The organism is Compostibacter hankyongensis, assembly GCF_039541075.1.
In the GTDB taxonomy this organism is placed as follows: domain Bacteria; phylum Bacteroidota; class Bacteroidia; order Chitinophagales; family Chitinophagaceae; genus Compostibacter; species Compostibacter hankyongensis.
In genome coordinates, this window is the sequence record NZ_BAABFN010000001.1 from 57,672 (window position 1) to 115,342 (window position 57,671).

General features: G+C 57.4%; 45 protein-coding genes (2 of these 45 cut by a window edge). 20 read left to right on the forward strand and 25 right to left on the reverse strand.

The genetic code is table 11. The features are described from left to right. The 8 genes from ABD851_RS00235 to ABD851_RS00270 form a co-directional block, all read left to right on the forward strand. Positions 1–1,239: the 3' portion of a RagB/SusD family nutrient uptake outer membrane protein gene (locus ABD851_RS00235; RefSeq protein ID WP_344973472.1), read on the forward strand. It extends 384 nt beyond the left edge of the window; 1,239 of the gene's 1,623 nt are visible here — the last part of the coding sequence; its start codon lies beyond the left edge, outside the window; its stop codon occupies positions 1,237–1,239. Between the two features lie 51 nt (positions 1,240–1,290). Beyond that, entirely contained in the window at positions 1,291–2,190 is a 900-nt protein-coding gene (prpB, locus tag ABD851_RS00240; protein WP_344973475.1) for a methylisocitrate lyase, read from the forward strand. 16 nt (positions 2,191–2,206) lie between these two features. Next, positions 2,207–2,977 carry a class I SAM-dependent methyltransferase gene (locus ABD851_RS00245; RefSeq protein ID WP_344973478.1) on the forward strand — a complete coding sequence of 257 codons (771 nt, stop codon included), beginning with the start codon at positions 2,207–2,209 and terminating at the stop codon, positions 2,975–2,977. Between the two features lie 21 nt (positions 2,978–2,998). Beyond that, complete coding sequence (prpC, locus tag ABD851_RS00250) at positions 2,999–4,150, forward strand: bifunctional 2-methylcitrate synthase/citrate synthase (protein WP_344973481.1); 1,152 nt, start codon at positions 2,999–3,001, stop codon at positions 4,148–4,150. Between the two features lie 75 nt (positions 4,151–4,225). Next, the gene (locus tag ABD851_RS00255; protein ID WP_344973484.1) at positions 4,226–4,459 is read left to right on the forward strand and encodes a hypothetical protein; all 234 of its coding nucleotides are present in this window, start codon (positions 4,226–4,228) and stop codon (positions 4,457–4,459) included. Then, complete coding sequence (locus ABD851_RS00260; RefSeq protein WP_344973487.1) at positions 4,441–4,821, forward strand: type II toxin-antitoxin system VapC family toxin; 381 nt, start codon at positions 4,441–4,443, stop codon at positions 4,819–4,821. Before ABD851_RS00255 ends, ABD851_RS00260 begins: the two co-directional genes overlap by 19 nt. A 29-nt stretch (positions 4,822–4,850) precedes the next feature. Continuing rightward, entirely contained in the window at positions 4,851–6,329 is a 1,479-nt protein-coding gene (locus ABD851_RS00265) for a bifunctional 2-methylcitrate dehydratase/aconitate hydratase (RefSeq protein ID WP_344973490.1), read from the forward strand. Between the two features lie 67 nt (positions 6,330–6,396). Then, positions 6,397–7,332 carry a DUF6263 family protein gene (locus tag ABD851_RS00270; RefSeq protein ID WP_344973493.1) on the forward strand — a complete coding sequence of 312 codons (936 nt, stop codon included), beginning with the start codon at positions 6,397–6,399 and terminating at the stop codon, positions 7,330–7,332. Position 7,333: 1 nt separating this feature from the next. On the opposite strand, the gene ABD851_RS00275 is transcribed toward ABD851_RS00270, so the two are convergent. The 9 genes from ABD851_RS00275 to mqnC form a co-directional block, all read right to left on the reverse strand. Continuing rightward, entirely contained in the window at positions 7,334–8,230 is an 897-nt protein-coding gene (locus tag ABD851_RS00275; RefSeq protein ID WP_344973496.1) for a hydroxypyruvate isomerase family protein, read from the reverse strand. A 97-nt stretch (positions 8,231–8,327) separates the two neighbouring features. Further along, complete coding sequence (locus ABD851_RS00280; protein WP_344973499.1) at positions 8,328–8,711, reverse strand: Hsp20/alpha crystallin family protein; 384 nt, start codon at positions 8,709–8,711, stop codon at positions 8,328–8,330. A gap of 17 nt (positions 8,712–8,728) precedes the next feature. Then, positions 8,729–8,953 carry a hypothetical protein gene (locus ABD851_RS00285; protein WP_344973502.1) on the reverse strand — a complete coding sequence of 75 codons (225 nt, stop codon included), beginning with the start codon at positions 8,951–8,953 and terminating at the stop codon, positions 8,729–8,731. A gap of 20 nt (positions 8,954–8,973) precedes the next feature. Then, complete coding sequence (locus tag ABD851_RS00290; protein ID WP_344973505.1) at positions 8,974–9,246, reverse strand: hypothetical protein; 273 nt, start codon at positions 9,244–9,246, stop codon at positions 8,974–8,976. 200 nt (positions 9,247–9,446) lie between these two features. Then, positions 9,447–9,779, reverse strand: coding sequence for a hypothetical protein (locus tag ABD851_RS00295; protein WP_344973508.1), 333 nt, complete (start codon positions 9,777–9,779; stop codon positions 9,447–9,449). 10 nt (positions 9,780–9,789) lie between these two features. Next, positions 9,790–10,332 carry an RNA polymerase sigma factor gene (locus tag ABD851_RS00300; protein WP_344973511.1) on the reverse strand — a complete coding sequence of 181 codons (543 nt, stop codon included), beginning with the start codon at positions 10,330–10,332 and terminating at the stop codon, positions 9,790–9,792. A 212-nt stretch (positions 10,333–10,544) separates the two neighbouring features. Then, a complete protein-coding gene (locus ABD851_RS00305) occupies positions 10,545–12,509 on the reverse strand; it encodes a M1 family metallopeptidase (protein WP_344973514.1) in 1,965 nt (654 codons plus the stop codon). Between the two features lie 121 nt (positions 12,510–12,630). Further along, positions 12,631–15,273, reverse strand: a complete 2,643-nt coding sequence (locus ABD851_RS00310; protein WP_344973517.1) for a M1 family aminopeptidase — start codon at positions 15,271–15,273, stop codon at positions 12,631–12,633. 89 nt (positions 15,274–15,362) lie between these two features. After that, positions 15,363–16,487, reverse strand: a complete 1,125-nt coding sequence (gene mqnC / locus ABD851_RS00315) for a cyclic dehypoxanthinyl futalosine synthase (protein ID WP_344973520.1) — start codon at positions 16,485–16,487, stop codon at positions 15,363–15,365. A 45-nt stretch (positions 16,488–16,532) separates the two neighbouring features. Between mqnC and ABD851_RS00320 the strand changes: the two genes are divergently transcribed. From ABD851_RS00320 to ABD851_RS00350, 7 genes are all read left to right on the forward strand, one after another. Further along, positions 16,533–17,777, forward strand: a complete 1,245-nt coding sequence (locus ABD851_RS00320) for an aspartyl protease family protein (protein ID WP_344973523.1) — start codon at positions 16,533–16,535, stop codon at positions 17,775–17,777. Between the two features lie 64 nt (positions 17,778–17,841). Continuing rightward, positions 17,842–19,086 carry a M16 family metallopeptidase gene (locus ABD851_RS00325; RefSeq protein WP_344973526.1) on the forward strand — a complete coding sequence of 415 codons (1,245 nt, stop codon included), beginning with the start codon at positions 17,842–17,844 and terminating at the stop codon, positions 19,084–19,086. Positions 19,087–19,344: 258 nt separating this feature from the next. Continuing rightward, positions 19,345–20,628 (forward strand): M16 family metallopeptidase, encoded by a 1,284-nt coding sequence (locus ABD851_RS00330; protein WP_344973529.1) that lies wholly within the window; start codon positions 19,345–19,347, stop codon positions 20,626–20,628. Between the two features lie 89 nt (positions 20,629–20,717). Beyond that, positions 20,718–21,161, forward strand: a complete 444-nt coding sequence (locus ABD851_RS00335) for a carboxymuconolactone decarboxylase family protein (RefSeq protein WP_344973532.1) — start codon at positions 20,718–20,720, stop codon at positions 21,159–21,161. Positions 21,162–21,217: 56 nt separating this feature from the next. Then, on the forward strand, positions 21,218–21,571 hold the full coding sequence (locus ABD851_RS00340) for a phage holin family protein (protein ID WP_344973535.1): 354 nt from the start codon (positions 21,218–21,220) through the stop codon (positions 21,569–21,571). Positions 21,572–21,586: 15 nt separating this feature from the next. Beyond that, positions 21,587–23,692, forward strand: coding sequence for an alpha-ketoacid dehydrogenase subunit alpha/beta (locus tag ABD851_RS00345; protein WP_344973538.1), 2,106 nt, complete (start codon positions 21,587–21,589; stop codon positions 23,690–23,692). A gap of 15 nt (positions 23,693–23,707) precedes the next feature. Continuing rightward, complete coding sequence (locus tag ABD851_RS00350; protein WP_344973541.1) at positions 23,708–26,086, forward strand: phosphocholine-specific phospholipase C; 2,379 nt, start codon at positions 23,708–23,710, stop codon at positions 26,084–26,086. Between the two features lie 102 nt (positions 26,087–26,188). Here ABD851_RS00350 and ABD851_RS00355 read toward each other — a convergent pair whose 3' ends face one another. The 10 genes from ABD851_RS00355 to ABD851_RS00400 form a co-directional block, all read right to left on the reverse strand. Next, positions 26,189–27,421, reverse strand: a complete 1,233-nt coding sequence (locus tag ABD851_RS00355; protein ID WP_344973544.1) for an alginate lyase family protein — start codon at positions 27,419–27,421, stop codon at positions 26,189–26,191. Between the two features lie 10 nt (positions 27,422–27,431). Continuing rightward, positions 27,432–29,348, reverse strand: a complete 1,917-nt coding sequence (locus tag ABD851_RS00360) for an alpha-L-fucosidase (protein WP_344973548.1) — start codon at positions 29,346–29,348, stop codon at positions 27,432–27,434. Between the two features lie 80 nt (positions 29,349–29,428). After that, complete coding sequence (locus ABD851_RS00365) at positions 29,429–31,897, reverse strand: glycoside hydrolase family 2 protein (RefSeq protein WP_344973551.1); 2,469 nt, start codon at positions 31,895–31,897, stop codon at positions 29,429–29,431. A gap of 86 nt (positions 31,898–31,983) precedes the next feature. Beyond that, positions 31,984–34,530, reverse strand: coding sequence for a glycosyl hydrolase family 95 catalytic domain-containing protein (locus ABD851_RS00370; protein ID WP_344973554.1), 2,547 nt, complete (start codon positions 34,528–34,530; stop codon positions 31,984–31,986). 233 nt (positions 34,531–34,763) lie between these two features. Next, positions 34,764–36,296 (reverse strand): sulfatase, encoded by a 1,533-nt coding sequence (locus tag ABD851_RS00375; protein WP_344973558.1) that lies wholly within the window; start codon positions 36,294–36,296, stop codon positions 34,764–34,766. A gap of 52 nt (positions 36,297–36,348) precedes the next feature. Further along, entirely contained in the window at positions 36,349–38,001 is a 1,653-nt protein-coding gene (locus tag ABD851_RS00380; RefSeq protein ID WP_344973560.1) for a sulfatase, read from the reverse strand. 216 nt (positions 38,002–38,217) lie between these two features. Continuing rightward, the gene (locus ABD851_RS00385) at positions 38,218–39,669 is read right to left on the reverse strand and encodes a RagB/SusD family nutrient uptake outer membrane protein (RefSeq protein ID WP_344973562.1); all 1,452 of its coding nucleotides are present in this window, start codon (positions 39,667–39,669) and stop codon (positions 38,218–38,220) included. A 23-nt stretch (positions 39,670–39,692) separates the two neighbouring features. Further along, positions 39,693–43,058 carry a TonB-dependent receptor gene (locus ABD851_RS00390; protein WP_344973565.1) on the reverse strand — a complete coding sequence of 1,122 codons (3,366 nt, stop codon included), beginning with the start codon at positions 43,056–43,058 and terminating at the stop codon, positions 39,693–39,695. Positions 43,059–43,162: 104 nt separating this feature from the next. Next, entirely contained in the window at positions 43,163–44,359 is a 1,197-nt protein-coding gene (locus ABD851_RS00395) for a FecR family protein (protein ID WP_344973567.1), read from the reverse strand. A gap of 101 nt (positions 44,360–44,460) precedes the next feature. After that, on the reverse strand, positions 44,461–45,006 hold the full coding sequence (locus tag ABD851_RS00400) for a sigma-70 family RNA polymerase sigma factor (protein WP_344973570.1): 546 nt from the start codon (positions 45,004–45,006) through the stop codon (positions 44,461–44,463). Positions 45,007–45,074: 68 nt separating this feature from the next. Here ABD851_RS00400 and ABD851_RS00405 point away from each other — a divergent pair, with 68 nt between their 5' ends. Together ABD851_RS00405 and ABD851_RS00410 are read left to right on the forward strand one after the other, a co-directional pair. Further along, positions 45,075–46,079, forward strand: coding sequence for a DUF3500 domain-containing protein (locus ABD851_RS00405; protein ID WP_344973573.1), 1,005 nt, complete (start codon positions 45,075–45,077; stop codon positions 46,077–46,079). Between the two features lie 72 nt (positions 46,080–46,151). Further along, complete coding sequence (locus ABD851_RS00410) at positions 46,152–47,351, forward strand: MFS transporter (protein WP_344973576.1); 1,200 nt, start codon at positions 46,152–46,154, stop codon at positions 47,349–47,351. A gap of 97 nt (positions 47,352–47,448) precedes the next feature. Here ABD851_RS00410 and ABD851_RS00415 read toward each other — a convergent pair whose 3' ends face one another. The 5 genes from ABD851_RS00415 to ABD851_RS00435 all read right to left on the reverse strand — a co-directional run bounded on the left by ABD851_RS00415 (position 47,449) and on the right by ABD851_RS00435 (position 54,231). After that, positions 47,449–47,691: a hypothetical protein gene (locus tag ABD851_RS00415; protein ID WP_344973578.1), complete on the reverse strand. Its 243-nt coding sequence runs from the start codon at positions 47,689–47,691 to the stop codon at positions 47,449–47,451. Between the two features lie 670 nt (positions 47,692–48,361). Then, positions 48,362–49,312: a M20/M25/M40 family metallo-hydrolase gene (locus ABD851_RS00420; protein WP_344973581.1), complete on the reverse strand. Its 951-nt coding sequence runs from the start codon at positions 49,310–49,312 to the stop codon at positions 48,362–48,364. 110 nt (positions 49,313–49,422) lie between these two features. Next, positions 49,423–51,546 (reverse strand): ferrous iron transport protein B, encoded by a 2,124-nt coding sequence (gene feoB, locus ABD851_RS00425; protein WP_344973584.1) that lies wholly within the window; start codon positions 51,544–51,546, stop codon positions 49,423–49,425. A 215-nt stretch (positions 51,547–51,761) separates the two neighbouring features. Further along, positions 51,762–53,837 carry a PspC domain-containing protein gene (locus ABD851_RS00430; RefSeq protein WP_344973587.1) on the reverse strand — a complete coding sequence of 692 codons (2,076 nt, stop codon included), beginning with the start codon at positions 53,835–53,837 and terminating at the stop codon, positions 51,762–51,764. Between the two features lie 46 nt (positions 53,838–53,883). After that, positions 53,884–54,231, reverse strand: a complete 348-nt coding sequence (locus ABD851_RS00435) for a PadR family transcriptional regulator (protein ID WP_344973590.1) — start codon at positions 54,229–54,231, stop codon at positions 53,884–53,886. Between the two features lie 331 nt (positions 54,232–54,562). On the opposite strand from ABD851_RS00435, the gene ABD851_RS00440 reads away from it, so the two are divergent. The 3 genes from ABD851_RS00440 to ABD851_RS00450 all read left to right on the forward strand — a co-directional run bounded on the left by ABD851_RS00440 (position 54,563) and on the right by ABD851_RS00450 (position 57,460). Continuing rightward, complete coding sequence (locus ABD851_RS00440) at positions 54,563–54,847, forward strand: hypothetical protein (protein ID WP_344973593.1); 285 nt, start codon at positions 54,563–54,565, stop codon at positions 54,845–54,847. A 273-nt stretch (positions 54,848–55,120) separates the two neighbouring features. After that, the gene (locus ABD851_RS00445; protein WP_344973596.1) at positions 55,121–56,767 is read left to right on the forward strand and encodes a SulP family inorganic anion transporter; all 1,647 of its coding nucleotides are present in this window, start codon (positions 55,121–55,123) and stop codon (positions 56,765–56,767) included. A gap of 60 nt (positions 56,768–56,827) precedes the next feature. Then, complete coding sequence (locus ABD851_RS00450) at positions 56,828–57,460, forward strand: carbonic anhydrase family protein (RefSeq protein ID WP_344973599.1); 633 nt, start codon at positions 56,828–56,830, stop codon at positions 57,458–57,460. 58 nt (positions 57,461–57,518) lie between these two features. On the opposite strand, the gene ABD851_RS00455 is transcribed toward ABD851_RS00450, so the two are convergent. Further along, on the reverse strand, positions 57,519–57,671 hold the 3' portion of the coding sequence (locus tag ABD851_RS00455) for a mannose-1-phosphate guanylyltransferase (RefSeq protein ID WP_344973602.1). It continues 930 nt past the right edge of the window; only the last 153 of its 1,083 coding nucleotides appear in the window; the start codon falls outside the window, past its right edge; it ends in the stop codon at positions 57,519–57,521.

The following is a 57,671-nucleotide window of genomic DNA, read 5'->3' on the forward strand; positions in this document are numbered from 1 at the left end:
ACGGCGGACAGCCTGCTGCTCCGCCTGAAAGGCGAAGCCCGCTTTATCCGGGCCTTCTTTTACACCCGCCTGGTGATGCTCTTCGGAGACGTGCCGCTGATCACCCAGACGCTGGAGCTGTCGGAAGGCTATGATGTACCCCGCACCCCCAAAAATGAGGTATGGGATTTCGTGGACAAGGAGCTGACGGATATCGCCGGTAACTTGCCGGAACGCTATACCGGCGACGATATCGGCCGCATTACCCGGGGCGCCGCCCTGGCCATGAAGGCGCGCGCCATGCTCTATGCCGGGCGTTGGCAGGCCGCCGCCGATGCCGCCAAAGCGGTTATGGACCTCAATGTTTATTCCCTTTACCCCAGCTTTGCCAAGCTGTTCGGGTATGCGGCGGAGCACAGCAGCGAAGTGATCCTGGACCGGGAATATGCCAAGGATGTGCTGCCTTCCTCCTTCTTCAACACCTACGCCCCCAAGGGTATGAACGGGACCATCACCATTGCCCCGACCGGGATGCTGGCAGATGCTTTTGAAACCAGCAAGGGACTGTCCATCGATAAAGACCCGGACTATAATCCCCGCAATCCTTATCACAACCGGGATCCCCGTCTCGGCTATACGTTGTTTCTCCCCGCCTTTTCCGACGATGTGCCCGGCGACAAGTTATACAATGGGAAACCTTATGACCCGCGCCCCGGCTCCCATACCGCCGACGAGGTGGAAGTGGATTATCTGCGCTCCAAAACGGGCTTCAATACCAAAAAATACGTCAACCCCGAAGACATGTCGGACCGCTCCAACTGCGGCACCGATTTTATCCTGATCCGCTACGCCGACGTCCTGCTGATGTATGCCGAAGCCAAAACGGAGCTCAACCAGATCGATGGTGCTGTCTATGACGCCGTTAATGCCATTCGGACGCGCTCGGATGTGAATATGCCGCCGGTGCCCGCCGGCAGGTCGCAGGAGCAAATGCGGCAGATCGTCCGGCACGAACGCATGGTAGAGCTGGCGATGGAAGGACTGCGCTTTTTCGACCTCCGCAGGTGGAAAACCGCGGAAAAGGTGATGCAGGGCGCCGTGCGGGGCATGACCTATATCCGCAGCGGGGGAGCAACAGTAGACACGGTAGTCTATGGGGGCATCGTACGGCACTTCAACCCCGACCGGGATTATCTTTTCCCCATTCCCCAGCAGGAGGTGCTGCTGAACTCAAAACTTACCCAGAACCCGGGATTCTGATGTGATCTCTCGTTTCCCATAAAGTGGCTACATTCGCGGAAACATCCGGAAATGCCAACCGAACCTTCTTCCGCGGGTGCACGCTTCCGCGAAGCCATGCGTGCCGAAAAGCCGCTGCAGATCGCCGGCGCGGTGAATGCCAACCACGCCCTGCTGGCCGTACAGGCCGGCTTCAGGGCCATCTACCTGTCGGGAGGCGGCGTGGCGGCCGGCTCGCTGGGCATTCCCGACCTCGGCATTACCACACTGGAGGATGTGCTCACCGATATCAACCGCATCACCGGCGTTACCGATGCCCCGCTGCTGGTAGATGTGGATACCGGCTTCGGACCTTCCGCCTTTAATATCGCACGCACGGTAAAGTCGCTGATCAAAGCGGGGGCAGCCGCCCTGCACATCGAAGACCAGGCAGGGGCCAAGCGCTGCGGACATCGTCCCGGAAAAGCCGTGGTCTCCCCCGCCGAGATGGCCGACCGGATCAAAGCCGCCGCAGACGCCCGCACCGACGACAACTTTCTCATCGGCGCCCGCACCGACGCGCTGGCCGGGGAAGGCCTGGAAAAAACGCTGGAGCGGGTGACGGCCTACCGGGACGCCGGGGCAGACTTTATCTTCGCCGAGGCGGTCCGTGAGCTCCCGCAGTACGGGGAATTCGCAAAAGCCACCGGCCTGCCCGTACTGGCCAACATCACCGAGTTCGGGCTTACTCCGCTGTGGACCGTTGAGGAGCTGCGGGACGCCGGCGTAAGCCTGGTGCTGTATCCCTTGTCCGCCTTTCGTGCCGCCAACAAGGCCGCGTTGAATGTATATACGCATATCCGCCGCGAAGGCACCCAGCAATCGGTGATCGATACCATGCAGACCCGCGAGGAGCTGTATGTCAGCATCGGCTATCACGCTTTTGAGCAAAAGCTGGACGCCTTGTATGCCGGCCGGTCCGAGCCGTCCTGAACCCGTAATCCAAGCTATGTCCTACGAATCCCACAGCACCACCAGATTTTCCAACCGGGTGGATAATTATGTCCGCTACCGCCCCGGTTATCCTGACGCGCTTCCCGCACAGCTGGAGCAGGATGGTATCCTGCGCTCCGGAATGCAGATCGCCGATATCGGCTCAGGGACCGGCATCTCCACGGCGCTTTTTCTGAAAAAGGGATATCCCGTTTTTGCGGTGGAGCCCAACGGCGATATGCGCCGGAAGGCAGAGGAACAGCTGGGCAGCCTTCCCGGCTTTTCCAGCATAAACGGCACGGCCGAACAGACTACCCTGCCGGATAACAGCGCCGATCTGATCATCGCCGGACAGGCTTTTCACTGGTTCGACCGGGAAAAGACCCGGGCGGAGTTCCGCCGCATTTCCCGTCCCGGCGCTTATGCAGCGCTTTTCTGGAACCTGCGGCTGACCGACACTCCTTTTGCCCGGGAATATGAAAAGCTGCTGCAGCGGTTTGGGACCGATTATAAACAGGTAGGGCATAAGGAAATGGCATCGGAAGACAAGATCGCCGCGTTCTTTGCACCGGAACCCTATCTGGTCCGCACCTTTGACAATGAACAGCATTTCGATTTCGAAGGGCTCAAAGGCCGGCTGTTGTCCAGCTCCTATGCGCCGGAAGCCGGGCATCCGGAGCACCTGCCGATGCTCGATGAGCTGAAACGCCTGTACGACCGGTATGCAGCATCGGGTATCGTTCGTTTCGGCTACACCACGGTACTGTATGCCGGCAAGATAAACTGATCATCTAAAAACATTACGATCATGCAGGAAGCACCTCAACCGGGTTTTAAACCCAAGAAATCAGTGGCCCTCTCCGGTGTAGCCGCCGGCAATACGGCGCTCTGCACCGTGGGTCACAGCGGCAACGATCTGCATTACCGGGGTTATGATATTCTTGAGCTCGCCGAAAAAGCCGCTTTTGAAGAAACCGCTTATCTGCTGATATACGGAGCGCTGCCCAACATCGCGCAGCTGAAGGCCTACAAAAAAAAGCTGCAGGGACTGCGCAGTCTGCCCGAAGCCGCGAGAAAGGTCCTGGAGCTGATCCCGGCCAAAGCTCATCCCATGGACGTGCTGCGCACCTATACTTCGGTGCTGGGCACGCTGGCTCCCGAGCCGCCGGATCATCATGACGAAGGGGCAAGGGATATCGCCGACCGGCTGCTGGCCTCCTCCGGCTCCGCCCTGCTGTACTGGCATCATTTCTCGACAAGCGGACGCCGCATTACGGTAGAAACGGACGATGACAGCACGGGCGCTCATTTCCTGCACCTGCTGCACGATAAAAAGCCGTCCGCATCCTGGGAAAGGGCCATGCAGATATCCCTGAACCTGTATGCCGAACACGAGTTCAACGCCTCCACCTTCACCTGCCGCGTGATCGCCGGCACAGGCTCCGATCTCTACTCCGCCATTACGGGAGGCATCGGCGCGCTGCGGGGATCTAAGCACGGCGGGGCCAACGAGGTGGCGTATGAGATCCAGGAACGCTATGCCGCCCCGGAAGAAGCCGCGGAAGATATCCGATACCGGCTGGGAAAGAAAGAGGTCATTATCGGTTTCGGGCATCCCGTTTATACGGTGTCTGATCCGCGGAACCAGGTCATCCGGTCCGTGGCCCGCGAGCTTGCTGAAGAAGCCGGGGATATGCGGCTCTTCGGCGTGGCGGAGCGCATAGCGCAGGTTATGAAAGCGGAGAAAAAGATGTTTCCCAACCTCGACTGGTTCTCTGCCGTAGCGTATCATCTGATGGGCATTCCCACGGCCTTTTTCACGCCGCTCTTTGTCATCGCCCGGCTGACCGGCTGGAGCGCGCATGTCATCGAGCAACGGCAGGACGGCAAGATCATCCGCCCCGGCGCCAACTATACCGGGCCGGCGCCCCGGCCTTTTGTACCGCTGGAAGAACGATAGACTGTCCGAAAAATCGTAAATTTGATCATAACTAATGGCAGTTGCCAAAGTGTTATTGACATTAAATAAAATGATATGGAAACGATCCTGATACAGCTGACCCATAACAAGGCTTACAGGCTATTACGAGACCTGGAAGAATTGAAGGTAATCAAAGTGCTCAAAAAGCATATAAAGGAGGAGGCTAAGCCACCCCAAGAAAGTAGTACAGCCAAATTCAGGGGATCGCTTAACCTCACTGCTGAACAGTATAGGGACTTTCAACAACATGCAAAAGACATCCGCAACGAATGGCACAACGATATTTAATTGATACCAACACTGTCATCGATTATCTCGATAATAAACTGCCTGCTCATGCGGCTGATCTGATTGATACCGGAGAAATAGCCTTATCAGTAATTACCCGCATGGAATTATTAGCGTGGCCCAAAGCTACTTCCCAACAAATCGCAGTATTGGAAGATTTCATTAATGTTACTACGGTTTGGGGATTAGAAGAACCGGTTATCATAAAGGGTATTGAAGTACGAAAGACTTATCACCTGAAATTGCCAGACGCTATAATTGCCGCAACCGCACTTACTTTAAATCAGGTGCTTTTGACCCGGAATGTATCCGACTTCAAACATATTGCAGGATTATCATTAGAAAATCCCTGGGAAATGTAGTAGCTAAAGAACCGGTATACCAGAATACTATGCAAAATAGATTACCCAATTCTTCTGTCCCTATCCACAACGACCGCCCCCAACCCGACAAGGAGCTCACCGACATCGCCGACTATGTGCTGAACTACAGGATCAGCAGCGAGCTGGCCCGGGAAACGGCGCGCTACGACCTGCTCGACACCCTCGGCTGCGGGCTGGAGGCGTTGGAATACCCTGCCTGCACCCGGCTGCTCGGCCCGGTGGTGCCCGGTACCATCGTGCCGCAGGGAGCAAGGGTGCCCGGCACTCCCTTTCAGCTGGACCCCGTACAGGCCGCCTTCAACATCGGCACACTGATCCGCTGGCTGGATTTTAACGATACCTGGCTGGCCGCCGAGTGGGGCCACCCTTCGGACAACCTCGGCGCCATCCTGGCTACCGCCGACTGGCTCTCCCGTACCGCCGCAGCAGAAGGAAAAGCCCCGCTGACCATGCATAGCGTGATCGAAGGCATGATCATGGCGCATGAGATACAGGGGGTGATCGCTCTCGAAAATGCTTTTAACCGCGTGGGGCTGGATCATGTGGTGCTGGTAAAAGTGGCTTCTACCGCCGTAGCGGGAAAGCTGCTCGGCCTCAGCCGCGAAGCCCTGATCAACGCCATATCCCTGGCCTTTGTCGACGGACAGGCGCTGCGCACTTACCGCCATGCCCCGAATACGGGCAGCCGCAAATCCTGGGCGGCCGGCGACGCCACCGCCCGCGCCGTAAAGCTGGCCCTGATGGCCCGCGCCGGGGAGATGGGCTATCCCGCGGTGCTGACGGCGGAAACCTGGGGGTTTTATGATGTGCTGTTCGGGGGAAAACGTTTTGTCTTCCAGCGGGACTACGGCTCCTATGTCATGGAGAATATCCTGTTCAAGATATCCTTTCCCGCGGAATTTCATGCGCAAACCGCCGCAGAAGCCGCCATGACCCTGCACCGGAAGCTGAAGGCGGCGGGGCGCAGCAGCGACGATATCCAGAAAATCAGCATCCGCTCCCACGAAGCGGCCCTCCGCATCATCGACAAAAAAGGTCCCCTGCACAACCCGGCGGACCGCGACCATTGTATCCAGTACATGGTGGCCGTACCGCTGATCTTCGGCCGGCTTACCGCGGCCGACTATGAGAACGGCATCGCCGCCGATCCCCGTATCGACGCCCTGCGGGAAAAGATAGACATCGTTGAAGATCCGCAGTTTACCCTGGATTATTATGATCCGGAAAAGCGCTCCATCGCCAACGGGTTGACGCTGAAGCTGAACGACGGCACCGTCTGGGAGGAGGAAGTGGTGGAATATCCTATCGGGCACAAACGGCGGCGGGCGGAAGGTATTCCCCTGCTGATGGAAAAGTTCAGGACCAACCTGGCGCGCCGCTTCCCGGAAGCGCAGCAGCAGGCTATCCTCGACGCCTCCCTGGACGCCGTGAAGCTGGAGAACATGCCGGTGCATGCGTACGTGGATCTGTACGTCAGCCCCCGGTAAGATTTGCCCGAAAGAATTGTTTATCCGTCTGCTATCCGTATTTTTATCCCAACCTTATACCGCGCTTATGAACATTCGCTTGCTTACCGCCGCCCTGCTATGTTTCGGTTGCCTCGGCGTACGGCCGGCGACCGCCCAGCAGAAGGTATCCCTGAAGCTCGATTTCAGCACGGCCAAAAAATACCAGTACGACTTTTCCACCCACCAGGATATCCGCCAAACCATAAAAGGACAGGAAGTACGCAGCCAGCAGGATATCCGGATGGGCTATACGATGCAGGCCGGAAAAAAGGACGCCGCCGGCAATACGGTTGTCGAATCGACCTATAACCGCTTCAGCTATCTCATGAACAATCCCATGATGGGCGGAAAGGTCGGCTATGATTCCGGGCATCCGGAAGATTCCAGCACTGCGAACGGCCTGGTAGCCGGTATGATGTCCAGGCTGTTCAAAGAGGTGTTTTCAGGATTTCTGCATCATTCGTTTTCTTTCACCATTTCCCCGCAAGGGAAGGTGATCTCCGTGACGGGCATCACCGAAATGATGGACAGCGCGCTGGACCATGCGGACTTTCTGCCGCAACAGGTAAGGGAGGCCATGAAGACCAATATGAAGAAAAGCTTCAGCAACGAGGCCATGCGGGAAACGCTGGACAAGTCTTTTGACCTGTACGCCGGCCACCCGGTAGCGGTGGGAGACAGCTGGGAAAAATCGGCTTCCCTTACTACGCCCGTGGCCATGGATATGCAAAGCCATTATACCGTAAAGGATATAAAAGACAAAACCGTTTCGCTCGCGGTCAGCTCAACGCTTGCCTCCGGGCAGAGCGGGGAAACGAAATTAAGCGGCACACAGTCCGGGACCATGGAGGTGGATCGTAAAAGCGGCATCCCGCTGCGGGCAGATCTCAATCAAAAAATGGAGGGTTCGCTGTCCACCCAGGGCATGACCATCCCCATGGAGATCACCGGTACCATCACCATTACGGGAAAAGCGCTGTAAGCTATACGTCGCAGACCTTTACGCACTGCGCAAGGGATTCCAGCTTTGCGGCATTGTCTTTCGGGGAAGGTACAAACTCCTGCGCCACGTAACCCTGGTAACCGGTATCGAGAATAGCCTTCATGATGGCCGGATAATACAGTTCCTGCGTCTCATTCAGCTCATGACGCCCGGGTACCCCGCCGGTATGGTAATGGGCAATATAAGGATGGTAGTCTTTTATGGTATGGATCACGTCGCCTTCCATGATCTGCATATGGTAGATGTCATAAAGCAGCTTGAAACGGTCCGAGCCGATCCGTTTGCACAGCTCTACGCCCCAGAGGGTATGGTCGCACATATAGTCGTGATGGTTGACCTTGCTGTTCAGCAGCTCCATCACGACATTAACCTTATACCGCTCTGCCAGGGGCATCAGCTTTTTTAATCCTTCGGTGCAGTTTTTCAGCCCGGTTTCGTCGTCCATGCCCTTGCGGTTGCCGGAAAAGCAGATGATGTTCTTATATCCGTATTGGGCCGCCAGGGGCAGGGCCTCGGCATAATTTTTCAGCATGGTATCCCAGTACTGCGGGTCATTCCAGCCCTTGGGAATGCCCAGGTCGCCGCCGTAGCACATGCCCACATCCAGGCCGTATTTCTTGGCGGTATCCCATTCCTTGGGGCCGAGAAGGTCTACGGCCGGCAACCCCATCTTTTTCAGGGCTGCGCAAAAGTCGTCCAGCGGTATGGATTGATAACACCAGTAACAGGCGGACTGCCGGATATTGTTTTTCAAAGCGGACATAGGCGTTGCGGTCTTTGTATGAAGGGTCAGCAGAGCGGAAGGCGCCATGCCCAGCACGGCTCCTCCGCCAAGGATATTTTTAACGGCCCTGCGCCGGCTGATGTCTGGTGCCATACGATCGGTTTACACACAGCTACAGGCTGTGCGCTACCAAATTACTCAAATTATTTTATTCGGCGCGCTGAAAAAGCCGGTGGATCCGCTGCTGACCTCAGGCAACAGGTACGTCCTGCGAAGGACGGCCGGCCGCGCTGGTCTTGGGCAGTACGATGCGCAGTACGCCGTCTTCATAGGAAGCCTCAATTCCCGAGGTATCCACTTTTCCTTTCAGGTCGATACTCCGTTCGAAGCCTCCGGTGTACTCCTTATAGATAAATTGCGCCGTGTCTTTTTCTTCCGCTTTATAACGGATGTAGAGCACATCGCTTTGGGTGCTTACCGAAATATTTTCCTTCCGCAGCACCGGGGCGTATACGGTCAGGTGATACGCCGTTTCGGTTTCTTCGATGTTCAGCGGGGGCGTGACCGAAAAGCGCCTGCCCCGGAATCTGCCATAAGGGGCCCGGGGGCCGCAGGCATAGGTTCTGTATCCCATGATGGTTGTTTTTAAGTTTATTGTAATACGGCCGTGTCTTTCGAAGTCGGACTTTTACGGATGTCCTTCCCGTCCTGATCCGGGTGATGATAATGATCCGGCCGCACTTCATCATAACAATGATGGCGGTGCCGGTACCCGCCTTCCGGCCGGCTCCAGGGCCGGTGTCCGGCAAAAACGGACAGGGCGAGAAAGGTAACCAGCGCTACCAGGGCGCCGGTCCAGAAATGATTACGTCGCATGTGATTTGTTTTTTAGTGGGTTATTGAACGGGTATCTGCTGTTCTTCACCGGTCCTGTCCCGGAAGGAATGCCGGCCGTCTACCGGAATGCGGTCGTCCGGGCCGTTGCCGTCCCGGTAAGGGTAATGCCAGGGATAGCCGTATCCCCTTCTCCAGCCGCCCCAGAAGAAGGCCCGGGACAGCCAGAAAAAAAGGAAAATGAAGAAAAAGAAGAACGGGAACCTGAACGGCGCAAAAAACAAAGCCGCTCCTACCAGGACTCCTATCAGGATTGCTTTCAACGGAAATCGCATGATCATAAGTTTTAAAAGTGAATAAAGGTTGTTTCATCCTCGCATGTTAACATGCCCGGTTTCTTATGCAGACGAACCGGATCCGTTTTTACTTTAAGCTTGGACGGATTTTTTTCAGATTTTTTTGAAGCCATAAAAAAGACCTGGAAACCAGGTCTTTTGACAATCGTTTTTTTGGCGCCGTTTATGCCGGGGCATGCTCAGCAGGGGCCCGGGCCGGCGCCCCGGGATGATCTCCGCTGCCGCCATTCCTGTTTAAAACGTTCCCGTTCCTCGGGACTGAGGTTCATGAACTTGTTCTTCCAGGGCGGGCCGCCCCGGCGGAAGCCGCCCCGCGATCCCGGACGGAAGGAGCCAAACAGGATCCGGCAGAGGACCAGCAGTCCCAGCGCCCGGCCATAGCCGATCCTGGGTACGTTGAAGAGCTGCGGCAGGACGGCGTTCCACAACAGCATAACCACCGCCCCCAGTAAGAGCAGCGCAGCGATGACGAACAGGGGGACGACAAAAAAACGTTTTCTTTTGGGTGCCATACCTTATCATTTAATAATTCATAAATTCATCATAAAGGGTCTGAAGACGTTGACGCAGGTGACGCACGGCATAGCCTTTACGGGAGATCAGGGTCTTGATGTTCTCACCTGTTTGCTCCGCTATGGCCGCGAAAGTCATCCCTTCCAGCTCATTCAGCACAAAAACATCGCGTTGCTCCTTCGGCAGCTCATCCAGCGCCCGGTGCAGCTCCTGCCAGAACAGGTCGCGCAGGTAAGCACTCTCGGGACCGTTGTCATCCGCCAGCAGGATCTCCTTAAAGCCCAGTTCTCCGCCGGCATTCTCATACAGGTAATCTTCCAGCGCATCCGGCTGCTTTTTGCGGTATCTGTCGATGATCTTGTTGCGCGCCACGCGGTATAGCCAGGCCCCTATCTCGTCGATGACATCCGGTGCGCCGGAAAGCTGGTACCATACTTCCTGCAGGATGTCCTCCGCATCCTCATTACTCGATACTCTTCCCCGGATAAACGAAAAGAGCCGTTTACCATATTCCCGGACCGTATCCTGGATCTTATGAGGGCGGGAGTTCATGAAGGCGGGTTCTCGTTTCTGGTTTGACGTTTGACATTCAATAGTCTAAGGTTTAAAGTCCAAAGTTGATCTGCCTGGAGCGGAACCTTAGATGTTAAATTTTTATATGATTACTTCATCATCAAATTTTCAAATTTTCAAATCATCAAATCCGATTCAATGCCCTTCACCTTTCACCGTTCGCCTTTAACCGTTATTCCCCCTTTAGGGGGTCAGGGGGTAGCAGGCCAGCGGTTGTTGTTCCGGTTGATGTCCGGCAGCTGTTTTTCCGGGTCCAGCACCACCGAGGTCACACGGCTGACGGTGGGGCTCCGGAAGGTCCATTCCCTCCCCTGCTGCCAGATCTCTACCGGCAGGTGCAACGTATGCTCCTTTCCGTTACTCTCCGTTATCTTCACGATCGCCGGCATCGGCAGCTGCTCCAGGTTCTCCAGGGTGATCAGCGCTCCGCGGGAAGGGTCGCCATCCGTATAGTTTACCGACTTCACCGCCTGATCCAGCTTCCAGTTGTGGATAAACCAGCCCCGCCAGAACCAGGCCAGGTCTTCCCCGGCGCCGTTTTCCATCGCATGGAAAAAATCCTCCGGCGAAGGATGCTTATACGCCCAGTCGTGGATGTATTGCCGGAAAGCGGGATCAAAGCGTTCGGGACCCAGGATCACTTCCCGCAGCAATACCAGGCCGAATGCCGTCTTGAAATATTCCACCGGGTGATCGTCTTCTCCGAGAAAAGCATCTGCGGTGGTCAGTACCGGCGGTATGCCCGGCTTTTCGATCACCTTCAGTATCTCCTCTGCAGGATTCCCGCCGGCCGGGGCATATTCCCCGTCGCGCTTGGGGGCAAACTCCCCGTTGTTGAACGCTTCGTGGGCATAGATATCGATAAAGGTGTTGAACCCTTCATCCATCCAGGCATTCCGTCGCTCGTTGCTACCTACGATCATGGGAAACCAGTTGTGTCCGATCTCGTGCGCCGTCAGCATCCAGAGCGATTGGGCATCGGCCTTCCAATGATCGAAGACAATCCCGGGAAATTCCATCCCGCCGACCGCCCCGGCGCAGTTGACGGCTACCGGATAAGGATATACGAACCATTTTTGGGAAAAGATCTCTACCGCATTTTTCATGAACTCGGTGCCCCTTCCCCAGGCCTGGCTGCCGGCGCTTTCCGCCGGATATACCGACATGGCCATGGCCTGTTTACCGCCGGGCAGGTTGATGCGGGCGGCATCCCAGATAAACGCCGCAGAAGCAGCCCAGGCCACATCCCGCGTATTTTTCATATGGAAATGCCAGGTTTTGGTGCCCGCGGGAGGCCTGCGCATCTCGGCCGTCACCTCTTCCGGCGTGCGGATAAAAACGGTCCTGTCCGAAGCGGAAGCCTGCTTCCAGCGCTGCTGCTGCGCCGGTGAAAGCACGGCTTCCGGATTGACCAGCGCCCCCGAGCCCGCCACGATCATGCCGGCCGGAAGGGTTACCCGGTAATCGATATCGCCATAATCCAGGTAAAATTCGCCGCTGCCCAGAAAGGGAAGCGTGTTCCAGCCCCGGATATCATCATAGACGCACATCCGGGGGTACCAGTAGGACACTTCATAGACACGGCCGTTGCGGGTATCCAGATAGCCGGAGCGCCCGCCGCCGCCCGATTTCCCGAGGTAATAGCGATAAGTGATCCGCAGCTGCAGCTGCCGGCCTTTATCCAGCGGCCGCTCCAGCAGCAGCTTCATCCGCGTATCTTCCACCCGGTAGTCCGCCGGCATCCAGCTGTTGCCCTGTCGCACGCTTACCTGCTCCATCACGAAGCCGTTGCCGCTATCCGGCACGCCCGGCGCCTGCATGGTGTTGCTGCGGGAATCTTTGCGGGTAATGTTCTGGTCCAGCTGCAGCCAGAGATAACGGAGGGTGGCGGGGCTGTTGTTGCTGTATGTGATGGTAACCTGTCCGCTGATGCGCTTGCCGGCAGTATCCAGTGTAGCCGTTACCGTATAATCCGCCCGGTTCTGCCAGTAAGCCGGACCGGGAGCGCCGTCCGCATTGCGTAAAAGCGTTCCCTTTGCGGTATAGAACAGGGGTGAAAAGGCCTTTTGCGGGTCGTAATGCGACTGCCCGTATAACGGCAGGCCTGACAGTAAGAACAGGGCGGCGAGCCAGCCCGGAGCCAAACGTGTATTCATGATAGCTAAAATACAAAAACCCCTGGCTTGCAGGGGTTTTTGATTCCATAAACGGTTAGTTGTCTTTGAAATGCCGGTGTTTCGACAGGCAACATCAGAGGGGCCGCCTGCCGACGACATGCTATTTAAAATCCTCGTCCTTCAGCCCGCTGTTCACCGAAAAGGTCTTTGCCTGCATCTCCACTTCCATACCGCCGTTATTGGTGGTCAGCTTATGGGGCAGCTGTATGCCTTTCGTGGCCTGATAGTCCCCGTACAGTGTATAGGTTTGCTGCGGGCCGCCGGGTCCCTGCTGCTGCTGGGTCTCCTTCAGCTTCAGCCCGCTCCTGGTGTCGTAATAGGCGGTCTTCTTTTCGCCGTCCGGCGTAGTGATCTCCAGCACATAGGCGTCCTTATCGTCCAGCGGCTCTATACCGGAGAGCGTAAGCTGATAGCCGCTTTTGCCGTATTCCAGCTCCGGGAAGGGCTGCATCTTTTTCTTCATGTCCGCCTTTGTGGCGTCGTCGAGCGGCACTGCGTTACCCATCTGTTCCGCCTTTACCATATCACCGTTCACCACGATCTTCGACACGGTCATCTTCATGTCCGGCACCTCGATCTGCATCTTGAACTTATCCGGAAGCCCAAATTCCCGCAGGATGGTGATATCCTGTCCCTGTACCGTTCCCGTATAGGAGAGGCTCATGTCTTTCACGCCCTGCAGCAGCGTCTTTCCGCCCACGGCCTGCAGGTAATGATCGATCACGCTTTGGGCCGTCACCCCGGCGGGCACCGGTTTTTTCTCCACCTCTCTCCAGGTGTTGTTCTGCGGGTTCATATCCGGAAGCTGGTGCGCGGGGTCCAGCACGACCGACTGCAGCTTCGAGGTGGAGGCATATTTGAAGGTCCAGGTGCCGCCCCGCTGCCAGATCTGGGCCGGCAGGGTGAGCGTATCGGCCTTCCCGTTGCTTTCCCTTACAGCCACCACCGCGGGAAGCGCCATGCGGTCGAGGTTTTCGATGGTAATGAGGGCCCCCTTGGCCGGATCGTCATCCACGTATTTCACATCTTTCACTCCCTGGTCCAGCCGGTAGTTCTCCAGGAACCATTCGCGCCAGAACCAGGCCAGGTCTTCCCCGCCCACGTTTTCCATGGTATGGAAAAAGTCCCAGGGCGTGGGATGCTTAAACGCCCAGCGCCGGATATAGGTGCGGAAGGCCAGGTCAAAGCGTTCGGGACCCAGGATCAGGTCGCGGAGCAGATGCAGCCCCAGCGCCGGCTTGGAATAAGCCGTAATGCCCAGGTTATAGCTCTGCACCACATCGGGAATGGTATTGATAGATTCGCTGCGCGGGCTGAACAGGTAGCTGGCATCCGACTCCACATTGGGGGTGCTGTAAAATTCGCCGTTGTTGAACTGCTCGGTGGAAATATCGTTGATAAAGGTGTTAAAGCCCTCGTCCATCCAGGGGTATTTGCGTTCGTTGCTGCCCACGATCATGGGGAACCAGTTGTGTCCGAACTCATGATCGGTAACCCCCCAGAGGCTCTTCCCCGAGCTTTTGTAGCTGCAGAACACGATGCCCGGATATTCCATACCGGCCACGAGACCGGCTACATTGGTGGCGGAAGGATAGGTAAAGGGATACCATTGCTTGGAATTCCATTCAATGGATTTCTTTACAAACTCGGTAGAACGCTTCCAGCCTTCGTCGGTAGCGGCTTCTACCGGGTACACCGACTGGGCCAGGGAGGTCTTTCCATCCGGCAGGTTCATCCTGGCCGCATCCCAGATAAAGGCTTTGGAGGCGGCCCAGGCCACATCCCGGGTCTGCTTGCACAGAAAATGCCAGCTGAGGTTCCCCTTCTGCGGGCGGGACTGCGGGTTGGCGACATCCGCTTCGGTACGGATCATCACCGTCTTGTCGCTGTTGCGCGCCTGTTCCAGCCTTTTCATCTCGGTATCGGTGAGCACCTCTTTGGGATTCTGCAATTCGCCGGAACCGACGATCACCAGGTTGGCCGGGGCGTTAATGGTATAATCGATGTCCCCGTATTCGAGATAAAACTCGCCTGCGCCCTGGTAAGGAATGGTGTTCCAGCCTTCCACGTTGTCATAGACCTCCATGCGGGGATACCACTGGGCGATCTCGTAGATCCAGCCGTTCTTTGTGCTGATCCTTCCCATACGGTCGGTGCCGTACTCAGGGATGTCGAAAGCATATTCTACCCGGATATGGACGGTGCCGCCCTGCGCCTTCAGCGGCTCCTCCAGCCGGATCTGCATGCGGGTATCGTTTACCGTGTAATCGGCAGACTTCAGCTTCTTCCCTTCGCCGACCGATACCGATTTCAGCTCAAAGCCTTTGGTAAAGCTCTTCGCGGCAAAACGCCCGCCGGTCACGTCAGAGGTGGCTTCGGCGCGCGAATCCTGACGGTATATGTTCTGATCCAGCTGCAACCAGAGAAAAGGCAGCTGCTCGGGACTGTTGTTCCGATAGGTGATCTCCACCGTACCGGTGACCCGCTTGGCGGCCGTATCAAGGGTACAGCTGATCGTATAGTCGGCACCGTTCTGCCAGTACTGCGGTCCCGGCGCGCCGCCGGCGCTGCGGAACTCATTTCCCTGGGCGGGATAGAACAGGGGGTTCCACAGGGCATGGGCATCATAGCGGGAGGACGCATCCGCCTGCTGGGCCCGGGCAGGGCCGGCGGGAATGCAGAGCGCCGCACAGATCAACAGGGCCGGCAGGAAAGCCGGCCATACTTTTACGCTCGGTTTCATTCGTCAATATTTTATCTTTTCAATGGCCTTTTACCTTTTTCCTTTCACCCTTCACCTCCCCCCTTTAGGGGGCCAGGGGGTTCCCTCTTCTAATAACGGATCACCTGCTCCTCGATACCTTCCGGCAGCTCCCGGAACTGGTACTGCTGTGTACGCAGCTGGGGTTCAAACCCCGCCTCGCGGATGGCCTCCTGCATGGTTTTATAGGTAAACCGGTGGGGCGCGCCCGCAGCGCTGACCACGTTTTCTTCGATCATGATCGATCCGAAATCGTTAGCGCCGCCATGGAGACAAAGCTGGGCCACCTTCTTTCCCACCGTCAGCCAGGATGCCTGGATGTTCTTTATGTTCGGCAGCATGATGCGGCTCATGGCGATCATGCGGATATATTCCTCGTCGGTGGTAAGGTTGTGCACGCCGCGAATACGGGTCAGCAGCGTATCCACATCCTGAAACGTCCAGGGTATGAACGCCAGGAAGCCCGGGGAGTCCGCCGGCTTTTCGCTTTGCACCTGCCGGATGTCGATAAAATGCTCAAACCGCTCTTCCAGGGTTTCCACATGCCCGAACATCATGGTGGCGGAGGTGGGGATATGCAGCCGGTGGGCGGCCCGCATGATATCCAGCCACTCCTGAGCGCCGCATTTTCCCTTGGATACCAGCCGCCGTACCCGGTCGTTCAGGATCTCGGCACCGGCGCCGGGCAGGCTGTCCATCCCCGCAGCGCGGAGGGCTTTCAGCACCTCCTCGTGGGTGCTCTGCTCCAGCTTGGTGATGTGCGCCACCTCGGGAGGCCCCAGGGCATGCAGCTTCAGCTGCGGGTACAGCGCCTTGAGCTGACGGAAAAGGTCCACATAGAACTGCAGGCCGAGCTCCGGGTGGTGCCCTCCCTGCAGCAGCAGCTGGTCGCCCCCGTAGCGGAAGGTCTCCTCGATCTTTTTCCTGTATTCTTCTATGCCGGTAATGTACGCTTCGGGGTGACCCGGGATGCGGTAGAAATTGCAGAATTTACAATTGGCGATGCAGACGTTGGTGGTATTGACATTCCGGTCGATCTGCCAGGTGACCTTCCCATGCGGCACCTGCTGCCGGCGCAGCTCGTTGGCCACCTGCATCAGCGCCGGCAACGGCGCATGCTCAAACAGGAAGAGCCCTTCTTCCAGGGTCAGAAACTCAAAGGCCAGGGCCTTTTTGTAAAGCACGTGTAAGTCCATTCCAAACGTTTCGGTTTCCCTCGTGGTCCGGCAAAGATAAGGGAATTGGCAAAAAGCCGTATTTTTAAGGACATGCGGCTGCCTATGCTCCTGTCCCGCTTTTTCGCCATCCTGCTGCTGCTGCCTGCCCTTCACGGCCGGGCGCAGTATGTCGCGGAAGTCACTCCTCCGGCGAAGCTGATCACCAGCTTTCCCTTCCGGCAGTTTACCGGCGGGGTCATCGTCATTTCCGGATGGGTCAACCATGCCCCGGACACGCTGAATTTTATCCTCGATACGGGCAGCGGCGGCATTTCGCTGGATTCCGCCACCTGCGATTCGCTGGGGTTGCCGCTGACGGCTTCCGACCGGATCGTCCGCGGGCTGGGCGGTTACAAACCCCTCATATTCGCGCACGACAACACACTGATGCTACCGGGGCTGAAGATAGACAGCCTGGACTTTCACATCACCAACTATGAAAAGATCAGCTCCGTTTACGGCGAAAAGATCGACGGCATCATCGGCTACAGCTTCTTCAGCAAATTCATCGTCCGGCTGGACTACGACAGCATGAAGGTGTTCGTGTACGGCCCCGGGGAATATGCCTACGAGCGCGGAGGAAGATTGCTAAAGCCGGCGGCGGGCCATATTCCCGTGCTTTCCGTTCCCATACGCAACAAAAAAAGGGTCGGGGGACGTTATTATTTCGATACGGGCGCCGGTCTCTGCCTGCTCGTGACCCGGCAGTTTGCCCGGGACAGCGCCCTTTTCCGCGGACGCCGGCGCCGGAAGATCCTGTATACCGAAGCGCAGGGGCTCACCGGAAAAATGGAGATGGGGCTGACCACCCTGCGGGAGCTGCGGATAAGCGGGTATGTCTTTCGCAATGTGCCGGTTTATCTTTTCGACGACGTCTCTAACGTTACCGCCTATCCGTACCTCGGGGGCCTGGTGGGCAACGACCTGCTGCGCCGCTTCAATGTTACGCTCAATTATCCCGCCCGGGAGATCTACCTGAAGCCCAACGGGCATTTTCATGACCGCTTCGATTATTCCTATACCGGCCTGATCATGTATTTTATCGACGGGAGGGTAGTGATCACGGATATTATCAAAGGGTCGCCCGCGGCCCGGGCAGACTTCCGCCCGGACGATGTGATCATTGCCGTAAACAACGACTTCAGCAACAACATACAGCGGTACCGCGAACTGCTCAAGGAAGCCGGCACAAGAGCCCGGCTTATTATCCGCCGGAAGGGGGAGCTGCTGGAAAAGACGCTGCCGGTGAAAAGCATCCTCTCCCGCTAACGCGCCGCTCGGTACAAAATCGTAACTTTGGTGCCTTTGCGGAGAACAGACAACAGATACCATAATGATTCATTTTCACAGGTTCAAACTGGATAACGGGCTGCGGGTGATCGTACATGAGGATCATACGACGCCGATGGCGGTGATGAACATTCTTTACGACGTAGGTGCGCGTGACGAAGATCCGGCACAGACCGGGTTTGCCCATCTTTTCGAGCACCTGATGTTCGGCGGATCGGTGAACATCCCCGTATACGACGAGCCGCTGCAGCGCGGCGGCGGGGAAAACAACGCCTATACCACCAACGACCTGACCAATTACTACCTGCAGCTGCCGGCAGATAACCTCGAAACGGCCTTCTGGCTGGAAAGCGACCGGATGCAGTCCCTGGCCTTCAGCGAGAAAAGCCTGGAAGTACAGCGCAAGGTGGTCTGCGAGGAATTCAAGGAACATTATATCAACAAGCCTTACGGCGATGTGTGGAAGCTGCTGCGCGAGATGTCCTACCAGGTACATCCCTACCGCTGGATGACCATAGGCCGGGAGCTCTCCCATATCGAAAACGCCCGGCTGGAAGATGTAAAAAGCTTCTTTTTCAAACATTACCGGCCGGTAAACGCCATCCTGGTGGTCGGGGGCAATGTCACGCGCGACCAGGTAAAGGCGCTGGCGGAGAAATGGTTCGGGGATATCCCCTCCGGGGAAAAATACAGCCGCCACCTGCCCGAGGAGCCGCAGCAGGAAGCGGCCCGCAGCCGGGAGGTCCATGCCGATGTGCCGCTGGACGCCCTCTATAAATGTTTTCCCATCTACCCCCGCTCAGATCCGCGTTATCACACCGTGGACCTGATCACCGACCTGCTGTCCGGGGGCAGCTCCTCAAGGCTGTACCAGGCGTTGGTGAAGGAGAAAAAGCTTTTCAGCAATATCTCCTGCTACCATTTCGGCAGTCTCGATGCGGGTCTGCTGGCGGTGGAGGGTAAGCTGATAAAAGGAACCCGGATGGAAGATGCGGAAGCGGCCGTGCAGGAAGAGCTGAAAAAGCTGAGCCGGCAGCCGGTAGCCGATAAAGAGCTGGAAAAGGTGAAGAACCGGGTGGAAAGTCTGATCGCTTTCGAGGACGTGACGCTGCTGAGCCGCTGCAACAGCCTGGCTTTCTATGAGCTGCTGGGCGATGCGGAAATGATGAACCGGGAAATGGAGCACTACCGTAGCGTAACCCCTGATGACATCCTCCGGGAGGCGGGTCAGCTTTTTGACGAAAAGCGCGCCAATACGCTGTATTACTACAGCACCCACACCTCCTGAGTTTAAAGTCCAAAGTTTAAGGTCTAAAGTTCCCTTCCAGGCCACTTAACTTTAGACTATTAAATTAAATCAGAAACCAGAAAGGCGCAGCATGGGCAACGGGATTGAATTATTTTTAAATAGCGTTGCCGAACTTCGTTTCATCAAGACCTTAAAAATCATATTCGCGAGATAAACGTCAAACCAGAAACCAGAAACGCGCAGCGTTCATCGAGACCTTTAAAAATCATAGTGCGCGAGATAAACCAGAAACAAACAATGCCCGACAGAAGTATCGCCCCGAAGATAAAAGACGCCACGGATTACAGGATCATCCTCCCGGCTTATGAACATTTCAAGCTGGACAACCATATCCCGGTATACCTGGTCCCTTCGGAAGAACAGGAGACCCTGCTGCTGGAATTTGTCTTCCCGGCCGGCAGCTGGTACGAAAACAAAGCGCTGGTCGCCGACGCTACCAACACCCTGCTGAAAAACGGCACACGCCGTCGCACGGCGCTGCAGCTCAACGAAGAGATCGAATATTTCGGCGCTTTCCTCAACCTGCATTGCCGTTACGAGCACGCCCACCTTACCCTGCACTGCCTGAGCAAGCATATCGGCGATCTGCTGCCCCTGCTGCAGGATATCCTGACCGAACCGGCTTTCCCGGAAAACGAGCTGGACATCTACCGGCAGAACCGGAAACAACGCCTGGCCGTTAACCTCCAGAAATGCGATTTTGTGGCCAACCGGCATATCGATACTTATCTGTTCGGCGCTTATCACCCCTATGGCCGCACGAGCAGCATGGAGGATTACAACGCTTTGCAGCAGGAAGACCTACAGGGCTTCTTTCAAAAATGCTATGCGGGTCAGCCCTTCCGGCTTTTTATTGCCGGCAACATCCCGGCCGGGCTGCAGGAGCAGCTCAACCGATACCTGGGCGGCGACCCCCGGCAGCCTGCCGAGCCGCTGCATAAGCAGGACCTTCCCATACAGCCCGCCCCTGAAAAGCAATACCGGATAGACCATGATCCCAACGGGGTGCAGGGCGCCATACGCGTGGGCCGGCTGTTTCCCAACCGCTATCACCCCGACTTCCCGAAGATGAAGCTCCTCAACACCATCCTGGGCGGGTATTTCGGCTCCCGGCTGATGCGCAATATCCGGGAAGACAAGGGGTATACCTACGGCATCTTCAGCTCCCTGTACGATCACAGCCAGAGCAGCGCGCTGACCGTCTCCACCGAAGCCGGCCGCGAAGTCTGCGAGGCCGCCGTGGAAGAAATCTTCAAAGAGCTGGAGCAGCTCCGGCAGCAACCCATACCCGAAGAAGAGCTGAACCTGGTCCGCAATTACCTGATGGGCACGGTGCTGGGAGACCTGGACGGTCCCTTCCAGGTGCTGGACCGCTGGAAAAAACTGATCCTGGCAGACCTGGACGAGCAGTATTTCTATAATTATATAAAAACGGTAAAAACAGCTACCCCCGGGGAGCTGCAGGAGCTGGCCGGCCAGTATTTCGATCCTGTCGAATTTTACTCGCTGATCGTGGCCTGACGTCATATGGAAATCCCGGGCGACTATCCGTTTCGCCCCCGGGGATTACCTTTGCTTTATCCGCTTACCGATCCGATCAAAGGTGCAATATGAAAAAGCGATTTTCCTTCAAAACAATCGAGCCGGAGGGTTTCAAGGCCATGCGGGGCATGGAGCAGTACCTGTCCGCTACCGGTATAGATCCGCTGCACAAAGAGCTGATCAAGGTGAGGGCCTCCCAGCTCAACGGCTGCGCCTTTTGTCTCGACATGCATGCCCGGAAGGCCCGCGAGCTGGGGGAGACGGAGCAGCGACTGTATCTGCTTAACGCCTGGAGGGAAGCCCCTCAGTTCAGCGAGGAAGAAAAGCTCATCCTGGCCATGACCGAAGAGATCACCCTCATCGGGCAGCAGGGGCTCAGCGAAGCAACGTATGAGCAGGCGGTGGAACATTTCGGAGAGAAAGGTACCGCCCAGCTGATGATGGTCATCGTCGTCATTAACTCCTGGAACCGCATCATGGTAGCCACGCAGGAGCCGCCGGGCGGACGCTGAGCGCCGGCACGCGATACCACATCTTTTATGCGCCCCCTGCAATCAAAAAAAGCTTTATGAACTTCCTGATCCGCCTGCTTATCGCCTCCATTGCCGCCTTTGCTACCGCCTATCTCCTGCCCGGCGTACACATCGATCACTTTACCACCGCCATATGGCTGGCGCTGGTGCTGGCCTTGCTCAATGGTATCCTCCGCCCTGTCCTCATCCTGCTGACGCTGCCGATCACGGTCTTTACCCTGGGCCTGTTCCTGCTGGTGATCAACGCTTTTATTATCCTGCTGGCCGAGCACGTCATCCGGGGCTTCCGCGTAGACGGGTTCTGGTGGGCTTTGCTGTTCAGCATCGTCATGTCGCTGGTCAGCTCGTTTATGGAGCGGCTCGGCCGAAGGACGCAGGCGGAAAACTAAACCGGAGCCTTCCGCATGGAATTCGATAAAAAATCGCTGGACAACGAAGCGCTGATCCGCTTTTACCAGGCATTGGTCTTTCCCCGCCTGGTAGAGGAGAAAATGCTGCACCGCCTCCGGCAGGGAAAGGTCAGCAAATGGTTCAGCGGTATCGGGCAGGAAGCCGTCTCCGTCGGCGCCACGCTGGCCCTGCAGCCCGATGAGTGGATACTGCCCCTGCACCGCAACCTGGGCGTTTTCACCACGCGGCAGCTGCCGCTGGAAAAGCTTTTGCTGCAATGGCAGGGACACCCCGGCGGATACAGCAAGGGAAGGGAACGCTCCTTTCACTTCGGCGATCCCGACCATCATATCTGCGGGATGATCTCCCATCTCGGACCTCAGCTGTCCGTGGCCGCAGGGATCGCCCTGGCGCACCGCCTCCGGAAAGAAGACAAGGTATCGCTGGTCTTTACGGGCGACGGGGGCAGCAGCGAAGGAGAATTTCATGAAGCGCTCAACCTGGCCGCAGTATGGTCGCTCCCCGTGATCTTCCTGGTGGAAAACAACGGCTACAGCCTGAGCACGCCCGTATCCGAACAATACCGCTGCGAAAAGCTCTCCGACCGCGCAGCCGGCTACGGCATACCCGGTCTTACGATCGACGGCAACAACCTGCTGGAAGTATATCATACCGTGGCATCGGCGCGGGAAGGCTGTCTCCGGCAGCAAAGGCCCGTACTCCTCGAGTGCATGACCTTCCGCATGCGGGGGCACGAAGAAGCCAGCGGAACGCGCTACGTGCCCCCGGAGCTGACGGCGCAGTGGAGCGCCAGGGACCCGGTGCACTGTTATGAAAACTGGCTGGAATCCGCCGGCATATGCCCACGGGAACGGTTAAACGAAATAAAAGCCGGGCAGGAGAGCCGTCTGGAAGCGGCGTTTGCCGCCGCGGCAGACCGGGAAGCGATTTTTGCACCCGATGCGGAAGAACGGGATGTCTATGCGCCGGCGCCCGGGAACAGCGCCGCGGGGAACAGGAACAACGACCCGGCGCCGCCCGCTGATTGGGTTCATCCCGTTTCCGGAGCGACCGGGCGCAGCCGGTCCGGCGGTCCGGAACAATCCGGGAACGAAACCTCTTCCGGAGCCGCGGGTGAGCGCCCGGTGGTCCGCGGCCCGGAGACCCGCTTTATCGACGCTGTTTCCGCCGCGCTGCAGGAGGCGATGCTGCGTCATCCCAACCTCATCCTCATGGGGCAGGACATTGCGGACTACGGCGGTGTATTCAAGGTCACCGGAGAACTGGCCGCGCAGTTCGGGAAAGAGCGGGTACGGAACACCCCGCTTTGCGAAAGCGCAGTGATCGGCGCGGCGCTGGGCCTCTCCCTCGAAGGATATAAAAGCATGGTAGAGATGCAGTTCGCCGATTTCGTGACCTGCGGCTTTAACCAGATCGTAAACAACCTCGCCAAGATCCATTACCGCTGGGGACAGCCGGCGGACGTGGTCATCCGCCTGCCCACGGGCGCGGGCGTCGGGGCGGGACCCTTTCATTCCCAGAGCAACGAAGCCTGGTTTGTACACACCCCGGGGCTGAAGGTGGTATACCCCGCTTTCCCCGCCGACGCCAAGGGCCTGCTGACGGCCGCCCTGGAAGACCCCAATCCCGTGCTCTTCTTCGAGCACAAGGCGCTCTACCGGAGCGTGAGCGGACCTGTTCCCGAAGGATATTACACCCTTCCTATCGGGAAGGCCTGTACGCTGCGACCGGGGGGCGAAGCCTGCATCATCACCTACGGCATGGGCGTGCACTGGGCGCTGGAATATGCGGATGCCCATCCCGGCCGGCCGGTGACCATTCTCGACCTGCGCAGCCTGCTCCCGCTGGATACGGCAGCCATCTGCCAGGCGGTAAAAGACACGGGCAAAGTGCTCATCCTTCATGAAGATACGCTGACCGGCGGCGTCGGCGGAGAAGTAGCCGCCCTGATCGGGGAACATTGCTTTGAATACCTGGATGCTCCGGTGATGCGCTGCGCAGGACCCGACACGCCGGTTCCTTTTGCGCCGGCGCTGGAAAAGCGGTTCCTGGCGCGAAGCCGCCTGGAGGGGATGATGAAAAAACTGCTGGACTATTAACCAAAATCTTATACGATGGGCCATTACAACCGAAGGGATTTTCTGAAGAACGCCGCTATCCTGTCCGGCGCTGCCGGCCTCAGCAGCATGCTCCCCGCCTCCGTACGCCGGGCCATGGCCATCCAGGCCGACCCGGGCACTACCTTTTACGATGCCGAGCACATCGTGCTGCTGATGCAGGAAAACCGCTCTTTTGATCACCTGTTCGGGACGCTGAAAGGGGTAAGGGGCTTCAACGATCCCCGGTCCAGGCTGCTCCCGGACGGGGATAAGGTATGGATACAGAAAGACAAGGACGGCAACGCCCATGCCCCTTTTCATATCGACCTGCACAAGACGAAGATAACCTGGCAGGGAGGGCTGGCGCACAGCTGGCCCGATCAGAGCGCGGCCCGCAACCAGGGGAAGTACGACAACTGGATACCGGCAAAGACGACCATGACCATGGGCTTCTACGACCGTTCGGATGTACCTTTCTATTACGCGCTGGCCGACGCTTTTACCATCTGCGATCACAACTTCTGCTCCTCGCTGACCGGCACCACACCCAACCGCCTGTTTTTCTGGACCGGCAATATCCGCCCCCGGCCCGACGGCCGGTCCCGGGCCGCCGTGCTCAATTCCATGGCCGAATCGCGCGACGACGTGTATGTGGACTGGTACACGTTTCCCGAACTGCTGGAAGACCACGGCATCAGCTGGAAGATCTATCAGAACGAGCTGTGGAGTGCCGATCTGCAGGGCGAGGGGATCGACTACTGGCTGGGCAACTACGGCGATAACGCCATAGAATATGTGAAACGGCACCGGGTAAAGCTGTCCGCCTATTTCCGGAAGAACGGAGACCATACGGTGAAACCGGCGCTCAGCCCCCAGGAAGTGCAGGCCCGCTACGACAAGCTTTCGGAGAAGGAAAAAAATCTTGTGGACAAAGCATTCACCACCAATATCGACGATGCCGGCGACTACCTGAAGCTGGCGCCCTATACCTTCAGAGACGACCGGGGGATGTCGCAGACGGTGCAGATTCCCCGGAACGACATCTTCCGAAAATTCCGCGACGATGTGAACAACGGTACCCTGCCCGCCGTGTCCTGGCTGGTAGCCCCGCAAAGCTTCTCCGATCATACCAGCACACCGCTGTACGGCACCTGGTATGTATCGGAAGCGCTGGACATTCTTACCCGGAATCCCGAAGTATGGAAAAAAACGATCTTCATCCTCAACTATGACGAGAACGACGGTTATTTCGACCATCTTCCTCCTTTTGTACCGCCGAAACCCGGCGAGGCATCCTCCGGCAAGGTATCGGCAGGCATCGATACCGCATCGGATTATGAAAGCGCCTCAGATGCGCCCATCGGGCTCGGCTACCGGGTGCCGATGATCATTGCCTCGCCCTGGAGCCGGGGCGGCTATGTAAACTCGCAGGTCTTTGACCATACCTCCACGCTGATGTTCCTGGAAAAGTTCCTGAAAAAAAAGACCGGACGGGAGATCGTCTGCCCGAACATCAGCAGCTGGCGGCGTGCCGTCTGCGGCGACCTCACTTCTGCCTTCCGGCCCTTCCGCGGCGAAAAGATACCGCTGCCCGGTTTTGAGGACAGAGAAACGGTGATCACCGATATCCAGAATGCCCGCAACAAACCGGCCCAGGAAACGCCCACCCCGCTTTCGCGGGAGGAGATAGAAAAGATCAATAAACACGCCGCCTTCTCTGAGGGCTCGTCTTCGTGGATGCCACAACAGGAAAAGGGAACCCGTCCGGCATGCGCCTTACCCTACCGGCTATACGCAGACGCCGGCCTTGACGAAAGCAGGAGCCGCATCCGGGTCCGCTTCGAGGCCGCCGGCCCGGAGGCGGGTTCCGGAGGGGCGGGAGCGGCTTTCAATGTATATACGCCTGCCTCCTATGACGGCGTCCGGGGAAAGACCTGGGCCTATGCTACGGAAGCAGGCCGCCACGTGGAAGATGCGCTGGAGCTGGACCGGTTCCCGGAAGGGCGTTACGATCTTCGCGTGCACGGTCCCAACGGATTTTTCCGCGGCTTCAGGGGCGACCGGCAGGACCCGGCGCTGGATATACGCTGTACCTATGAGCAGAAGACCGGCGGGCAAAGCCCGAACGGCAATATCCTGTTGCTGCTGGAAAACCGGGGGGCCGAATCCCTTCGGATCACGGTTACCGACAATGCTTACGGAACGCCGTTACGAACCATCCGCCTTCCGCCGCACAGCAACCATACAGCGACGGTCGACCTGAAAGGCAGCGCCGGATGGTATGATCTTTCCCTGCACGCAGATGGACATGCCGTATTTGGCAGACACTATGCCGGCCATGTCGAGACCGGCCGGGAATCCATTACCGATCCCTATATGGGTGGCGTGATGTAGCGCCACAACGAAATGAATACCGGATAAGGAAAGGCTACCCCGGGTCCGATGTTGCTACGACTTCACCGCTCCGCCGGTAGCTGCGTGGACCGCCGGACGGGATCAGCGGCTGCCCAGCCACAGCACGGGATGGCGGATGGGAAGATTGCGGATCACCTCTTCGTCCTGCGGATCATGATCCAGTCTTTCCCAGAGCCGGAGATAATCCTCGCTGTGAAAAGCAACGGCGCCAAACACGAGAAAAGGCTGTGCCACCGGCCAGCTTTCCCAGTGCATCACATCCTTCCGGTAAGGCCATTTTCCTTTATCGGCCACATAGGGATACATAAAACGGATACCCTGCCGGATACCCCGGCCGTCGGCCGTGCTGTAACTCCAGAGATCATGCTGAGGATCGCTGAGGATCTGGCAGAGCCCCGCCATGGCATCCAGGTTGAACAGCGAGTAGCCGTAAGGTTTGGTGCGGGCCAGCTCGAGGGGGAAGCTGCCGTCTGTCGCCATCTGCTTCGGGAGAAAGACTTCCCGGTAACGCCGGCGACAGAACTCAAGCAGCTGCTCATTGTTTGTGAACCGTGCAAAAGCGGCGGCCTGCAGGGCCCAGCAGGTACCGTGGTTGTTTTTAGCGTTCATCTCCGCTTTTCCATAGTCGCTGTTGACCAGCCAGCGTTCGTATTCGGAAAACCAGGCTTTCAGCGCCTGCAGCTCAGCGGCCGGAATTACGCCGGCCTCTTCCATGATACGGAGCGCCTGGGCCACCTCCAGCAGCTGAATGGTATCAATGATACCGATACCCCTTCCGGTGACCCTCCCTTTGATGGCCTGGGCATATTGCAGGTTGGGACGCATCAGCGTGGCCGTGTCCACAAACCAGGCCAACGCATGCTGCAACGCTTTTTCGAGGTATTTTTTATCGTGGGTGACAAGGTAGGCCGCCGCCAGATCTCCCATGATCTGGCTGAGCCGGATCATGGCATGCCGGTGCTCCACAAAGTTCTCGGGATTGGTTTCCCCGTCCCTTTGTATGTAAGGGCCGTCGGGATGCTTGGGGTCCGGCCACCAGTAATCTCCTTCAGAGTAAAACTCGTGCCTGTCGCCGGCACTGCGGGGGCAGACAAAGGCGGTGATGGTCACCGGCCGTTCCTGCAGGGCTTTGTCCGCTTTGTCCAGGATGGCCTTTTTCCGGAAAGTTAGGACCTCCGCCGGTTGAGCCGGCTCCTGGGCATATCCCTGCATGCCCAGGCAGACGCACAGCAACAGCGCAAAAAGAGGCTTCCCTTTTATAAGCCTTTTCACACCGGCCACCCGGGCGATAAATATTACCATATTCGGTTTCATAGCTTTTTATTTAACGTATGGGCGTTAAGGTTACTCCGAACAGCTTCATGACTTCATTTCCCCGGATCTCCGCAGGCCGTATGCTCAGCTCCTGCAGGCCTGACGGGATTTTTACCGTCCCGATCTCCTCGGTATAGATACGATCTTTATGTGCAGGCACCTGTACTTTTTTCTCCAGGGTCTGCCCCGCTACCGTTATCCGGTAAGTGATGCCCCGGTTGTCCGCATCGGTACTGTACTTAATGCTTACCCTGAAGACAGCGGGCTGTTCCAGGCGAAAGGACCAGCTCATCCATTGCCCCGGATTGTTCCAGTGGTATACATAATACCTGGAGGCCTTGCCGTCGCCGTAACGCAGCCCCTTGCCGTGCAGGCGGCTGTCGAAGGCCAGCAGCCGGTTGGCGTACCGGGTTGCGGAAAGCCGGCGTACGGTGTCCGCCGCGATGCCGTCTTTAAACTCCATCACTACTACGGTGCTGACCGTATCCGGGGCAGGGCGGGGCAGGGATACGGCCAGGTCGCGCGGGTTCAGCCTTTTTACCGGCAGGGCGGTTTGCGCAGCATCGCGGAGGAGATAGGTTTTCGCGGGCTGGCTTTCCAGACCACCCACAACGAGCTGCCCGTTTGCCGGCCAGTGAAAGACCTGGAGAAACAGCTTATTGCCCCTGCGGGTGGACACCCCCCAGGGCTGCAGGGGCAGCGGGGTGGCTGTCGTGCCGTAAATGCTTGTTCCGTTTTGCTGCATCCACAGTCCGATGCGGTAGAGAATGGCGGTATCGCGGGGATCCATCTCTCCGTTCCCCATCGGGCCCACGTTCATGAGCAGATTGCCGCCGCGGGAGGCGGCTTTGGCCAGCAGGCGGATGAAATGCGAAAAGGGTTTGTGACTGCTGTCGTACCGGCTGTAGCCATACGATTCGTTGGTAGTGGGAATGGCTTCCCAGTCGCCCGTTACCGGGAAAAATTCCTGCGGGCGGTCCGAGGTGCTCTGGTAATCGCCAAAATGATATTCTCCATAATTGGCCAGCCGCCCGTCGATGACCACCGTACTGTCGATCTTCCGGATCTCCTCGAGGATACGCAGGTTTTCGGAAAAAGGCAGCTTGCTGGGCGTATCAAACCAGAGGATGTCGGGATGGTATTTCCGGATCAGCTCCCTGATCTGGGGAATGGATTTTCCGTCCACGTATTTTCGGATGCGGGTCAGCATATCGGGGTGATAGTCGAACCAATGGGTACCGCCAAAAAGATGAAGATCGCCTCCGGGATTTTGATAATCCCAGTCGTTGCCCGGCGCATCGGGATCTTCCCAGTCGAAGGCCTGGGAATAGTAAAAGCCGAAGCGGATACCGTATTTCTTACAGGCGGCGGCCAGCTCCAGCATGGGGTCGCGGTGAAAGGGTGTGGCCTTCACGATATTATAATCCTTCACATCGGAATCGTACATCGCGAACCCGTCGTGATGCTTGGAAGTGATGATGAGGTAGCGCATGCCTGTGGCCCGGATACGCCGTACCCATTCGTCGGCATCAAACTCCTGCGGGTTGAACTTTTCCACCAGGTCGCGCTTATATTCCGCCAGGGGGATCTTTTTGATACGCATGAGATGCTCGGCATAGCCTTTCACCGGCTTGCCTTTCCATTCGCCCCCGGCCAGGGAATATACGCCCCAGTGGATAAAGCAGCCGAAGCGGGCCTCCCGCCACCAGGCGATGCGGCGGTCGTGGTTCCGCATGGAAGCTTTCCACCAGCCGTCCAGCGCGGCCGCGGCGGCCAGGCTGTCGCGTTTCTCCCCTGCGGCCAGCAGGGCGGCGCTGTCTGCGGGCGCCTGGCTTTCTCCTTCCCCGCGGGGCTGACCCGAGCAGGCGGCCAGGAAAACAGCCAGCGCCAGAAGGGGAAGCCGTTTCAGGAATATGGTGTTGCTCATAGTATTTTTTTAAAGACGCTGCAACAGCGGTTTTATATTACGTATATATGTTACCGTTACTACCATAAACAACGGTTCTTTCAGCGGCTGCCGGAACTCAGATCCAGAAATGCCGAAGGGATGCCCCGGCTACTTATGCTGATCACACTCCGGCCGCCCTGCTTCTTCATGCGGATGAGGGCCCGGCCGTTATACAGCTCCAGCTTGCGCGAGCCGTCGGAGGTACCCAGATCGTCCAGCAGCACGCCGTCGCCGGTCAGCCCGAAGCGCACCACATTGCGGGCATCCAGGCAGGGTATGCCATGGCTGTCCGTGAGCGTAGCCTCAACAGTGGCGGTATCCCCGGAGGAGTTAACCTGACGGAGGGATAACCGGGCCGGGGAGCCCCACTGCGCTGTCTGGTAATGAAAAGCAATGCTGTCGGTGACCGTAACGCGACCCTTGCGGGCTACCACGCGCAGCGTATAGTCGCCCTCCTGCATGGGCAGCTCCCAGCGCAGGCCTGCCGCCGGGAAATCATGGCTGTCGCGTTTTTTCCGGCCATAGCTTCTCCCGTTGACAAAAAGCTCGGCTTCCGCGCAATTGGAATAGACTTTAACCGTCTCCTTCTTCCCTGCAGCCCCCCAGCGGGTGGGCCAGGTATGGCCGTAGATATGTACCATGGGCTGATCAGACCAGTATGACTGAAACACATAATACGCTTCCTTGGGCCGGAGGTCCCGTTCTACCACTCCTTTCTGATTCACATAGGGAAGGGGGTTATCCGGCCGCAGCGGGGTGGCAAAGTCCTTGAATATCCAATAGGCGCTGCCCGTCAGGTCCGGCATTCGCTCCTGCTCTTGCAGGTACCAGTCGATAAGGTCGCACTGATAGGTTTCCGACCAGTCCCCGTCGCGCGAAGCACGGGCTTTTCCACCGCTAAGGGCGGCGTCGCCGGCCTTTTCAGCCACGCCCTGCCCGGTAGGGATACCTCCGAGCCGGGCATAGGGATCCTCCGCATGGCGGCGTGCGTGGCTGTCGGCTCCCCACTCGGCATGCAGAAAGCGGGGTACTTGTCTGATCCATTTCTCCGTCGCGTCGCGATATTCGGTATAGCGGCCGCTGTACCACCCGGCCCAGATGGAAGGGGAATATACGTCTACGATGTCCTTACAGAAATCGCAACGCCGGATGGCGGTGAGACGGCTGCTGTCCAGCCGGTGCGCGAGGTCATTGAGCTCCTTCATAAAAGCCCGGATCTTTTGCCGGTCGAATTCCGCAAAATCGCCCGGCCAGTCGTTCTCGTTGCCCAGGCTCCAGATGATTACGGCGGGGTGGTTGTAATGCTGGTTGATCATGTTGGTCAGCATGCGCCGCGCCTGCGTTTTATACGTCTCCCCGCCAAGCCCGCCCCGGCACCAGGCCAGCTCCTCCCAGACCAGTATGCCCAGGCTGTCGCAGAGGTGTAGCACCAGCGGCGACTGCTGGTAATGCGCCAGCCGGATAAAGTTAACCCCCATTGCCTTGATCAGCAGCATTTCCCTGCGGATCATCGCTTCGGTTTCTGCCGCACCCACGCCGGCGCCATCCTGATGGCGATGCGTTCCGCGCAGCAGCAGTCTTTTCCCGTTCAGCATAAATGGTCCGTGCTCCATAAAGGTAAATTGCCGGAAGCCGAATGTTTCCTGTCGTGTCTGCTGCGTCCCGTCCGGCGAAAGCAATACCGCTTCGACGGTATACAGGGCAGGATCGGAAGGAGACCATAGCTGCGGTTTGTTCACCGTAAAGGAAAGCAGCTTTTGCATTTCCCCTTGGGGCTGCACGCGGCGCTCTTCTTCCCGGACCATCTTCCCCTGCGGATCCTTTATCTTCAGGCGCAGGACCGCCTCCCCCAGGTGATCCGGGTTACGAAACGCCGTGCTGATCTGTACGGTACCCGTGCTGCCGCCGGCATCCACGCGGGGCAGGATATGCACCTCATCCAGGGAAAGGGCGGGGACGTATACCAGGTTCAGATAACGGTATAACCCGCCATGTACGGTAAAATCAGACATATCGGAAGGGATCATCTGCAGGTCTCTCGAATTATCGCAGCGGATCTCCAGCGGCACCCTACCCTTGAACCGCTTGCTGTCCGGACTTTTGGTAAAAGCCTTTACCGCATCCGTAATGTCGACCGTCCATTCGTCATACCCTCCTGTATGCGTCGCCACTTCCTGCGTATATACATAAACGTTGGTCTTTTGACCGGCGCCTTCAAAATGCAGCAGGATGCGACCGTTTTTATATGGATTTTTCAGCTGCAACTGCGTACGGTACCATCCGGGACCCTCGTAATAGTTCTGGTCCGGGTCCACAGCATCGCGTGCGTTAAAGCAGTGGGGCAGCGCAACGGAGTCCCAGAGGGGAACGGATTCGGGACTGCCTGCCGTAACTGGACGTACCGCTTCCCAGACGCCGCCCAGGTCTCCTTTCAGAAATTCCCATCCTCCTGTAAGTCGGGTACTTTGCTGAGCCCGCAGGGACAGGGTAACCAGCAGCATGCCTGCTGCCAGTAGATATTTTGCCATATGGTGCAACAAATGCTTCATTGTGCTTTTTATGCTGGAGTGAAATCCCTTACTGTATTTTCCGGCCGCTCCGTTTTCCGGTATAATTATCGTATATCCGGCGCCGTGCCCTCCGGCATGAGCAGGAGATGCTCCCCCTTCCCGGTGGATAGGGTGAGCATCCGCCCACGAAGGGCTCCTGCTTTTTTACCATCCCGGTAGAGGGTTACCGCACGTCCCGGCCAGGGGTTAAGCACCCGGCAGGTAGCACCCGCCTCCGAGACCAGCTTCACATATGCCGTACGGCCCTTCCGCTGCGCTGCGCTGACGAGGAAGCCGCCCCGGGCCCGCAGGGTGAAGGAGGCCTCCCATTCCGCGGGCCAGGCAGGGAAGAGGCGGATCACCGGATCGCCTGCCGGCTCCGGCGGCGCGCTCTGGCAGAGGGCATACTCCAGGGCTTCCGCAGCGCGTCCGAGGCGCTGCACATTCGTCGTCTGACGGCCTTCGCGCTGGTCCATGCGGTTGGCCATTATTTCAGCCTCCTTTGTATGGATCTGGTTCGGGATAAGGTAGCGCACGGCATCGGCGCGGCCCAGGATGGCGCCGGCCACCGGCAGGCGGGACAGCACATATATGGACGTACGCGGACCGATGCCCTGCCTGAAATAAGCATCATAGGTGGCGTTGGCGGTCTTCAGCCGCGCCGCCGGCGCGCCGGGATTACAGAGATCGAAGAACCACTGCGGCAGGGTATTGGGATCGGGCAATGCCCGGCCGTTGCCCTTGACCACCGGCGGAAGACTCTTGACCCAGGTGGGAGCGCCGGTAGCCTCGGGATAGGCAGCGCTCAGCGACAGGGGCGAGAGATGCTGCAGCAGCTCTTTCCAGCCGGCCCGCAGGTCTGCGTCAACACCGAGTATTTTCGATGCGCTTATCGCCGCCGGCAGGATACCCAGCATGGCGGATATCTCCTCCGCCGTATTGTGTCCGCCCCATACCGGCTCGTTGTCGTTCACATAACGGATATGATATTTGCCGTCCTTCTCCTTTTTCAGATTGGGAAAGCTGCGATAGAATTCCGCCATGCCTTTTATCATGGGATAGGCGCTGCGGCGCAGCCAGGCCGTATCGAGCGTATACTCATACTGCTGCCAGTATTGATAGGCGATCTTGGCGCTCCGGGAAAAGATATGCGTCACCGGACCATAAGGACCTCCGCCCCGGTCCGGGGCCACCCATCGGCCGTCCACCCATTTGCCCGCGGCCGTCCAGTTCCAGCGGCTGAAATAAGGCATCTGTGTGGCGGCATAATTTCTGAATGCCCGGGAACGCTGCTCCCAGGGCTTTTGCATGAGGTAAAGCGACCGCATTTCCCGGGCAATGCTGTCGGGCAGCGCGGGTACGCCGTTGAAAGCGCCGGTCTCAGGAATGTAGATACCGCGGCTGCCCCACTGCTGCCGCGCGGCCAGGGCATAGGAAGCATAGGCATCCGAGTACATCCCGAACATAGGATCCAGCAGCTCGGGGTGCAGGGAGGGGAGCAGGGCGTTGTACAGGCAGCTCTGGTTGGCGCCCCAATACAGGCCGCCCCACTGCCGGGTATCGCCGCCGGTGGTCCAGATCATGCCGTTGAACTTGGCCGGATACCGGCCCCGGGACGCGGAGGCCATGACATACAGATAGTAGTTGTAGTGCTTTTCGATATCGTCGGCCACGCCGTCGGTGCTGTGCAGCCGGATAGTGCCGCGTTGCCAGAAGCGGTGCCACCAGCCGCGCGTATCGGACTGCAACCCTCCGAAGCCCCGCTGCTGCGCCGCATCGAGCTTATGCATGGCTGCGGCTACGAGATCTTCCCCGGGATCAAAGCCGGCTGCGCTGGCCATAAAGAAAGAGAAAGGTTTTCCGGCCTGCGGTTCGGTATAAAGCCTGACAGTAGATTCGTTGACCTGCTCTGCTTTCACACGGCAGCCCTCCGCCCCGATCACTACGGCCGAGCCGCAATAATATTTTCCTTCCCGGAAAGCCTGGGTGAGGACGATGCGGTCGCCCTGCACCTTCACGGCCGACTCCGCCCGGTGATCGCCCCGGTGTACCGCAGCCGGCCGCAGCATGCGCAGGTCCGCATGCACGGAAGCGCCGGAGCGGCGCCGGTCCTGCACCTGCACGGCCATGACGTCCTGCCGGTCCCAGGCCAGCACGCTGGCGCGGACATCTCCTTTCTGTACCGTCACGGCGCCGTCGTAACAGGAAAGATGCTGGCGGAAGCCGGCGCCGCCGAACACCATGTCCCCGAAATCGATATTCACAAAACCGGCGCCACCGCAGTAGTCGGTATTGCGCTCATAGAAATTATGGCTGCTGAAGTCGTTGCCGAAGATGTCCACCCGGTTCAGCTGGAAGCAGAGCGCTGAGGGAACCGTCCATACCAGGCTGCCCATGCGGCCGTTGCCCACCGGCATACCGGCCTCGCTGCGCGGCGCCGGATGATCGTAGTCCAGGTCGGCATGGGATATCTGCGTCCGGAGGCTGTCTCCGGGAAGCGTATCCGTCAACGGGGAACCGATGTTCGCGCGGACCTGGGAACGGGAGACCGGACCGGCAAGGATGGCAACAGCGGCAAGGAACACACAGCGTATGAGGAGAGATAAGCGCATCTTCCGTTTCTTTTTGTTTGCAGGACGGCGTCAGCCGTCCTGAGTCATGCAATCGTTTGCAGTAATTTATGGCAAGATGTTGAAAAGAACCGGGCCGGGCCTTCATTATTTTAACGAAAACCAATAGTTTTTTACCCTTTGCTGCGCCGAAAGAGAACAGGATAGACGATCGCGTTACCAGAAGGTTCGGAAAAAATTCGAAGCAACCGGGACAGTTTGGGTCGATGGAACGCTTAGGGAGTACCGTCCGGCCAGGGCACCGGATTACCGGTAGCCTTGTAAGCAGGGCGCTGGGCATGCCAGGCTTTTAGCTGCCGCGTGAGCAACGCGGACAGCGCGCGGGTCTTTTCCGGGTAACGGGCGGAAAGATCATGACGTTCGCTGATATCGGCCTCCAGGTCATACAGCTCCAGGCTTCCGGTCTTCTGGAACCAGATCAGCTTCCACCGTCCCTGGCGCAGGGCGCTGCACCACGAGACGTCGCGCGCATCGTGCCTCACCCACTTGTTGGGAAAGTTCCAGACCAGTATACGGGTGCTATCGGCGTAGGCAGCGTCTTTCAACACAGGCACAAAGCTACGCCCGTCCACCGTCTGAATGGTATGATAATTTTCTACGCCGGCCATCTCGAGTATGCTGGGGAAAAAATCCTCGATCATCACATACTGCCGGGCGACGCTGCCCGGACGTGTCACCCCGGGCCAGCATACCATCATTGGCTCCCGGGTGCCTCCTTCGTAAAGAGAGCCCTTGCCGTCGCGCAGGGGATAATTCTGGCTGTCCTGAGGACCGCTGCGGGGGGCGCGGCTGAAACCTCCGTTATCAGACATGAACAGGATGATAGTGTTATCAGCGAGGCCGTGCTCATCCAGATAATCCATCAGGTCGCCGAGGCTTTTGTCCATCCCCTCCACCAGGGCGGCATACGCCGCTTCGGGACCTGCCAGGCCGCGTTGCCGGTATTTTTCATAAAAGCGGGCGTCGGGATTGTAAGGAATATGTACAGCGTATTGGGCCATATAGAGAAAGAAAGGTTGCTTCCTCAGCCGCACCGTATCGAGGACATGCAGGGCCTCCCGTGTCAGCGCCTCGGTGAGGAAGGTAGGAGTGCCCCAGTATTTTTCCAGCCCGGGAACGGCGCGCAGCACAAACTTGCCGGGCACATGACCGTAGTTCTGCTCCCCGAGATAGGAGGCGGGATTGCCGGCGGCGCTACCCCCGATATTGACGCTGAAGCCTAACCGCAGCGGATCGGCTCCGGGCGTCTGGTAAGCCCCGAAATGGGCCTTACCGCAGTGGATGGTAAAATAGCCTGCCGCTTTCAGCAGCCGGGGAAGCGGGGTTACATATATACTGTGGGGCTGACCGGGCACGGGACTGAGCCCGTTCACATTCCAGTCCGGTAGGTCCAGCAGGCTGTCCGGCGCATCTACGGTTTTATCCCGGTACATCGTCCAGTTGGTGACCCGGTGATGCGCGGCATTCATGCCGCTCATGAGACTCACCCGGCTGGGCGTGCAGATGGAGGCGGCATGGGCATCGGTAAACTTGAGGGAGCGGGCGGCCAGCCGCTCCATGTTGGGCGTATAAAACTCTTTGTTGGCATTCGTCAGGCTGTCCCAGAAGGGCACCGAAGTATCCTGCCAACCCATATCGTCTACCAGGAATAAGATGATATTGGGGCGCTCAGGGGCAGGCTGCTGCGCCGGGGCGGCCGGGGCGGGAAAAAGCAGGGCGAGGAAAAGAAAGCTTTTTTTCATGGTCATGCGCTGGGGTAAAAGTAAATGGCGTCCTCATCCGCTCCGCGAAGCGGCATACTCAGGGCGTCGTATTTCCGCCGGCTGTGCGGGACATGTCTTTCAGACCCTTCTCAACCTGCTGCATATGTTCAGGATCAAATACCGATTTATCGAAAAGACGGTGATATCCGGAAAGGTATTTCCGGCGCTCCTCCTTATCCATGGCCATCCAGGCAGCGGGATTATAGTAAGGGTTCAGCACCGGCATCCTGGCGTCCGTTTGTTTTCTCCACCGGTTCAGCAGCTCCAGCAGGTGTGCAGTCTGTGCCGGCATTGCGGCGGACAGATCGCGGCGCTCTTCCACATCGGAGCGGAGATCGTACAGCTCTACATGGTTGTCTTCCAGGAACTGTACCAGCTTCCAGTCGCCCTCCCGCACGGCGGAGCTGGGCGTACCCCCCTGGTTGCTGTAGTGGGGATAATGCCAGTAAAGTGCACGGGGAGCCAGAGGGCCGTTACCGGTCAGCAGCGGCATCAGGCTGATCCCGTCCTTATGCGCTTCCGGCATCAGGGGCAGGGTCGCCGCCTGCAGGAAGGTGGGGAAGAAATCGGTATGGATCACCGGGGTACGGCATACCGTACCGGCCTTTATCCTGGCGGGCCAGCGGATGATCAGCGGCACCCGGAGACCGCCTTCGTAGTTCCATCCCTTGCCGTATCGGAACGGAGCATTTGAGGTAGGCGCTCCCTCAGCGGTGGAAAGACCGCCGTTGTCCGAGGTAAACAGCACGAGGGTTTCCCGGTCGATATCCAGCTGTTTCAGCACGGCCAGCACTTTCCCCACATTCTCGTCCACGCTGTAGAGCAATCCTGCATACACGGGATTGGATTGTAAAATGCGCTCGCTCCAGCTGTCCTGCCACTGCATCCAGGGCGCATCCTTTACGATCTGCGGCAGGCTGTCGAGACCCAGGCGACGAGCTTTTTCCTTAAACTTTTGAATATAGGCCGGCTTGGCCTCTATGGGTTGATGTACGGCATAAAAGGAAAGCTCGACGAAGAAGGGTTTGTGTTCCGCGCTCTTTTGCCGGATAAAGGCGATGGCCTCGGAGGTGAGGCGGTCGGGAAGGAATTCTCCTTTGGGCCCGTCGCTCAGGCGGGGATTGTGGTAGGGGCTGAAGTAGCCACCCATGCCGTGGGCCCGCGGATTACCCGCTGCCCATCCGCCTTTGTTCACGTCGAAGCCCTGGTGTTCGGGCCAGTATTCCGGAGAGAGACCGAGGTGCCATTTTCCGGCGAAAAAAGTGGCATAACCATGTTGCTTCAGCGCCTCGGCAATGGTCACCTGTGCGGTGTCGAGGTTGAAGGAAAAAGGCCGGGGCAGCAGCCGGTCGAAGGGCATGGGACCGTTGCCGTTCTGCCGTCCGGCGATCCAATCGGTGATGCCGGTATGCACCGGATACTGCCCTGTCATGATGCTGGAGCGGGAAGGAGAACAAACGTTGCATGCCGCATAGGCATCGGTAAAGCGCGCGCCTTCGGCAGCCATCCGGTCCAGGTTGGGCGTTTCGTTAAAGGTGCTGCCGTAGCAACTTAAGTCTTTGCCGCCAAGGTCGTCAGTAAGGATAAGAATGATGTTGGGAGGCGCGGATGTCTTTTGCTGTGCAGGCAGCAGCAGGGGAAGGGTGAGGAGCCCCAGCAGTCCCGTTGCGCGATAGAAGAATGTTCTCATAATAGTTGTCTATTGAACTAATATACTATTGTTTCCGGTTTGAGGTTCGATAGTTTAAAGTCTAAAGTTAATCTGCCTGAAATGAAACCTTAGACTTTAGACTTTGAGCCTTAGACTTATTCAACTGTCTTTCACCTTTTTCTTGCTTCTGTAATCATCAAATTTCCAAATCACCAAATCGTTAAAATGCCCTTTACCTTTCACCCTTCACCGCTATCAGTATCCCGGGTTCTGTTCCAGGGCGGGATTTGCATCGATCTCGTTTAGCGGAATGGGAAACCGGGTCTTGTAATCTTCGGCGGCAGAAACTCCTCTGGCTTTCGCCGCGGAGATCAGCTTTCCCTGCCGGATAAGATCCATTCTTCGTTTTCCTTCTGCTACAAACTCCCATCCCCGCTCTTTAAGCAGCGCATCGCGAAAGCCTTCCCCGGAAGAGAAATCAGACAGCTTATAAACGGCCACGCCGGCCCTGGTGCGAACCTCGTTCAGCAGATCGAGGGATTCGGCATTAGGCCCGTTGAGCTCGTTCAGCGCCTCCGCCCGGTTGAGCAGCACCTCGGCATAACGGATCACCGGCACGTCGTTGCCATGGTTTTCGGAGATGGCATCCGGGTCCGGCACATATTTAAAACAACGCACGGCACGGCCCTCATCGCCCGGGGCCAGCAGGTCATGCGCTTTGCCGTTCACATCCGTATAGCCGAAAAGGAACCATCCCCGGCGTTTATCGTTTTGCGCATAGGTCTTCACCCAGTCGTTGTACACGCAGAACTGCGCCCCGTAGTTCAGCCAGTTGCTTTGTATCGGATAGTTGGGCGGAAAGGCATGGGCCATATAGTTATTACCATGCAACGTAGGCAGGGCAGGACTGGTGAAGATGACCTCGTTATTTTCTTCGTTTGCCACGGCGAACATATTGGCGAGATCGCCGTCAAAGAGCTTGTACTGGTCCAGATCCATCACCTGCTTGCTGACATCGGCGGCCTGCTGCCATTGGGCCGTGTTCAGGTAATATTCACCCAGCAAGGCCAGTGCACCGCCCCGGGTCGCTTTGCCGTACAGGCTTTGTTTGAGCGGAAGGTCGGTCGCTGCCGCCTGAAGCTCGCCGGTCAGGAAGGTATTGAATTCCGCTTCAGTAGCGCGGGAAGGGGAGAGGCTCATCGTATCGGTGGTCGTCACGAGCGGCACCGGCCCGAAGAGCAGCCAGAGAAAATAGTAGTCGGCCGCGCGGATGAAACGGGCCTCGGCCCTGTAGCCGGCTACTTTTTCCGGCGAGATGGCTGTAGCCCGGTCTATATTGTCCAGCAGGGAGTTGGCGTTCCGGATACTGACATAATACTGCTGCCATACATTGGACAGGATATTTTCCTGGGGATCCCAGTTAAAGGTCATGTACAGGGTGGCCTGGTTCTCGAAGCTGCCGCCCCACTCCCACATGATGTCTCCCGGGAACTCATTGAGGGTGAACTGGCGGTCGCGGAGGCCGGAAGTGACCACCATATTGCTGTATGCGGCAGTGAGCACGCTGTTGATCCCTTCTTCGGTCTGTAAAAAGGATTCCGGGTCGTACTCCGTGTACACCTCCTCTTTGAGAAAGTCCCGGCAGGAGCACAGCGCGAAGGTCAGCACAAGCATCAGGGACAGCGCCGGTTTATAATTCGTCTTCATGATTTTGCTTTTTTAAATGACGGCTAAAAGGTAACATTGGCGCCCAGGGTGAAGGTCCTTGCCAGGGGATAGTTATTGTAGCTGCTCTTGGCTACATTGGACCCGTCGCCGGTCTGGTTGGCCGCCGGATCGTATCCTTCGAAATGGGTAATGGTCAGCAGGTTTTCTCCTGTCAGGGACAGCGACACCGCTTTGAACACCCTGGTATTGCGCAGGGGAAGGTTGCAGCTCAGCGTAACATTCCTGAGCCGAAGGTAAGCCGCGCTTTGGATGCTATAAGTATTGATCATCTTTCCATTGCCGAAATAAACGGCGGAATTGACACCCGAAGGAAATCCGGTATTCGGACGGTCGGCGGTCCAGCGCTCCTGGTAGTATTTGCTCATGATGTTCCGGTTGAAGTTGATCGGAAACATGGACTCCACGATATTGGCATTGAAGGTCTTGATCCCGGAGACGCCGAGCCAGTAAATGTCGAGACTGAAAGGACCGTAAGAAAAAGAGTTGCCGAAACTGTAGGTCAGGCTGGGGAATGGGTTCCCGAGTATGGTCCGGTCCTGGGCATCGATCTTCCCGTTGCCGTCGCGGTCCTGGAAGATAGGCCATCCGGGCTTGGCATCCGGCTGCGCCGAATGGGCGATGTCGTCGCCTTCCTGAAAGATGCCGGTGACCTTATAGCCGTAGAAGGCATACATGGGATATCCCTCTTTCACGATGGCGAAGCCCGGGATATTGGCCACGATACCGCCGGAGATGATCTCCCCGATATAGGGAGGAAGCATTACTACCTCGTTTTTAAGGGTAGACAGATTCAGCGTTGTGGACCAGCCGAACTTGCCGGCGAGATTTTGCGTAGTCACCGAAATATCGAAACCCGAATTCCGCACTTTACCGAAATTGGTGAGTATATTGGAGAAGCCGGTGCTCATGGGTACGGGTTTGTTGAAAAGCTGATCCACGGTATTGCGCGCATAATATTCCACCGAACCGGATACCCTGTCGCGGAACAGGCCGAAGTCGATACCCACATTATACTCTTCGGTGGTTTCCCATTTCAGATCCGGGTTGGGGATGCGCGCAGGCTGGGCCCCGCTCACCTTGTTGCCCCCGAGCACGGTATTGCCGCCGGCTACATAAGTGGCTATAGTGGCAAAGTTGCCGATGCCCTCATTGCCCATCTGCCCGTAGCTCATACGCAGCTTGAGGTTGCTCAAGGCGGTAAGGTTTTTCATGAAAGGCTCTTCGGTAAGTCTCCAGCCCAGGGCCACGGAGGGGAACAGGGCGTATTTGTTCTTTTCGGAAAAGCGAGAGGTGCCGTCGCGGCGGACCGTGGCAGTGAGCAGATACCTGTCCCGGAAGGTATAGTTAGCACGGGCAAAGTATGACTGTAACGTATATACGATATTGGAGGAACTGACTTGTGCCGTGAGCGGGTCTCCGCTCTGTAGCAGGTTGGTATTAGTAACGTCGGAAAGAAATCCGGTGGCATGGGAGCCCTGAAGGAGCGTCATGAATTTCTCCCAGGTAGCGCCCCCCATGAGGGTGAGGTGATGCACGCCGAAGGTCCGGTCATAGTTGAGCACCGCTTCACTGAGCCAGTATTTGGCGTTGGAGCTGTTGATGTCGGCGATCCCGCCGCTGGCCTTACCCCGTTGTGTAGTGCGATCCGTATATTGGTCGTTGCGTATATTGTTGATATCGCCACCGAGGCGGAGGGTGGCTTTCAGCCCTTTCAGGACCTCGTATTCCCCAAAAACGTTCCCGTATATCCTGTTGTTCTGGTTCCGGTAGTCGTATCCGTAAGCCAGCGCAAGCGGATTGTCCAGCGCGATGGAAGGATTGACGGGATATGCTCCGTCTGCATTCTTTCCGGGAGGCAGGGTGGGGTCAAACTGGGTGGCGGCATTCAGCGGATCGGCATTTTCATTGCCCGTATTGCTCTCGTCGGCGATCTTGTCCTTCTGGTTGAGATTACCATTCAGGTTGAAACCGAACCTGAACTTGTCGCTGGGGGTAACCTCCAGGTTCACCAGCACATTGTACTGCTTGACGTCAGAACTGACAAGAATGCCGTCCTGGCTCAGGTACCGGAGCGAAGTGTAGTATTTCACCTGATCGCTGCCTCCGCTCACGGAAAGCTGTTGGCTGGTGGCCCAGGCATCGCGAAGCAGCTCGTCCTGCCAGTCCGTACCGCGCCCTGCTGCTGCGATCTGCTCCTCGGTAAAGGGCGGCGTGTTGCCGGCGTCGCTGCTGATGTCGTTCAGCATATGCATATAGCCGGTGGCGTTGAGCATGTGCAGCTTGGCGGAAGGGGTCTGGTAGGCCCAGTAGGTGTTGTAGGTAACCCTGGCCGGCCCCTGGCCGCCTTTTTTGGTGGTGATCAGCACGACGCCGTTGGCCGCACGGGTACCATATATGGCGGCGGCAGAAGCGTCTTTCAGCACTTCGATGCTTTTGATATCGGAGGGGTTGATATTGGCGGTACTGCCCCCCGGCAGCCCGTCGATGACAAAAAGCACGCCGTTGCTACTGTTGATGGAGCCCACCCCACGGATACGGACATTGAGATTACCCCCCGGTTCCGCATTGGCCTGGCTGACATCAACGCCTGCCGCCTTGCCGGAGATCAGCTGCAGGGCATCGGTAGCCACGCCCTTTACAAAATCCTTTTCCCCTATGGAAGACACTGAACCGGTCAGATCTTTACGCTCCTGCGTACCATAGCCCACAACTACCAGCTGATCCAGCGCAGACACGCGAGCGCCAAGGCGGATGGAGATCTGACGCCTCCCCGCTACAGGGACATCCTGCGGTATATAGCCTACATAGGATACGGAGAGGACAGCATCATCCGGTACTTCCAGCTCGAATGCTCCTTTCCCGTCAGTCAACGCTCCATGGCTGCCGTTCTTCTCCCGTACGCTGACCCCTGTAAGGGGCTGACCTGAGGCGGAATCGGTGACGACCCCGCTTACCCGGATGGGAGGAAGGTCCGGAACAGGGACGACAGACCCAGAAGATGACGGCGGTTTCTTCCTGAGGGTGATGATGTTCCCTACTAAGGTATAGGTGAGCGGCTGATTCCGGAAACACTGTGCCAGCGCCTGCTCGACCGTAGCGCCGGAAACGCGGATACTGACCGGCCGCGCACCGCTCAGCCAGTCGTCGCGATAAATAAAGAAATAATCGCTCTGCTCCTCTATGGCCCGGAACACGATCTTCAGCGGGGCATCGTGCAGCGAGAGGGTGATCGTTTGCGCAGAAACGCCGGCATTGGCCTGGAAGGTGGCCACCAGCAATAAGACGGCAGAAATTTTCATGACCAGCAGGCTTTTTACGGCGAAGGTCCCGGTTAAAAAACTGCCTTTCCCGGGTAAAGTGAATTGCATACTTTTGTATGGTTTGGGTGAAATGATACGGTCATTCGCGTGACAATTGATATGATCCCATTCTGCCGGAAGTGCTCGACACGCTTCCGGCTCTTTTCAAAAACTTACTCTGCCTGCACCGTCAGTACCCTGCCTTCCACATTAACCTTTATACCGTTCAGCTTCAGCACCTTCAGTACTTCGGACAGGTTTGTATTCCTGGGCAGGGTGCCGGTGATGTGCCCGGCCGGCACAGCATCCGCATAGGCGATCTCTACGTCGTACCAGCGCGCCAGCTGACGCATTACTTCGGAAACATCGGCGCTGTTGAACCGGAACAACCCTTCCTTCCAGGCCAGGACATCCGTTATGTCCGCATTCTCCTTTACCAACAAATCGCCCCTTTTGGTAAGCTGGCCTTGCTGGCGGGGCGCCAGCAGGCTGCTGGCACGGGCACCGGTGACCCTTACCGCTCCGGCAATCAGCGTAGTCTTTATGACCGGCTCGTCCCGATAGGCCGCCACGTCAAAGCTGGTACCCAGCACAGCTATATCCGCTCCCCCAGCTTTAACATGAAAAGGCTGCCCGGCTTTTTTTTCCACTTCGAAATAGGCTTCCCCGTTAAGCTCCACAGACCGTTCTTTACCAGTAAAAGCCACGGGATACCGTAAGGAAGAGGCAGCGTTTAGCCATACCCGTGTGCCATCCGGCAATGTCAGGCGGTACTGGCCGCCCCGCGGTATGGACAGTACATTGTACCGTATTGCAGCGTTCGTCGACATATCGCCGGCATCCTGCCGGTATACGAGCTGCCCTCCCCGCTGTTGGGAAACGGTTGTTTTTCCCTGTCGGGTCAGCGTGCCGGCTGTTGCATCATCCAGATCCACCTTGCTGCCGTCGGCCAGGGTCAGTACGGCGTACCCCGCTGCGGGAGGTATATCCCGTTCCTTGTCGCCATTGCCCGCATCCATAGCTATCTGGGGCTGCACGTGTTGTTCCCGCCACAGCCACCATCCTGCCGGCAGCAGCAGGCACAGCAGCACAGCTGCCGCAGCCGCCCACCGGTAACGGGGACGGCGCTGCGCCTTTATGGAGACAGCAGACGGAAGCCCGCCGGCGTCCGCCTCCGAAGCCACCACCTCCCGCAACCGTTCCCAGAGCCTTTGCTCCAACTTCGCTTCAGCTTCGGGTCCGCCGGGCAACCGTACCTCCAAATCTCTCCCAAACGCATGATACCATCGGCTCAGCTTTGCCTTTTCCGCTGCCGAAGCTTTACCTGACAGGTACTTCCTCACCAGCCGTACACGTTTTTTCGGTGTCATATTTAAAACAGGATTACCACTTTACACCGGGGGACCGGTATCATATATAGTATCACGGGAAAAGCTTAACCCTACCTTGCCGGGAATTTTTTTTAGGTAGATCAGAACAAAAGCCAGGAAAAATGTTTCAGCTGCGTCCTGAGCTGACGCAGCGCATAGGTAATATGCTTTTCCACAGCCTTTTCAGATATTCCGAATTTGCGGGCGATGACTTTGTTCGACATGCCCTTGTCGCGGCTGCAGCGAAAGACGAGACGGCACTTCTCCGGCAGCCGGTTTACTTCTTCGCGGATCATCTCCTGCAGGAAATGCACCCGGATCTCCTCCTCTACGGCAACGGGCTCCGGCGACAGTCCACGGAGAATATGGCGTTCCCGGTTTTTCCGGGCCACTTGCCGGAATACGGCATAGCGTGTGGCCGCTGCAAGATAGGCATAGAGCGAGGTGATCTCCAGCTCCGTCCGCCGCAGCCACAGACCGGCCAGCACCTCCTGCACTACATCTTCCGCTCCCGGCCCTGCATGCAGATGATAGACCGCTACGGCATATAGCTTATGCCAATAACGCCGGTATATCTCGGCAAACGCAGTTTCATCTGATACTTTTACCAGTTGCAGCAATTCATCATCGGTATAACCGGAGTGCATAGACGGAGGATAAAGCTGTTTAAAGATAAAAAATTGCCTCAATATCCTATTTATCGTAACTTTCTTGTATGATCAAGAAATCCTGTCTTTTCCTGTGGGTATGCCTGCTACCGGGCTATCTGGTCCGGGCGCAAGAAGCTACCCTGCAGGATACTATTGCGGTCGCCGCCCGGCAGTTTGTAGACAGCCTCCGTCCCGACCAGCGCCGGCAAGCCCTGCTGACTTTTGACGATCCCGAAAGGCTGCGCTGGGGAAACGAACCGGAGAACCTGCATGCACGGAAGGGTCTAAAGCTGGAGGAAATGAGCGACCGTCAGAAACGGCTGACGCACCGGCTGCTGCTGACCGTGCTGAGCGAACAGGGTTATCTGAAGCTGGCCAATGTGATCCGGCTGGACGACTGGCTGAAGAAAAATTATTATAAGCCACCGGTATCAGACTACTATGGCAGCGGCTGGTACCGCCTCGCAGTTTTCGGCACGCCGGGGAAAGATCAGCGCTGGGGCTGGCGCTTTGAAGGCCATCATTTTTCACTGAGCGTAACGGTGTCGCCAAAGGGCGTCTCGGTGACGCCTTTTTTCCTGGGCTCCCATCCGGCTGTGCTGCCGGACGGGCCGCTGGCGGGACTGGAAAACATGCCCGATGCCACGCATCTGGCCTGGCAATTGTTACAATCGCTGGATGCGGGCCAGCAAAAGCAGGCTGTGCTGGGCGCCAAGGTTCCCGGCGACGTCCAGGCCCATACGGGGAAAGAAGACTTTATCACCCATCCCCAGGGCATCCCGGCCACTGCGCTGAACGCGGGGCAACAATCGATTCTGAAAGCCCTGATCCGGAGCTATACCGGCAACCTCAGGCCCTCCCTGGCGGATAAGTATTATCAAACGATCACCGGGAAGGAATGGGGGCAGCTCCGTTTTGCCTGGATCGGCGGCACCGCGCCGGGGTCGCCGTTTTATTACCGGTTGCTGTCTCCCGGTAATATCATCGAATACTGCAGCCGTATGCAGGATCAGCAGCATATCCATACGCTGTGGCGGATGCCGGCACAGGATTTCGGAGGAGCGCTGTAGCCCCGGAGTCTGCTAATCTGCCGGCCGCACAGGCGGCCCTGCCCGTTGTATCCCTACTTCCTATCTTTGCGCATGCCTCCGGAGCAAGACCACCGCGCCCGTCTGCAGTTTTTCCTGCTGTGCTGCAGCCACTTCCTGTTTGCCTGCAGCTTCAACATGCCCATCCCGGAGCTGCCCGATTATCTCATTGCGCTGGGCGGACGCGATTACCTGGGGCTGATCATCGCCCTGTTTACCCTGATGGCCGGGCTGTCCCGCCCTTTCAGCGGCAAGCTGGCCGATACGGTAGGGCGCATTCCGGTAATGATCTACGGTTCGGCGGTCTGCGTGGTCTGCAGCCTGCTTTATCCCGTGCTGACGACCGTCGGCGGCTTTTTATTCCTGCGTTTCCTGCACGGCTTCTCCACCGGATTCAAGCCTACCGGCGCTTCGGCTTATGTGGCGGACATTGCGCCGCCGGAGCAGCGGGCCCGGGCCATGGGTACGCTGGGGTTGTCGTCTTCGCTGGGCTTCTCCGCCGGACCGGCGGCCGGCAGCTATCTTACCGATCTGTATGGGATTACAGTCATGTTTTACCTCTCGGCGTTTCTCGCACTGGTTTCGGTGATCATCCTCGCGGGCATGCGGGAGACGCTGACACAGCGGCAGCCCTTCCGCTGGTCCCTGCTCCGGGTGTCCCGGCAGGAGATCATCGAGCCTAAGGTTATCCCTCCTTCGGTGGTGACCCTGCTGCTCTATGCCGGGTATGGTGCGGTACTTACCCTGGTTCCGGCGCTCAGCCGGCATGCGGGCGTGGAAAACAAGGGTTTGTTTTTTACCTTTTATACCATCAGCGCGGTAGGCATACGCCTGCTGGCCGGCCATGCCGCCGACCGGTACGGACGTGTGCCCGTGTTAAAGGTGGCCGGCATCCTGATGGGCATTTCCATGTATATGATCCTTTCTGCGGACACGCGCTGGGCGCTGTTGTCGGCCGCCCTGCTGTATGGTCTTTCCATGGGGTTGTTTACCCCCGCAGCGGCGGCCTGGGCGGTGGACCTGTCGCATCCGCATCACCGGGGACGTGCGCTGGCGACACTGTTTATCGCCATGGAGATCTCTATCGGAGCAGGCGCCCTGCTCAGCGGCTGGTGTTATGCCCGGCTGCCGCAGACCGGCATCACGCTGACGTTCGCCATCATGAGCGGGCTGGCCTTCCTGGCTTTCGTATACCTGCAATGGGGAAGAACCCCTGATCCCCTGAGGGGCAAAGAGGTAAAAGGTGAAAGGTAAAAGGCATTTTAATAATTTGGTGATTTGATGATGTGCTGATTTGATAATTGCATCGAACGCAAAACGTCAAACCGGCAACAGGAAACCTCAAACCTTCTCACCGGTGCCAGATCTTCACCTTGGTGATCCAGATCATGGCCGCAAAGCCTGCGGCATACCAGACGAAAAAAAGAATATGCACCCATAGCGGGATGCCGGGATTGTCGAAAAAGCCCAGGTCCAGCACTACGCCCAGGAAGGTGTTCAGGATCAGCCAGCCCAGCCAGATCAGCAGCGACAGGGCGATCTTTTTAAACTGGCTGATCAGCTCGGGGTCCATTCCTTTCTGCTCGCGTCCCATGGTCTTTTTCGCTTAAGTTCTTCCGCCCTGCAGCGGGAGATTGTCCTTTACAAGATACGCCATTTAACAATGCAGGTTGGCGCCTGAGGTTAAATTCCAGCGGGCCGGTTTTAAATCTCACATCCGACACCTCCAGCTCCAAATTTCAAACCAGAACGGAGCCTTGGCCGAACAAGCGCCCATATTACATTTTCTCTTTTAAATTTATGTGAGAAAAATACCATTGAATGCTTATCTTTATAAGCAGGCTTCGAAGCCTTGCCGCCTAATTTTAGTCTGACAGGCATCTTGCCTTACATCCATCGCATAAACAAACTATATGCTCTACGCTATCCTCGGCATTACCCTGGTTTGGTTAGTCTGGAAGATTTTAACAGCTGTTTTCGGGCTCAAAGGAGGAGCCCTGATCTTTTTAACCGGCTATATTGTTTTATCCGTCGCCGCCGCAATTATAATTCTCCGTTATCATCATAAACTGGATCTGCCATCCTCTCATTCGGGGGGATTGTTTTTCGCCATTCTTTTATTGGTTGCCGGCTTCGCCGTAAAAGGATATTTTTTCCTGAAAGGTTACCGGGAAAGGAAATCCAATACGCAGGATTAGCCTGCAATCCCCTGCCGGGCAGGAAACCTCAAACCCGAAACTTCAAACCGGGAACCCGAAACTTCCCTACCGTCCGCTGATCCATTTCTCCCGCGGCGGTACCTTGATATCCGGAAGACCGGCGTCCGCCTTTGCGGCTACCCGGGTGATCGCTTCCACAGCATGGAAGAAAAAAGAAAGATGGATATGGTCAAAGCTGTCGCTTTGCCGGTGATAATCGGAATGATCTTCCACCCCGAAGTACAGAAAGGGAATGTGGCGGTCAAAAAATGCGCCCTGATCGCTTTGCCGGGTCCAGTCGTTCCGCGGATCGGCAGGATCATCATGCCCCGTCAGCAGCCGGATGCCGCTGTCTTCACCCGCGCCGTCCAGCAGGGGCTTTAGCGCCGGAAAGGCACGGGTACCGCAGACATACAGTTCCCCTTTGCCGTTATGACTGATCATATCCATGTTGAGGTTCAGCCGGGTCTGCCGGATCAGCTGCGGAAACTGCTGTACAAAAGCCTGAGCCCCTTTCAGACCGGCTTCTTCGGCATCGAAAGCGGCGAAGACGAGGGTATGGCGCGGGGGATGCGATTTAAACCATGCCGCCAGGGCCAGCAGCCCGGCCACGCCGGAGGCATTGTCGTCCGCCCCGTTATAGATGGAGTCTCCGTTTACCGGCGCTCCGGTACCGAGGTGATCATAATGTGCAGAAAGCACGATGATATCATCCGTACGGCCTTTTATCCGGCCCAGGAGGTTGGTGCCCATGATCTTTTCCCCCGATTTGCCGGTAAAAAAGAAGGGGTATTCGTAGCTCTCTCCCTGCAGCGGCAGCAGGCCGGCTTCGCGGAAGCGCTGCAGGATATAAAATTGGGCCATGCGGTTGCCGGAAGTCCCGGTGCGGCGGCCCTTCATCTTATCGGCGGAAAGCGTTCTTACATCCATCATCAGCCGGGCGGAATCCGGGGAAAACGACTGGGACAGGAGCGTCCGGGGAAAGAGAAAAAACAGCAGCAGCGGCAGCCATCGCATGGTCGTACGGGTTTCCGCCTATGCAGCAAATTATGTACCAGGAGGATACTGAGCACAACGCAGCCGAAGACCGGAGGGGGGCGAACCGGCGGCAGATTACCGGCGACGGATCAGCTGAAAATGAAGTAGGTAAGCAGGCTGCCCACATAGGCCAGCACAAACATATAGGCAAACTGCAGGGCCGGCACCTTCCAGGATTTGGTCTCCCGTTTTACGACGGCCAGCGTGCTCATACACTGCATGGCAAAGGCATAGAAGATGATGAGCGAAAGCCCGGTGGGCAGGTCGTACACCGGCGATCCGTCCGGCCGGCGCGCCGCTTCCATTTTTTCGCGCAGGGTGGCCGCATCCTCATCCACATCGTTCCCCACGCTGTACAGGGTGGCCATGGTGCCGACAAACACCTCACGGGCGGCAAAAGAGGTGATGAGGGCAATGCCGATCTTCCAATCGAATCCCAGCGGCCGGATCAGGGGCTCGAAGGCTTTGCCCAGATGCCCGGCATAAGAATGTTCCAGCCGGGCGGCCTGCAACGCATTGGACAGCTCCTGCCGCTCCCCGGGATGGGACTGCATCAGCTCCGTATACTGCTGCTGCACCTGCTCCATTTCGCGTGCGGGGCCGTGGGCCGCCAGGAACCAGAGGATCAGGGAGATCACGATGATCACCTTTCCGGCATCGGTAACAAAGATGCGGGCCTTCTGTATCATGGTGACCCCCACGTTTTTCCAGCGGGGCGCCCGGTACACCGGCAGCTCCATGATGAAATAGCTTTTTTCGCGTATCCTGACCAGGAGCCGCATCACGGCAGCGATCAGCACGGCCATGACAAAACCGAGGAGGTACAGCCCCATCATCACCAGTCCCTTCAGGCTGAAAAGCCCGAGCATGGTCTTGTCGGGGATCACCAGGGCGATCATGATGGTATAGATCGGGAGACGGGCCGAGCAGCTCATGAGGGGCGTCACCATGATCGTGATAAACCGTTCCTTGCGGTTCTCGATGCTGCGGGCAGACATGATGGCCGGCACGGCGCAGGCCACCCCGCTGATGAGGGGCATGACGGATTTACCGTTGAGCCCTACCTGCCGCATCAGCCGGTCGGTGAGAAAGCTGATCCGGGCCATATAGCCGGTATCTTCCAGGATGGTGATCAGCCCGAAGAGGATCATGATCTGGGGAATAAAAACGGCAATGCCCCCGATCCCGGCGAGGAGACCGTTGACCAGCAGGTCGGTAAGCTTGTTGTCCGGCAGCGTGTGTCCCAGCCAGCCGCTGAGCGCGCTGAACCCGCCGTCGATGGCGTCCATGGGATACTGGGCCAGCCAGAAGATGCTCTGAAAGATCAGGAACAGCACCGCCAGCATAATCACATAGCCCCAGAAACGGTGCAGCAGGATGTTGTCGATCTTTTCGGTGATCAGCGATTTCTGGAGCGGGTCCTTCTCGGCTACGGTGGCATTCATGATATGCTTGATCCGGGCATACCGTTGTATCACCTCTTCGCCCTGGGCCTTGGTCTTGTTAAACCGGTGCTCCTCGAGGATCTGCTTCACAGCCAGCCGCTGACCGGGGTCGAGGAAAGAGAGGTCTTCGGCATGGGTGGCGATATGCAGCGCCGCATAGCTGCTTTCGTGGGGGATAAACTTCCGGATATCGGCGATGGTGGCCGGCGCGAGCGCGGTATTTTCAATAAAATCCCGGGCCGGCACCTGGTATTGCCCGGCGGCGGTCAGCGCTACGGCCTTTTTCAGACCGGCGATCCCCCGGTTTTTCCGGGGATTGATGGGCACCACCGGTACGCCCAGCTCCCGCTCCAGTCCCGGCACATCGATCTCCACCCCCTGCTTCTTGGCCAGGTCCATCATGCTGAGCGCGATGACGACGGGGATCTTCAGGTCGATGATCTGGGAGCAGAACAGCAGGTTGCGCTTCAGGTTGGAGGCGTCGGCGATGATGACGACAATATCCGGCTTATCCCGGTTGTCCGGGTTCAGCAGGATGTCGTAGGTTACAAATTCGTCCGCGCTTTTGGGATACAGGCTGTAGGTCCCCGGAAGGTCAATGATGGTCGCAGCCAGCTTTTCATCGATACGGCAAAACCCGGTTTTTTTATCCACCGTAACCCCCGGGAAGTTGCCTACCTTCTGGTTCAGGCCGGTAAGGACATTGAAAAGGGAACTTTTCCCGCTGTTGGGATTTCCCACCAGCGCTATATTGAGTCTTGGCTGCATGAAGTTAATTCCTGATACGCACGGTTTGCCTGAAATCTGCGCAAAGCTATGGATAAAATGGGGGGAAGACCGATCCGATCGGTAAAAAGATTGTTCCAAAAAGGAAAAAACCATCCCGCCTGCCGTGCACGCAGGGCGCACGTTGAGGCGGGGATGGCTTTGTAATCAAACATGGACTGCTGTAATGCGCGGTGACGACGGGGGCCGCGCAATGCTCAGTCCTGCAGGGCAAACAGGGCGTTAAAGGTCTCGGAAAAGCCGTCCATCGTGATGCGGGTGGAGCGGGTCGCATCCTGTTCTGCGCGCCCCTCCTCATCGGCGGGCGGGGCAGGATGATCCTCGTGGTATTTTACGTTCCGGGCCGGCTTCCGGGCGTGCTCCGGGGCCTCCGGCGCTTCGGGGTGCTCGGGTTGTTCCGGGGCTTCGGGAATTTCGATCTCCTCCGCTTTCTTCAGGCCTTCCGGCGTCATGCGGTAAAGGGTATTATCGTCCCAGCGGTCCCAGTTATCGTCCCAGTCGTTGTTCCAGTAATTTCCCCAGCGGTTCAATCGCATGTCGTCCCCGATAAAGATCTCTTTTCCTACCGGCACCATTATCTTTACCGCGATCCGCTGATTGCGGAAGGGGGAGCCAGAGGGCAGCGCGTAGCCCGGCGCCAGCAGCAATACGGAGTCCTGCTGGGTGATCCCGTAGCTGAGCTGCTCGGCAAGCATACGCGCCTGGCTGACGCTATGTCCGTTGGAGAAGCGGACCAGCTCTACCATAAAGCTGTCGGTAGAACTTTTCTCGACCTTTAGCCGCACGCTGTTAAAAAATACGGTATCGTCGGCGATCCGGATCCGGTCCCCGAAGATAGAGCCGCCCCCGATAAAGCTGTTGGTTTCCGCCTGCCGGATGACAAACCGGTTGCCCGAAGGCTGCGTCACCGGTACCGGGGTATTTTCCCGGAAAGACATCTGGAAATCGCGGGCCACCGAAATGCACAGCCAGATGGCGCAGATGAGCCCGGCCACCCAGAGCAGGGTAAGGGTCCAGCCTACTATGTTAGATTTGGGGCGGAACCCGGTGATCAGCCGGATCAGCAACCAGATGATGGCCACCACGGGGATGCCCAGGGTCAGCAGGATGGCCGGCCAGGCCAGGAACTGCTGCAGGAACGAATGGAGCAGTATGCCCCGGAAGGGGAAGATACCTCCGGAAAAGATGGAGGCCCCCATAAAGCCCCCGGCCAGCCCGATCAGCACGGCGCAGAGCACCAGCAGCACAAAACCGAGCAGGAGAAAACCGATGGCTTTCAGGCAAAAGAGGACTATTTCACCAAGGCCGTTGCGCTGCCGGGGCGGATAGTAATAGGAGGAGGCCGCAGGACCGGAAGTGACCGCTGCATCCGCTTCGACGTCGGCTTCCCCGGCGCCTACTTCACTTTTTTTTTCCGTAGTATCCCCCTTGCGGGCGTTGGAAATGGCCTGCAGGTCCACCTTTTCGCCCCGCATCTCCAGCTTCTCCGTGATCGTGACGGCCTTGGGCACGGCTATCCAGAGCACAAGATACACGACCACCGCCGTAGGCAGCAGCCCTACAAAAAGCGAAAAGAAGAAGGGGAAGATGCCCCAAAAGGGACCATGCCGCAAGATGCTGAACAGGATGACGCCGAACAAGGGGGCCACAAAGATGAGCCGGACCACTACCGCGTCCAGGTTGAAATAACCCGCCAGGCCGGAGCAGACCCCCCCCAGCACCCGGTGGTCCGGGTTCCGGTAGAGGCGGCGGCGGACCGGATTCACCTGGGTACGGGTAGAGGGCAGCAGGATCCACAGCAGGATATAGACCAGCACTCCGGTCCCCCAGGCCAGGCTCAGCAGGATAGTAATCACCCGTACGATCACCGGATCGATGCGGTAGAAGGCGGCGATACCGGAGCAGACCCCGCCCAGCACCTTATCATTCTCATTGCGCATAAGGCGGCGCCCGGTAACGAACGCCTGTTCATCCGGGCCGTGCTGCTTTTCCTGGGGTTCCGTGGCGGTTTCTTCCTCGAGCTGCTCGGGACGGCCCATCGTGGCCACCATGGCACTGACATCCTCATCGGTAATGCAGTGCGCGCCTTTTTTCAGCTTTTCCTGAAAGATCTCCGCGATACGGCTTTCGATATCACTGATAATCTCTTCGCCGCCTTCTTCCCGGGAAAAATGTCTTTTCAGGCTTTCCAGATAGTTTTTCAACAGCTCGTAAGCCGTATCTTCTATGGGGATCAGCCGGCTGGAAAGATTTATATTAATGATCTTCTTCATGACAGCAGTATTTAAAAGACAGAAGCGTTTTTAAGATAGATATGGTTTATGGTTCAAGGATATCGGTTTGGGGACCGGTAAGTTTATTGACTGCCGTGGCCAGCTGTTCCCAGGTAGCTTCCAGCTCCCCGTAGAAGGAAGCTCCTTTTTCGGTGAGTGAAAAGTACTTCCGGGGGGGGCCCGAGTTGCTTTCCACCCAGCGGTAGGTCAACAGTTCCGCGTTCTTCAGGCGGGTCAGCAGGGGATACAGGGTTCCTTCCAGGATATCGAGGCCGGACGCCCGCATCTGTTCGATGATGTCGGACGGATAAGCCTCCCCCTGTTTAATGATGGAAAGGATGCAGAACTCCAGCACCCCTTTCCGCATCTGTGATTGTGTGTTTTCTATATTCATGATCCAAGGACTTAAGAAAACGGTATCTCCGTCTCACCACACAAAGATAAAGCAATTATTTACTACTATGCAATACATGATACCATATTTTACAAAATAACTTGCAAAAGATATTAGCTCGTCTTGTGCCCAAAAGTGCCGGCCGGTAGAGGGTTTCACGGGCAAAAGACGGCTATTTATGCCGCTGTGGAGCGTTTGCTCAAAAGTGATAAGCGGACGCAATTCGGGATGAATGGCGTTCTTTATTCTGTTTTTTAACAAAAAAATTAACATCTTCCAGGCCGGGAAAACCGGGCGTCCCCTTATTTTTGCTGCAGCAAACCTGTCGACCTTGCGCCGTATCCTGAGCATACTGCTGGTCTCCGTGGCCTCCATACAATTCCTTCCGCTGAAGGAGGTAGGGGCGCTTTTGTTTAAAAACCAGCTGGTGGAAGAGCTCCCGCATCAGGGCGCCGATCAGGTACAAAAAGAGATCAAAAGCAAATTCAATTGTAACAGCCAGTCTCCTTTTCTTCCCCTGGTGATCGCCATGGAAAGTACGCTGGCCATTCATCACTCCGCCAATATCCCGCCCTTCCCCTGGGTGGAAATCCTGAGCCCCCCTCCCAATGGATAGTCTATAATCAGTGGGATCAGTTTCCAGTTTCTGGTTTTCGATTAGTCTGCCTGAAAGCGAACCATAGACCTTAGATCTTGAACAGTCTATCGTCAATGGGCTCAGTTTCCGGTTTCCGGTTAATCCGCCTGAAAACGGACCTTAGACTTTAGAGCGTGAGCCTTAGACCTCGCTACTGGCCACTGACTTCCCGTGACTACTGACCAGTAACCATTGACTGTTGATCAATGACTGCTGACCAATGACTATTGACTATTCCAAAACCCTGCAATTATGAAGTCAAATCATATCAAAGGCGACCTCGTCTCCGGGGTTATCGTCTTTCTCATCGCCGTCCCCCTGTGCCTGGGCATTGCGCTGGCATCGGGGGCGCCCCTGTATGCCGGCATGATCGCCGGGATGAGCGGGGGACTTGTAGTGGGCCTGCTCAGCAAATCGCAGGTCAGCATTGCGGGCCCCGCCGCGGGCCTCACCGCCATTGTGCTTTCCGCCATCACCAGCATGGGGGACTTCCGCATTTTCCTGGCGGCAGTTGTCCTGGCCGGGCTGCTGCAGCTGCTCATGGGCTTTCTTAAAGCCGGCACGGTGGCCAACTATTTCCCTTCCAACGTTATCAAGGGCATGCTGGCTGCCATCGGTCTCATCATCGTGCTCAAGCAGATCCCACATGCCGTGGGCTTTGACGAAGATGCGGTGGGCGATTTTTCTTTCCGGCAGCTGAACGGCGAAAATACCTTCTCCAGCCTGGCCGCCATGCTGGACGCTTTTCATCCCGGGGCGGTCCTGATCGCCGGGGTATCGTTGCTGGTGCTGATCTTCTGGAAAAAGATCCCCGGGCTCGGCAAAATCCCGGCTCCCCTGGCCGCCGTAGTGCTCGGCGTGGCCATGCAGGAAGCGTTCCGGGCCTGGATGCCGGGCTGGGGCCTGGACATTAAGCAGCTTGTACAGCTGCCGGTGCCGGATGATCTTGCGGGCTTTGTCGGCCAGTTCACCTTTCCCGACTTCTCCGCCCTGGCCGGAAAAGAGGTATGGATCACCGCTATGACGATCGCCGTCGTGGCTTCGCTGGAAACGCTGCTCAACGTAGAGGCTACCGACAAGCTGGATCCCCAGCGGCGGTATACGCCTCCGAACCGCGAGCTGAAGGCCCAGGGGGTGGGCAACCTGGTCAGCGGCCTGCTGGGCGGTCTTCCCGTAACCTCGGTGATTGTCCGCTCGTCCGTCAATATCAATGCCGGGGGAAGGACAAGGCTGTCCACCATTACCCACGGCGCGCTGCTGCTGGTCTGCGCCGCGATGATCCCGGGCCTGCTCAACCGGATACCGCTGGCTACCCTGGCGGCCCTGCTCATCATCACGGGCTACAAGCTCTGCAACCCCGCCATCTTCCGGGAGATGTTCGCCAAGGGAAAACACCAGTGGGTACCCTTCCTGGTAACAGTGGTGGCCATCGTATGGACCGATCTGCTGATCGGGGTGCTCCTCGGCCTGGCAGTCAGCGTGATCTCTATCCTGCGGGGCAATATAAAAAGCCCTTATTTCTTTCATAAAGGGAAATACCGAGACGGCGACCTGATCCGGATAGAGCTGGCCCAGGAAGTCTCTTTCCTGAACAAGGCCAGCATACAACTGACCCTCGAGGCGCTGCCGGAAAAAAGCACGGTATTGATCGATGGTTCCCGTACGGTATACGTCGCACACGACGTGCTGGAGCTGATCCGGGAGTTCCGGGATGTGAAGGCTCCGGAAAAACAGATCACCCTGCTGCTGTCCGGCTTCAGGAAAGTTTATAAAATTCCCAACTCCGGTCATACCTTTATCCTGAAGAACGAAGGGGAGAACATTGCCTGGGAACCGACGGCAGCCACACCCCCTCCCGCACAATCCCACCGGGAGCTGTTAAAAGAATTAATCAATTAATATGAACCACCGGGCCGGGCAGCTGCCTTCCGGCAACCCCGGCCCCTGAAAAAACATATCATGGTACGATCCAACACCAAAGAAACACAGGAAAGCCTGACACCCGAAAAAGCGCTCGAGCTGCTGAAAACCGGCAACTACCGCTTTGTAAACAACCTGAAGATCAACCGTAACCTGTTGCAGCAGGTCAACGAGACCCGCGACGGACAATGGCCCTTTGCCGCCATCCTGAGCTGCATAGATTCCCGCACTTCCGCAGAGCTCATCTTTGATCAGGGCCTGGGAGACATCTTCAGCGTACGTATCGCCGGGAATGTCATCAACGAGGACATCCTCGGCAGCCTGGAATATGCCTGCAAGTTAGCCGGCTCAAAGCTCATCGTCGTCCTCGGACATACCAAGTGCGGAGCCATAAAAGGCGCCTGCGACGGGGTGGAGCTGGGGAACCTTTCTTCCTTGCTGAACAAGATCCGGCCGGCGGTGGAAGCGGAAACGGCGGTCTGGGACGAGTGCCAGCCGGACAATCCCGCCTTCCTGGACGGGGTGACGCAGCTTAATGTCAGACATTCCGTAAAGCTGATCCTCGAACAGAGCACGGTGGTCCGGGAGATGGTAGACCGCGGGGAAGTGGGGCTTGTCGGAGCAGTTTACGATGTGGAAACGGGCGCAGTGACCTTTGAGGAAAAAAGCTGAAAACAGACGGACGGAAAAAGACAACCCAAAAGCCCGGCGCAGAAAATGCCGGGCTTTTTTATAAAAACTTTTCCCCTTTGTTGCGCTTCACCTCGGCTACATATTCTTTGATCTGCTGCTCGTTTTCCTTCCGGCAGATCAGCAGCACATCGGGGGTATCGATAACGATAAAGTCGTTGAGCCCCTGCAGCACGATCAGCTTGTCGTGCGG

Coding starts and splice junctions, on each gene's coding strand:
- ABD851_RS00270 (WP_344973493.1), top strand. CDS start 6,397: ATGAACATTCGCTTGCTTACCGCCGCCCTGCTATGTTTCGGTTGCCTC.
- ABD851_RS00285 (WP_344973502.1), bottom strand. CDS start 8,953: ATGCGACGTAATCATTTCTGGACCGGCGCCCTGGTAGCGCTGGTTACC.
- ABD851_RS00450 (WP_344973599.1), top strand. CDS start 56,828: ATGGTACGATCCAACACCAAAGAAACACAGGAAAGCCTGACACCCGAA.
- ABD851_RS00300 (WP_344973511.1), bottom strand. CDS start 10,332: ATGAACTCCCGCCCTCATAAGATCCAGGATACGGTCCGGGAATATGGT.
- ABD851_RS00280 (WP_344973499.1), bottom strand. CDS start 8,711: ATGGGATACAGAACCTATGCCTGCGGCCCCCGGGCCCCTTATGGCAGA.
- ABD851_RS00385 (WP_344973562.1), bottom strand. CDS start 39,669: ATGAAGACGAATTATAAACCGGCGCTGTCCCTGATGCTTGTGCTGACC.
- ABD851_RS00330 (WP_344973529.1), top strand. CDS start 19,345: ATGCCCGACAGAAGTATCGCCCCGAAGATAAAAGACGCCACGGATTAC.
- ABD851_RS00255 (WP_344973484.1), top strand. CDS start 4,226: ATGGAAACGATCCTGATACAGCTGACCCATAACAAGGCTTACAGGCTA.
- ABD851_RS00245 (WP_344973478.1), top strand. CDS start 2,207: ATGTCCTACGAATCCCACAGCACCACCAGATTTTCCAACCGGGTGGAT.
- ABD851_RS00370 (WP_344973554.1), bottom strand. CDS start 34,530: ATGCGCTTATCTCTCCTCATACGCTGTGTGTTCCTTGCCGCTGTTGCC.
- ABD851_RS00435 (WP_344973590.1), bottom strand. CDS start 54,231: ATGAATATAGAAAACACACAATCACAGATGCGGAAAGGGGTGCTGGAG.
- ABD851_RS00340 (WP_344973535.1), top strand. CDS start 21,218: ATGAACTTCCTGATCCGCCTGCTTATCGCCTCCATTGCCGCCTTTGCT.
- ABD851_RS00295 (WP_344973508.1), bottom strand. CDS start 9,779: ATGGCACCCAAAAGAAAACGTTTTTTTGTCGTCCCCCTGTTCGTCATC.
- ABD851_RS00335 (WP_344973532.1), top strand. CDS start 20,718: ATGAAAAAGCGATTTTCCTTCAAAACAATCGAGCCGGAGGGTTTCAAG.
- ABD851_RS00395 (WP_344973567.1), bottom strand. CDS start 44,359: ATGACACCGAAAAAACGTGTACGGCTGGTGAGGAAGTACCTGTCAGGT.
- ABD851_RS00380 (WP_344973560.1), bottom strand. CDS start 38,001: ATGAGAACATTCTTCTATCGCGCAACGGGACTGCTGGGGCTCCTCACC.
- mqnC (WP_344973520.1), bottom strand. CDS start 16,487: ATGGACTTACACGTGCTTTACAAAAAGGCCCTGGCCTTTGAGTTTCTG.
- ABD851_RS00305 (WP_344973514.1), bottom strand. CDS start 12,509: ATGAATACACGTTTGGCTCCGGGCTGGCTCGCCGCCCTGTTCTTACTG.
- ABD851_RS00260 (WP_344973487.1), top strand. CDS start 4,441: ATGGCACAACGATATTTAATTGATACCAACACTGTCATCGATTATCTC.
- ABD851_RS00350 (WP_344973541.1), top strand. CDS start 23,708: ATGGGCCATTACAACCGAAGGGATTTTCTGAAGAACGCCGCTATCCTG.
- ABD851_RS00390 (WP_344973565.1), bottom strand. CDS start 43,058: ATGCAATTCACTTTACCCGGGAAAGGCAGTTTTTTAACCGGGACCTTC.
- ABD851_RS00420 (WP_344973581.1), bottom strand. CDS start 49,312: ATGCGATGGCTGCCGCTGCTGCTGTTTTTTCTCTTTCCCCGGACGCTC.
- ABD851_RS00345 (WP_344973538.1), top strand. CDS start 21,587: ATGGAATTCGATAAAAAATCGCTGGACAACGAAGCGCTGATCCGCTTT.
- ABD851_RS00415 (WP_344973578.1), bottom strand. CDS start 47,691: ATGGGACGCGAGCAGAAAGGAATGGACCCCGAGCTGATCAGCCAGTTT.
- ABD851_RS00365 (WP_344973551.1), bottom strand. CDS start 31,897: ATGGCAAAATATCTACTGGCAGCAGGCATGCTGCTGGTTACCCTGTCC.
- ABD851_RS00310 (WP_344973517.1), bottom strand. CDS start 15,273: ATGAAACCGAGCGTAAAAGTATGGCCGGCTTTCCTGCCGGCCCTGTTG.
- ABD851_RS00355 (WP_344973544.1), bottom strand. CDS start 27,421: ATGAAACCGAATATGGTAATATTTATCGCCCGGGTGGCCGGTGTGAAA.
- ABD851_RS00405 (WP_344973573.1), top strand. CDS start 45,075: ATGATCAAGAAATCCTGTCTTTTCCTGTGGGTATGCCTGCTACCGGGC.
- feoB (WP_344973584.1), bottom strand. CDS start 51,546: ATGCAGCCAAGACTCAATATAGCGCTGGTGGGAAATCCCAACAGCGGG.
- prpC (WP_344973481.1), top strand. CDS start 2,999: ATGCAGGAAGCACCTCAACCGGGTTTTAAACCCAAGAAATCAGTGGCC.
- ABD851_RS00275 (WP_344973496.1), bottom strand. CDS start 8,230: ATGGCACCAGACATCAGCCGGCGCAGGGCCGTTAAAAATATCCTTGGC.
- ABD851_RS00290 (WP_344973505.1), bottom strand. CDS start 9,246: ATGCGATTTCCGTTGAAAGCAATCCTGATAGGAGTCCTGGTAGGAGCG.
- ABD851_RS00430 (WP_344973587.1), bottom strand. CDS start 53,837: ATGAAGAAGATCATTAATATAAATCTTTCCAGCCGGCTGATCCCCATA.
- ABD851_RS00445 (WP_344973596.1), top strand. CDS start 55,121: ATGAAGTCAAATCATATCAAAGGCGACCTCGTCTCCGGGGTTATCGTC.
- ABD851_RS00325 (WP_344973526.1), top strand. CDS start 17,842: ATGATTCATTTTCACAGGTTCAAACTGGATAACGGGCTGCGGGTGATC.
- ABD851_RS00265 (WP_344973490.1), top strand. CDS start 4,851: ATGCAAAATAGATTACCCAATTCTTCTGTCCCTATCCACAACGACCGC.
- ABD851_RS00400 (WP_344973570.1), bottom strand. CDS start 45,006: ATGCACTCCGGTTATACCGATGATGAATTGCTGCAACTGGTAAAAGTA.
- ABD851_RS00360 (WP_344973548.1), bottom strand. CDS start 29,348: ATGAGCAACACCATATTCCTGAAACGGCTTCCCCTTCTGGCGCTGGCT.
- ABD851_RS00375 (WP_344973558.1), bottom strand. CDS start 36,296: ATGACCATGAAAAAAAGCTTTCTTTTCCTCGCCCTGCTTTTTCCCGCC.
- ABD851_RS00410 (WP_344973576.1), top strand. CDS start 46,152: ATGCCTCCGGAGCAAGACCACCGCGCCCGTCTGCAGTTTTTCCTGCTG.
- prpB (WP_344973475.1), top strand. CDS start 1,291: ATGCCAACCGAACCTTCTTCCGCGGGTGCACGCTTCCGCGAAGCCATG.